The sequence below is a fragment of the Pseudomonas sp. 58(2021) genome, assembly GCF_017491585.1.
GTDB classification, from domain to species: Bacteria; Pseudomonadota; Gammaproteobacteria; order Pseudomonadales; family Pseudomonadaceae; genus Aquipseudomonas; species Aquipseudomonas fluorescens_BT.
Window position 1 is genome coordinate 1 of record NZ_JAFGYZ010000023.1, and the last position, 57,413, is coordinate 57,413.

General features: G+C 61.9%; 52 protein-coding genes and 1 pseudogene (1 of these 53 running past the window's edge). 32 read left to right on the top strand and 21 right to left on the bottom strand.

Going from position 1 to position 57,413, the window contains the following annotated elements; all coding sequences use genetic code 11:
- From J5M72_RS23125 to J5M72_RS23210, 18 genes and pseudogenes are all read left to right on the top strand, one after another.
- A pseudogene (locus J5M72_RS23125) lies at positions 1–224 on the top strand (urocanate hydratase); the annotation flags it as partial.
- A 79-nt stretch (positions 225–303) separates the two neighbouring features.
- Positions 304–1,776 carry a cytosine permease gene (locus J5M72_RS23130; protein ID WP_207867207.1) on the top strand — a complete coding sequence of 491 codons (1,473 nt, stop codon included), beginning with the start codon at positions 304–306 and terminating at the stop codon, positions 1,774–1,776.
- 71 nt (positions 1,777–1,847) lie between these two features.
- Positions 1,848–2,816: an ABC transporter substrate-binding protein gene (locus J5M72_RS23135; protein ID WP_169428475.1), complete on the top strand. Its 969-nt coding sequence runs from the start codon at positions 1,848–1,850 to the stop codon at positions 2,814–2,816.
- A gap of 70 nt (positions 2,817–2,886) precedes the next feature.
- Entirely contained in the window at positions 2,887–3,738 is an 852-nt protein-coding gene (locus J5M72_RS23140; RefSeq protein WP_085711027.1) for a proline/glycine betaine ABC transporter permease, read from the top strand.
- The gene (locus J5M72_RS23145) at positions 3,735–4,565 is read left to right on the top strand and encodes a glycine betaine/L-proline ABC transporter ATP-binding protein (protein ID WP_169428476.1); all 831 of its coding nucleotides are present in this window, start codon (positions 3,735–3,737) and stop codon (positions 4,563–4,565) included. The genes J5M72_RS23140 and J5M72_RS23145 overlap by 4 nt, the downstream gene beginning before the upstream one ends.
- Before the next feature lie 145 nt (positions 4,566–4,710).
- Positions 4,711–6,234, top strand: a complete 1,524-nt coding sequence (gene hutH / locus J5M72_RS23150; protein WP_207867208.1) for a histidine ammonia-lyase — start codon at positions 4,711–4,713, stop codon at positions 6,232–6,234.
- Positions 6,235–6,351: 117 nt separating this feature from the next.
- Positions 6,352–7,884: a histidine ammonia-lyase gene (hutH, locus tag J5M72_RS23155; RefSeq protein WP_207867209.1), complete on the top strand. Its 1,533-nt coding sequence runs from the start codon at positions 6,352–6,354 to the stop codon at positions 7,882–7,884.
- Positions 7,885–7,984: 100 nt separating this feature from the next.
- Positions 7,985–9,190: an imidazolonepropionase gene (gene hutI, locus J5M72_RS23160; RefSeq protein ID WP_169428479.1), complete on the top strand. Its 1,206-nt coding sequence runs from the start codon at positions 7,985–7,987 to the stop codon at positions 9,188–9,190.
- A 10-nt stretch (positions 9,191–9,200) separates the two neighbouring features.
- Positions 9,201–10,004 carry an N-formylglutamate deformylase gene (hutG, locus tag J5M72_RS23165; RefSeq protein ID WP_207867210.1) on the top strand — a complete coding sequence of 268 codons (804 nt, stop codon included), beginning with the start codon at positions 9,201–9,203 and terminating at the stop codon, positions 10,002–10,004.
- A 196-nt stretch (positions 10,005–10,200) separates the two neighbouring features.
- Positions 10,201–11,148 carry a choline ABC transporter substrate-binding protein gene (locus J5M72_RS23170; protein WP_041475116.1) on the top strand — a complete coding sequence of 316 codons (948 nt, stop codon included), beginning with the start codon at positions 10,201–10,203 and terminating at the stop codon, positions 11,146–11,148.
- Positions 11,148–12,065 carry an alpha/beta hydrolase gene (locus J5M72_RS23175; RefSeq protein ID WP_207867211.1) on the top strand — a complete coding sequence of 306 codons (918 nt, stop codon included), beginning with the start codon at positions 11,148–11,150 and terminating at the stop codon, positions 12,063–12,065. The genes J5M72_RS23170 and J5M72_RS23175 overlap by 1 nt, the downstream gene beginning before the upstream one ends.
- 104 nt (positions 12,066–12,169) lie before the next feature.
- Positions 12,170–13,141, top strand: a complete 972-nt coding sequence (pip, locus tag J5M72_RS23180) for a prolyl aminopeptidase (RefSeq protein ID WP_169428482.1) — start codon at positions 12,170–12,172, stop codon at positions 13,139–13,141.
- The gene (gene dtd, locus J5M72_RS23185; RefSeq protein WP_207867212.1) at positions 13,138–13,575 is read left to right on the top strand and encodes a D-aminoacyl-tRNA deacylase; all 438 of its coding nucleotides are present in this window, start codon (positions 13,138–13,140) and stop codon (positions 13,573–13,575) included. The genes pip and dtd overlap by 4 nt, the downstream gene beginning before the upstream one ends.
- Positions 13,576–13,897: 322 nt before the next feature.
- Positions 13,898–15,712, top strand: coding sequence for a glucan biosynthesis protein G (locus J5M72_RS23190; protein WP_207867213.1), 1,815 nt, complete (start codon positions 13,898–13,900; stop codon positions 15,710–15,712).
- On the top strand, positions 15,705–18,275 hold the full coding sequence (mdoH, locus tag J5M72_RS23195) for a glucans biosynthesis glucosyltransferase MdoH (RefSeq protein WP_207867214.1): 2,571 nt from the start codon (positions 15,705–15,707) through the stop codon (positions 18,273–18,275). The genes J5M72_RS23190 and mdoH overlap by 8 nt, the downstream gene beginning before the upstream one ends.
- Positions 18,276–18,483: 208 nt before the next feature.
- Entirely contained in the window at positions 18,484–19,281 is a 798-nt protein-coding gene (locus tag J5M72_RS23200; RefSeq protein WP_207867215.1) for a transporter substrate-binding domain-containing protein, read from the top strand.
- Positions 19,282–19,417: 136 nt separating this feature from the next.
- Positions 19,418–20,377, top strand: a complete 960-nt coding sequence (locus J5M72_RS23205; protein ID WP_207867216.1) for an amino acid ABC transporter permease — start codon at positions 19,418–19,420, stop codon at positions 20,375–20,377.
- Positions 20,370–21,104 (top strand): amino acid ABC transporter ATP-binding protein, encoded by a 735-nt coding sequence (locus J5M72_RS23210; protein ID WP_169428488.1) that lies wholly within the window; start codon positions 20,370–20,372, stop codon positions 21,102–21,104. Before J5M72_RS23205 ends, J5M72_RS23210 begins: the two co-directional genes overlap by 8 nt.
- A gap of 53 nt (positions 21,105–21,157) precedes the next feature.
- On the opposite strand, the gene J5M72_RS23215 is transcribed toward J5M72_RS23210, so the two are convergent.
- The 10 genes from J5M72_RS23215 to ubiE form a co-directional block, all read right to left on the bottom strand.
- Positions 21,158–23,074, bottom strand: coding sequence for a methyl-accepting chemotaxis protein (locus J5M72_RS23215; RefSeq protein ID WP_169428489.1), 1,917 nt, complete (start codon positions 23,072–23,074; stop codon positions 21,158–21,160).
- 105 nt (positions 23,075–23,179) lie between these two features.
- A complete protein-coding gene (locus J5M72_RS23220; RefSeq protein ID WP_169428490.1) occupies positions 23,180–23,887 on the bottom strand; it encodes a 16S rRNA (uracil(1498)-N(3))-methyltransferase in 708 nt (235 codons plus the stop codon).
- Complete coding sequence (tatC, locus tag J5M72_RS23225) at positions 23,884–24,672, bottom strand: twin-arginine translocase subunit TatC (RefSeq protein ID WP_065261773.1); 789 nt, start codon at positions 24,670–24,672, stop codon at positions 23,884–23,886. The genes J5M72_RS23220 and tatC overlap by 4 nt, the downstream gene beginning before the upstream one ends.
- Positions 24,669–25,133 carry a Sec-independent protein translocase protein TatB gene (tatB, locus tag J5M72_RS23230; protein WP_207867217.1) on the bottom strand — a complete coding sequence of 155 codons (465 nt, stop codon included), beginning with the start codon at positions 25,131–25,133 and terminating at the stop codon, positions 24,669–24,671. Before tatB ends, tatC begins: the two co-directional genes overlap by 4 nt.
- A gap of 10 nt (positions 25,134–25,143) precedes the next feature.
- Entirely contained in the window at positions 25,144–25,422 is a 279-nt protein-coding gene (locus J5M72_RS23235) for a twin-arginine translocase TatA/TatE family subunit (protein WP_007952423.1), read from the bottom strand.
- Positions 25,423–25,447: 25 nt separating this feature from the next.
- Entirely contained in the window at positions 25,448–25,780 is a 333-nt protein-coding gene (locus tag J5M72_RS23240) for a phosphoribosyl-ATP diphosphatase (RefSeq protein ID WP_003220849.1), read from the bottom strand.
- A complete protein-coding gene (hisI, locus tag J5M72_RS23245; RefSeq protein WP_207867218.1) occupies positions 25,773–26,174 on the bottom strand; it encodes a phosphoribosyl-AMP cyclohydrolase in 402 nt (133 codons plus the stop codon). Before hisI ends, J5M72_RS23240 begins: the two co-directional genes overlap by 8 nt.
- Before the next feature lie 80 nt (positions 26,175–26,254).
- On the bottom strand, positions 26,255–27,859 hold the full coding sequence (gene ubiB, locus J5M72_RS23250; RefSeq protein ID WP_207867219.1) for a ubiquinone biosynthesis regulatory protein kinase UbiB: 1,605 nt from the start codon (positions 27,857–27,859) through the stop codon (positions 26,255–26,257).
- Positions 27,856–28,479, bottom strand: a complete 624-nt coding sequence (locus J5M72_RS23255) for an SCP2 domain-containing protein (protein WP_207867220.1) — start codon at positions 28,477–28,479, stop codon at positions 27,856–27,858. Before J5M72_RS23255 ends, ubiB begins: the two co-directional genes overlap by 4 nt.
- A complete protein-coding gene (ubiE, locus tag J5M72_RS23260) occupies positions 28,479–29,249 on the bottom strand; it encodes a bifunctional demethylmenaquinone methyltransferase/2-methoxy-6-polyprenyl-1,4-benzoquinol methylase UbiE (protein WP_007952418.1) in 771 nt (256 codons plus the stop codon). Before ubiE ends, J5M72_RS23255 begins: the two co-directional genes overlap by 1 nt.
- A gap of 165 nt (positions 29,250–29,414) precedes the next feature.
- On the opposite strand from ubiE, the gene J5M72_RS23265 reads away from it, so the two are divergent.
- The 3 genes from J5M72_RS23265 (at position 29,415) to J5M72_RS23275 (ending at position 31,169) form a co-directional block, all read left to right on the top strand.
- A complete protein-coding gene (locus J5M72_RS23265; RefSeq protein ID WP_007952417.1) occupies positions 29,415–29,690 on the top strand; it encodes a polyhydroxyalkanoic acid system family protein in 276 nt (91 codons plus the stop codon).
- A gap of 179 nt (positions 29,691–29,869) precedes the next feature.
- A complete protein-coding gene (locus tag J5M72_RS23270) occupies positions 29,870–30,292 on the top strand; it encodes a phasin family protein (RefSeq protein WP_039772451.1) in 423 nt (140 codons plus the stop codon).
- Positions 30,293–30,302: 10 nt separating this feature from the next.
- Entirely contained in the window at positions 30,303–31,169 is an 867-nt protein-coding gene (locus tag J5M72_RS23275) for a phasin family protein (RefSeq protein WP_207867221.1), read from the top strand.
- A gap of 70 nt (positions 31,170–31,239) precedes the next feature.
- On the opposite strand, the gene J5M72_RS23280 is transcribed toward J5M72_RS23275, so the two are convergent.
- The 10 genes from J5M72_RS23280 to J5M72_RS23325 form a co-directional block, all read right to left on the bottom strand.
- The gene (locus tag J5M72_RS23280; RefSeq protein WP_207867222.1) at positions 31,240–31,860 is read right to left on the bottom strand and encodes a TetR/AcrR family transcriptional regulator; all 621 of its coding nucleotides are present in this window, start codon (positions 31,858–31,860) and stop codon (positions 31,240–31,242) included.
- Between the two features lie 28 nt (positions 31,861–31,888).
- Positions 31,889–33,571, bottom strand: coding sequence for a class II poly(R)-hydroxyalkanoic acid synthase (phaC, locus tag J5M72_RS23285; RefSeq protein ID WP_169428495.1), 1,683 nt, complete (start codon positions 33,569–33,571; stop codon positions 31,889–31,891).
- Between the two features lie 150 nt (positions 33,572–33,721).
- Positions 33,722–34,576: a poly(3-hydroxyalkanoate) depolymerase gene (phaZ, locus tag J5M72_RS23290; protein ID WP_169428496.1), complete on the bottom strand. Its 855-nt coding sequence runs from the start codon at positions 34,574–34,576 to the stop codon at positions 33,722–33,724.
- A gap of 154 nt (positions 34,577–34,730) precedes the next feature.
- A complete protein-coding gene (gene phaC / locus J5M72_RS23295) occupies positions 34,731–36,410 on the bottom strand; it encodes a class II poly(R)-hydroxyalkanoic acid synthase (protein WP_169428497.1) in 1,680 nt (559 codons plus the stop codon).
- Positions 36,411–36,667: 257 nt separating this feature from the next.
- Positions 36,668–37,045 (bottom strand): DUF971 domain-containing protein, encoded by a 378-nt coding sequence (locus tag J5M72_RS23300; protein ID WP_085711048.1) that lies wholly within the window; start codon positions 37,043–37,045, stop codon positions 36,668–36,670.
- A gap of 76 nt (positions 37,046–37,121) precedes the next feature.
- Positions 37,122–38,459: an ATP-dependent protease ATPase subunit HslU gene (hslU, locus tag J5M72_RS23305; protein ID WP_207867223.1), complete on the bottom strand. Its 1,338-nt coding sequence runs from the start codon at positions 38,457–38,459 to the stop codon at positions 37,122–37,124.
- 49 nt (positions 38,460–38,508) lie between these two features.
- The gene (gene hslV, locus J5M72_RS23310; RefSeq protein WP_003220875.1) at positions 38,509–39,045 is read right to left on the bottom strand and encodes an ATP-dependent protease subunit HslV; all 537 of its coding nucleotides are present in this window, start codon (positions 39,043–39,045) and stop codon (positions 38,509–38,511) included.
- Between the two features lie 257 nt (positions 39,046–39,302).
- Positions 39,303–40,019, bottom strand: a complete 717-nt coding sequence (locus J5M72_RS23315; protein ID WP_085732564.1) for an SPOR domain-containing protein — start codon at positions 40,017–40,019, stop codon at positions 39,303–39,305.
- Position 40,020: 1 nt separating this feature from the next.
- Positions 40,021–41,757 (bottom strand): arginine--tRNA ligase, encoded by a 1,737-nt coding sequence (argS, locus tag J5M72_RS23320; RefSeq protein WP_169428499.1) that lies wholly within the window; start codon positions 41,755–41,757, stop codon positions 40,021–40,023.
- Between the two features lie 142 nt (positions 41,758–41,899).
- The gene (locus J5M72_RS23325) at positions 41,900–44,119 is read right to left on the bottom strand and encodes a primosomal protein N' (protein ID WP_207867224.1); all 2,220 of its coding nucleotides are present in this window, start codon (positions 44,117–44,119) and stop codon (positions 41,900–41,902) included.
- Positions 44,120–44,407: 288 nt separating this feature from the next.
- Here J5M72_RS23325 and rpmE point away from each other — a divergent pair, with 288 nt between their 5' ends.
- From rpmE to J5M72_RS23340, 3 genes are all read left to right on the top strand, one after another.
- Positions 44,408–44,626 carry a 50S ribosomal protein L31 gene (rpmE, locus tag J5M72_RS23330; protein ID WP_007952398.1) on the top strand — a complete coding sequence of 73 codons (219 nt, stop codon included), beginning with the start codon at positions 44,408–44,410 and terminating at the stop codon, positions 44,624–44,626.
- Positions 44,627–44,667: 41 nt separating this feature from the next.
- Positions 44,668–45,450, top strand: coding sequence for a thermonuclease family protein (locus J5M72_RS23335; RefSeq protein ID WP_207867225.1), 783 nt, complete (start codon positions 44,668–44,670; stop codon positions 45,448–45,450).
- A 184-nt stretch (positions 45,451–45,634) separates the two neighbouring features.
- Positions 45,635–46,903 carry a malic enzyme-like NAD(P)-binding protein gene (locus tag J5M72_RS23340; RefSeq protein WP_169428502.1) on the top strand — a complete coding sequence of 423 codons (1,269 nt, stop codon included), beginning with the start codon at positions 45,635–45,637 and terminating at the stop codon, positions 46,901–46,903.
- Between the two features lie 238 nt (positions 46,904–47,141).
- On the opposite strand, the gene J5M72_RS23345 is transcribed toward J5M72_RS23340, so the two are convergent.
- Positions 47,142–49,589, bottom strand: a complete 2,448-nt coding sequence (locus J5M72_RS23345) for a penicillin-binding protein 1A (RefSeq protein ID WP_169428503.1) — start codon at positions 49,587–49,589, stop codon at positions 47,142–47,144.
- A 216-nt stretch (positions 49,590–49,805) separates the two neighbouring features.
- Here J5M72_RS23345 and J5M72_RS23350 point away from each other — a divergent pair, with 216 nt between their 5' ends.
- The 8 genes from J5M72_RS23350 to J5M72_RS23385 form a co-directional block, all read left to right on the top strand.
- On the top strand, positions 49,806–50,870 hold the full coding sequence (locus J5M72_RS23350; protein ID WP_169428504.1) for a pilus assembly protein PilM: 1,065 nt from the start codon (positions 49,806–49,808) through the stop codon (positions 50,868–50,870).
- Entirely contained in the window at positions 50,870–51,436 is a 567-nt protein-coding gene (locus J5M72_RS23355; protein ID WP_169428505.1) for a PilN domain-containing protein, read from the top strand. The genes J5M72_RS23350 and J5M72_RS23355 overlap by 1 nt, the downstream gene beginning before the upstream one ends.
- Complete coding sequence (pilO, locus tag J5M72_RS23360; RefSeq protein ID WP_169428506.1) at positions 51,433–52,056, top strand: type 4a pilus biogenesis protein PilO; 624 nt, start codon at positions 51,433–51,435, stop codon at positions 52,054–52,056. Before J5M72_RS23355 ends, pilO begins: the two co-directional genes overlap by 4 nt.
- Positions 52,053–52,577, top strand: a complete 525-nt coding sequence (locus J5M72_RS23365) for a pilus assembly protein PilP (protein ID WP_207867226.1) — start codon at positions 52,053–52,055, stop codon at positions 52,575–52,577. Before pilO ends, J5M72_RS23365 begins: the two co-directional genes overlap by 4 nt.
- Positions 52,578–52,590: 13 nt before the next feature.
- Positions 52,591–54,669: a type IV pilus secretin PilQ gene (gene pilQ, locus J5M72_RS23370; protein WP_169428508.1), complete on the top strand. Its 2,079-nt coding sequence runs from the start codon at positions 52,591–52,593 to the stop codon at positions 54,667–54,669.
- A 4-nt stretch (positions 54,670–54,673) separates the two neighbouring features.
- Complete coding sequence (gene aroK / locus J5M72_RS23375; protein ID WP_011332081.1) at positions 54,674–55,192, top strand: shikimate kinase AroK; 519 nt, start codon at positions 54,674–54,676, stop codon at positions 55,190–55,192.
- A 142-nt stretch (positions 55,193–55,334) separates the two neighbouring features.
- Positions 55,335–56,435: a 3-dehydroquinate synthase gene (gene aroB, locus J5M72_RS23380; RefSeq protein WP_207867227.1), complete on the top strand. Its 1,101-nt coding sequence runs from the start codon at positions 55,335–55,337 to the stop codon at positions 56,433–56,435.
- A 10-nt stretch (positions 56,436–56,445) separates the two neighbouring features.
- A protein-coding gene (locus J5M72_RS23385) for an AAA family ATPase (RefSeq protein ID WP_207867228.1) crosses the window boundary here: on the top strand, positions 56,446–57,413 show its 5' portion. It continues 628 nt past the right edge of the window; the window shows 968 of its 1,596 coding nt (coding positions 1–968); its start codon is at positions 56,446–56,448; its stop codon lies beyond the right edge, outside the window.

Sequence of the window (57,413 nt, forward strand, 5' to 3'; positions counted from 1 at the left end):
GGGTGTCGCTGCACCACGGTGGCGGCGTCGGCATGGGCTTCTCGCAACACTCGGGCATGGTGATCGTCTGCGACGGTACGGATGAAGCGGCCGAGCGTATCGCTCGCGTGCTGCACAACGACCCGGGCACCGGTGTGATGCGTCACGCCGACGCCGGTTACCAGATCGCCATCGACTGCGCCAAGGAGCAGGGGCTGAACCTGCCGATGATCACCGGCAAATAAAAAACGGCGGGAGCGAGCGCGCTCGCTCCCGCTAGCCAATACAGCAACAAAACCCAGAACAATCCACAGAGGTTGAATCATGGCGGGCAACACCGATCGTGCAGGCAGTAAACCGTTGATCGAAAAGCGTTCGATCGACTACATCCCGGAAGCGGAAAGACACGGTCGTCTATTCAGTCAGTTCACCCTGTGGATGGGTGCCAACCTGCAAATCACTGCGATTGTCACCGGGGCCCTGGCCGTGGTGCTGGGCGGCGATGTGTTCTGGTCGCTGATCGGTCTGTTGATCGGTCAACTGCTGGGCGGCGGCGTCATGGCGCTGCACGCGGCGCAGGGGCCGAAGCTGGGCCTGCCGCAGATGATCTCCAGCCGTGTGCAGTTCGGGGTTTACGGCGCAGCCATCCCGATCGTGCTGGTGTGCCTGATGTACCTGGGCTTCACCGCCACCGGGACTGTGCTGTCCGGTCAGGCGCTGGGCCAGCTGTTTGGTGTCAGTGACACCGTCGGCATCCTGCTTTTCGCCAGCGTCATCGTGGTGGTCACGGTGCTCGGCTATCGGGTGATCCACTGGATCGGTCGTATCGCCAGTGTCATTGGCGTGATTGCTTTCGTTTATCTGTTCAGCCGTTTGATGAGTCAGGTGGACGTCGGCGCACTCCTGCAAATTCGCCACTTCAGCTGGAGCAGTTTCCTGCTGGCGGTGTCGCTCGCAGCGTCCTGGCAGATCGCTTTCGGCCCTTACGTGGCGGACTACTCGCGTTACCTGCCGAGCAAGGTTTCCTCGGTGAAAACCTTTTTCGCCGCCGGTGCCGGTTCGGTGATCGGCGCGCAGGTAGCGATGATTCTCGGTGTGTTCGCGGCGGCTTCGGCCAACGGCCAGTTTGCCGGCCATGAAGTGGCTTACATCGTCGGTCTGGGCGGCACCGGTGCCACCGCTGCGCTGCTGTATTTCAGCATCGCGTTCGGCAAGGTGACCATCTCGACGCTGAACTCCTACGGCAGCTTCATGTGCATCGCGACCATCATCAGCGGTTTTCGTGGTGACCTGAAAGTAACGCGCATGCAGCGTCTGGTGTTCGTGCTGGTCATCGTTGGAGCGGCGACTCTGATGGCGCTGCTCGGCCAGCACTCGTTCCTCGGGGCGTTCAAGTCTTTCATCCTGTTCCTGCTGGCGTTCTTCACGCCGTGGAGCGCGATCAACCTGGTGGACTACTACTGCATCACTCGCGAGCGCTATGACGTACCGGCGCTGGCGGATCCGAACGGTCGCTACGGTCGCTGGAACATTCTCGGGATCAGCGTCTACGTGTTCGGTGTGCTGGTGCAGCTGCCGTTCATCTCCACCAAGTTCTATACCGGTCCGCTGGTTGCCGCGCTGGGGGATGTGGATATCTCGTGGATCATCGGTCTGGTGCTGCCCGCTGCGCTTTACTACCTGTGCGCAATGAAATGGCACGGCAGCGTGCCCGATCACCTGATTCTGCCGGTCGAGCAGAACAGCGTTGTACAACCTGAAGCAAACGGGACCGGCCGCGCTGCGGCACAGGCCTGATCTGGACGTGGACAGGGCTGGATGCCTCTTGAACTGCCGTAAGCCAATTCATGATTAGGAGCGTCACAACAATGAAATCGAACAAGACCCTGCTGACCACATTGCTGTCCATGGGCCTGCTGGCCAGTGCCGGTGCCACCCAGGCCGCCGGTTGGTGCGAGTCCGGCAAACCAGTGAAATTCGCCGGTTTGAACTGGGAAAGCGCGATGTTGCTCACCGACGTGCTGCAGGTCGTGCTGGAGAAAGGTTACGACTGCAAGACCGACAGCCTGCCAGGCAACTCCATCACCATGGAAAACGCGCTGAGCAGCAACGATATTCAAGTGTTCGCCGAAGAGTGGGTCGGCCGCAGCGAGGTCTGGAACAAGGCCGAGAAGGCCGGCAAGGTCGTCGGTGTCGGCGCGCCGGTCGTCGGTGCGGTTGAAGGCTGGTATGTGCCGCGCTACGTGATCGAAGGCGATGCCAAGCGCAAGATTGAAGCCAAGGCGCCGGACCTGAAAAACATCGCTGACCTGGGCAAATACTCGGCGATCTTCAAGGATGCCGAAGAACCGTCCAAGGGCCGCTTCTACAACTGTCCGGCCGGCTGGACCTGCGAGCTGGACAACAGCGAAATGCTGAAAAGCTACGGCCTGGAAAACAGCTACACCAACTTCCGTCCGGGCACCGGCCCGGCGCTGGATGCGGCGGTGCTGTCGAGCTACAAGCGTGGCGAGCCGATCCTGTTCTACTACTGGTCGCCAACCCCGCTGATGGGCCAGATCGACGCCGTCAAACTGGAAGAGAAACCGGGCGTCGACAAGCGCGTGACCATCAAGGTCGGCCTGTCCAAGGCCTTCCACGAGCAAGCCCCGGAGCTGGTGGCCGTGCTGGAAAAGGTCAACCTGCCGATCGACCTGCTGAACCAGAACCTGGGTCGCATGACCAAGGAGCGGATCGAGTCGCCGAAACTGGCGAAAATCTTCCTCAAGGAACATCCTGAAGTCTGGCACAAATGGGTGAGCGACGACGCAGCCAAGAAAATCGACGCGGCCTTGTAGGTCGAGCTTCACCGGCTGCCGGCAACGGCAGTCGGACGCTTGATCGCAACCCCTTGATTGAGAGTCTCTTATGTTTCCCGAACGCTTTACGTTTTCCATCGCCGACTGGGTCAACGGTTGGGTCGATGCACTGGTCACCAACTACGGTGACGTGTTCCGCCACATCTCCGACACCCTGCTGTGGGCCATCGTCAACCTTGAAGGCCTGTTACGCGCTGCACCGTGGTGGCTGATGCTGGCCATCGTTGCAGGCGTTGCCTGGCACGCCACCCGCAAAGTCGTGACCACCGCCGTGATCGTCGGTCTGCTGTTCCTGGTCGGCGCCGTCGGCCTGTGGGACAAGTTGATGCAGACACTGGCGCTGATGATGGTCGCCACGGTCATTTCGGTGCTGATCGGGGTGCCGCTGGGGATTCTCTCGGCGCGCAGCAATCGCCTGCGTTCGTTCCTGATGCCGCTGCTCGACATCATGCAGACGATGCCCAGCTTCGTGTACCTGATTCCGGTGCTGATGCTGTTCGGCCTGGGCAAGGTGCCGGCGATTTTCGCCACCGTGATCTACGCCGCGCCGCCGCTGATCCGCCTGACCGATCTGGGCATCCGCCAGGTCGACGGCGAAGTGATGGAAGCGATCAACGCCTTCGGCGCCAACCGCTGGCAGCAATTGTTCGGCGTGCAACTGCCGCTGGCCCTGCCGAGCATCATGGCCGGGATCAACCAGACCACCATGATGGCCCTGTCGATGGTGGTGATCGCCTCGATGATCGGCGCCCGTGGCCTGGGTGAAGATGTGCTGGTGGGCATTCAGACCCTCAACGTCGGACGCGGCCTGGAAGCCGGTCTGGCGATCGTGATTCTCGCAGTGGTCATCGACCGCATTACCCAGGCGTATGGTCGGCCACGGCATGAGGTGAGCAAATGAACAACGCAACCGTGAGCAAGATCGAAGTCAAAAACGTCTTCAAGATTTTCGGTAACCGTTCCAAGGATGCGCTGGCCATGGTCGGCCAGGGCAAGACCAAGGAGCAGGTGCTGAACGAAACCGGTTGTGTGGTCGGGGTCAACGACTTGTCCCTGAGCATCGGCACCGGCGAGATCTTCGTGATCATGGGCCTGTCCGGCTCCGGCAAATCGACGCTGGTACGCCACTTCAACCGCCTGATCGACCCGACCAGCGGCGCGATCCTGGTGGACGGCGTGGACATCCTGCAATACGACATGGACGCCCTGCGCGAATTTCGCCGGCACAAGATCAGCATGGTGTTCCAGAGCTTCGGCCTGCTGCCGCACAAGACCGTGCTCGACAACGTCGCCTACGGCCTGAAAGTGCGCGGCGAGAGCAAGCAGCTGTGCGCCGAACGCGCGCTGCACTGGATCAACACCGTGGGCCTCAAGGGCTACGAAAACAAATACCCGCACCAGCTCTCCGGTGGCATGCGCCAGCGTGTCGGCCTGGCCCGCGCCCTGGCGGCGGACACCGACATCATCCTGATGGACGAAGCGTTCAGCGCCCTCGACCCGCTGATCCGCGCCGAGATGCAGGACCAGTTGCTGGAGCTGCAAAAGACCCTGCACAAGACCATCGTCTTCATCACCCACGACCTCGACGAGGCCGTGCGCATCGGCAACCGCATCGCGATCCTCAAGGACGGTCGCCTGATCCAGGTCGGCACGCCGAAAGAGATCCTGCACTCGCCGGCGGACGAGTATGTCGACCGCTTTGTGCAGCGGCGGGCGGCGGTGGTCTGATCTGAGTTTTGCAGTGCACAGACTGGCCTCATCGCGGGCAAGCCCGCTCCCACAGGGATTGTGTGAGCAGCGGAGATTCTGTGGGAGCTGGCTTGCCAGCGATGAGGCCGGTGAGGCTGCATCAAAATTATGGTTGAGGTAAGTGATGTCCCAGGCTGAAAAAATCGTTATCGCCGACGCCCCGATGCGTTGGCAGGATGTGGTCGCAGTCGCCCGTCACGGCGCGCAGCTCGAGCTGTCGGCCCAGACCTGGGCGCGCATTGAAAACGCCCAGGGCATCGTCCAGCGCATCGTCGCCAGCGGCGAACGCGCCTATGGCGTCAACACCGGGTTGGGCGGTCTGTCCAACGTTTCGCTGCAGGGCGAACAGCTCAGCCAGTTGTCGCGCAACACCTTGCTCAGCCATGCCTGCGGCGTCGGCCCGGTACTGGCTGACGAGCAGACCCGCGCCATCATGTGCGCCGCGATCCGCAACTACAGCCACGGCAAGTCCGGCATTCATCGCCGGGTGGTCGAAGCGCTGCTGGCGCTGCTCAATCGCGGGATCACCCCGCAGGTGCCGTCCCAGGGTTCGGTGGGTTATCTGACCCACATGGCCCACGTCGGCATCGCGCTGCTGGGCGTGGGCAATGTCAGCTATCGCGGGCAAGTGGTGTCCGCACAGCAGGCGCTGACTGAAGAGGGCCTGCAACCGGTGCAGCTCGGGGCGAAGGACGGTTTGTGTCTGGTCAATGGCACGCCGTGCATGACCGGCCTCGGTTGCCTGGCGATTGCCGACGCCACGCGTCTGCTGCAATGGGCCGACGTGATCGGTGCCATGAGCTTCGAAGCCCAGCGCGGCCAGATCGCCGCGTTCGATGCCGAGATCATCGCGCTCAAGCCGCACCCGGGCATGCAACAGGTCGGCGTCAATCTACGGGCGCTGCTCGATGGCAGTGAAGTGATCGCGAAGAGCAAAGGCATTCGCACTCAGGATGCGCTGAGCATCCGCTCGATCCCGCAGGTGCATGGCGCCGCACGCGATCAACTGGAGCACGCGATCAAGCAGATCGAAACCGAACTCAACGGCTGCACCGACAACCCGTTGCTGCTGGGCACGCCGGACGACTTCCGGGTGATGTCCCAGGCCAACCCGCACGGGCAATCGGTGGCGCTGGCGGCGGATCTGCTGGCGATCGCGATGGCCGAAATCGGATCGATTGCCGAGCGACGTCTGGATCGTCTGATCAACCCGCACGTCAGTGGGCTGCCAGCGTTTCTGGTGGCCAACCCGGGGGTGAACTCCGGGATGATGATCGTGCAATACGTCGCCGCATCGCTGTGTGCGGAAAACCGTCAGTTGGCGCAACCGGCGGTGCTCGACAACTACGTCACTTCGGGCCTGCAGGAAGACCATTTGAGCATGGGCACCAACGCCGCGCTGAAGCTGCACCGTGCGCTGGAAAACTGCACGCAGATCCTCGCCATCGAGTACCTGCTGGCGGCACAGGCTTTTGAATTTCTCAAGGAACAGCGCTTCGGCGCGGGCACCGATGTGGCGTGGCGACTGCTGCGCGAGAAGGTCCCGGCCTACGATCAGGACCGCTGGCTGGCGCCGGATATCGCCGCTGCTGCAAGTGTTCTGAAAGACTCGAACCTGTTGCACAACGCCTTACCGAATTTGCACTGACAACTACCCATACCAGCGTGCCAAGGCGCGGATCGTCCAAAAGGCGAGAGGCGACGGATAACGGAATGCTCCGGAGCGACTGGTAGTTAATAACAATGCCTCAAAAGGAGCATTTAAATGACTGCGCTGAACCTGATCCCCGGCCAACTGAGCCTGTCCCAACTGCGTGACGTCTATCAGCACCCGGTCAAGCTGACCCTCGACAACAGCGCCAGCGCCCAGATCGAAGCCAGCGTCGCCTGCGTCGAGCAGATCCTCGCCGAGAACCGCACCGCCTACGGCATCAACACCGGTTTCGGCCTGCTGGCCTCGACCCGCATCGCCAGCGAAGACCTGGAAAACCTGCAGCGTTCGCTGGTGTTGTCCCACGCCGCCGGCGTCGGCCAGCCGATCAGCGATGAGCTGGTGCGCCTGATCATGGTGCTCAAGGTCAACAGCCTCAGCCGTGGTTTCTCCGGCATTCGCCGCGTGGTGATCGATGCGCTGATTGCGCTGATCAACGCCGAGGTTTACCCGCACATTCCGTTGAAAGGTTCGGTGGGTGCTTCCGGCGACCTCGCGCCATTGGCGCACATGTCGCTGGTGCTGCTGGGTGAGGGCAAGGCGCGCTACAAGGGCGAGTGGATGGAAGCCACCGAAGCGCTGAAAGTCGCCGGTCTGGCCCCGCTGACGCTGGCGGCGAAAGAAGGTCTGGCGCTGCTCAACGGTACGCAGGTTTCCACTGCATTCGCGTTGCGCGGTCTGTTCGAAGGTGAAGACCTGTTCGCCGGCGCGCTGGCGCTGGGCGGTCTTACAGTTGAAGCGGTATTGGGTTCGCGTTCGCCGTTCGACGCACGCATCCATGCTGCCCGTGGCCAGAAAGGCCAGATCGACACCGCCGCCGCTTATCGCGATCTGCTGGGCGAGCGCAGCGAAGTCTCCGACTCGCACCAGAACTGCGAAAAGGTCCAGGACCCGTACTCGCTGCGTTGCCAGCCACAAGTCATGGGCGCGTGCCTGACCCAGTTCCGTCAGGCCGCCGAGGTGCTGGTCATCGAGGCCAACGCCGTGTCCGACAACCCGTTGGTGTTCGCGGCCGAAGGCGACGTGATTTCCGGTGGCAACTTCCACGCCGAGCCAGTCGCTATGGCCGCTGACAACATGGCGCTGGCCATCGCCGAAATCGGTTCCCTCAGCGAGCGCCGTATCTCGCTGATGATGGACAAGCACATGTCGCAACTGCCGCCGTTCCTGGTGGCCAATGGCGGGGTGAACTCCGGTTTCATGATCGCCCAGGTGACCGCTGCGGCGCTGGCCAGCGAGAACAAGGCGCTGGCCCATCCGCATTCGGTGGACAGCCTGCCGACCTCCGCCAACCAGGAAGATCACGTGTCGATGGCCCCGGCTGCCGGCAAGCGTCTGTGGGAAATGGCCGAGAACACTCGCGGCATTCTCGCGGTGGAATGGCTGGCGGCGGTGCAGGGGCTGGACCTGCGCAACGGCTTGAAGACCTCGAGCAAACTGGAAAAAGCCCGGGGAATTTTGCGTCGCGAAGTGCCGTTCTACGAGAAGGATCGCTTCTTTGCGCCGGACATCAATGCGGCGACCGAACTGCTGGCTTCGCGGGTTCTGACGGAGCTGGTTCCGGCTAAGTTGCTGCCGAGCCTGTGATGCACTCATCGCCAGCAGGCTGGCTCCCACAAGAGCACCGCGCAACCTGTGGGAGCCAGCCTGCTGGCGATTCGATTACGAATACTGTGGAGACTAAGGGATGAAAACCCTCTGGCAACACTGCCACGTCGCAACCATGGCGCAAGGCGTCTACTCGATCATCGAGGATGCGGCCATCGTGACGTCCGGCGCACTTATCGAGTGGATCGGCCCGCGCAGCCAATTGCCGTCCGGCGAATATCCGGCGGTCAATGATCTGCAAGGCGCGTGGGTCACCCCCGGCCTGATCGACTGCCACACCCACACCGTGTTCGGTGGCAACCGCAGCGGTGAGTTCGAGAAACGCCTGCAAGGCGTCAGCTACGCCGAGATCGCAGCCGCCGGCGGCGGCATCGCCAGCACCGTGCGCGCCACGCGTGAAGCGTCGGAAGACGAACTGTTCGCCAGCGCCGCCAAACGCCTGAAAAGCCTGATGCGTGATGGCGTGACCACGGTCGAAATGAAATCCGGCTACGGCCTCGATCTGGCCAGCGAGCGCAAGATCCTGCGGGTCATCCGTCGTCTCGCCGCCGAGCTGCCGATCAGCGTGCGCAGCACCTGCCTGGCTGCCCATGCCTTGCCGCCGGAATACAAGGATCGCGCCGACGACTACATCGATCACATCTGCGCCGAGATGCTCCCCGCCCTGGCCGCCGAAGGTCTGGTGGACGCGGTGGATGCGTTTTGCGAATACCTGGCGTTCTCCCCGGAGCAAGTCGAGCGGGTGTTCATCGCCGCGCAAAAACTCGGTCTGCCGGTGAAGCTGCATGCCGAGCAATTGTCGTCGCTGCACGGCTCCAGCCTCGCCGCGCGTTATCACGCATTGTCCGCCGATCACCTGGAGTTCATGGACGAAGCCGACGCCATCGCCATGGCCGAATCCGACACCGTCGCGGTGTTGTTGCCGGGCGCGTTCTACTTCCTGCGCGAAACCCAGTTGCCGCCGATGGAAGCCCTGCGCAAACACAAGGTGAAAATCGCCATCGCCAGCGACCTCAACCCCGGCACTTCGCCGGCGCTGTCGTTGCGCCTGATGCTGAATATGGCCTGCACCTGTTTCCGCATGACCCCGGAAGAAGCCCTGGCTGGTGCCACGATTCATGCGGCGCAAGCCCTGGGCATGGCCGAGACCCACGGTTCGCTGGAAGCCGGCAAGGTCGCGGATTTTGTCGCCTGGCAGATCGACCGGCCGGCGGATCTGGCGTACTGGCTGGGTGGTGAACTGGACAAACGCGTCGTGCGTCACGGCGTTGAATCAAGTCTGTAGGAGAGTGGTTGTGGATAAGGTTCTGAACTTCAAACAAGGTCGCGTGCCGCTGCTGATCAGCATGCCTCACGCCGGTGCGCGCCTGACTCCGGCGGTCGAGGCCGGATTGATCCCGGACGCGAAAAGCCTGCCGGACACCGACTGGCATATTCCGCAGCTCTACGACTTTGCCGCCGAACTGGGCGCCAGCACCCTGGCGGCCGAGTACTCGCGGTTCGTCATCGACCTGAACCGGCCGTCAGACGACAAACCGCTGTACGCCGGCGCCACCACCGGCCTGTACCCGGCGACGCTGTTCGATGGCATTCCGTTGTTCAAGGAAGGCCAGGAGCCGTCGAAACAAGAGCGTGCGACCTATCTGGAGCAGATCTGGACGCCGTACCACCGCACCTTGCAGGAAGAGCTGGCGCGGCTGAAGGCCGAGTTCGGTTACGCGCTGCTGTTCGATGCGCACTCGATCCGTTCGGTGATCCCGCACTTGTTCGACGGCAAGCTGCCGGACTTCAATCTCGGCACCTTCAACGGCGCCAGTTGCGATCCACAACTGGCCACGCAACTGGAGGCGATCTGTGCCCGCCATGGCGATTACAGCCATGTGCTGAACGGACGCTTCAAGGGCGGCCACATCACCCGTCACTACGGCAACCCGGCCGAGAACATCCACGCCGTGCAGCTGGAACTGGGCCAGTGCACCTACATGGAAGAGTTCGAACCGTTCCGCTACCGCGCCGATCTGGCGGAGCCGACGCGGGTGGTGCTCAAGGAGTTGCTGCAAGGGCTGCTCGCCTGGGGCAAATCCCACTACAGCGCATAAGGTTCCCCCTGTGGGAGCGAGCAGGCTCGCTCCCACAGTTTTTGGTGATCACAAGTAAGGGGCCGACAGTCGCCACCGTGCAAATCCCGGTCGCCACAGTTCGCTTTTCCGTCTCGCCTACTGCGTAATGTTTTGGCCACGGTGCAAGAAGACACCGATCCGAACAATAAACCGCTGCCGCACGAGACGATCCCACATGAAAAAACTGTTCACTCGTTGTGCGTTAATCCTGACCGGCAGTGCGCTGCTCAGCGCCGGCGCCATGGCTTCCGACGATGCATCCTGCAAAACCGTGCGCATGGGCGTGGTCAACTGGACCGACGTGATCGCCACCAGCGGCATGGCCGACGTGCTGCTCAACGGCCTGGGCTACGAGAGCAAGCAGACCAGCGCCGTGCAGCAAATCATCTTTGCCGGCATCCGCGACAAGCGTCTGGATATTTTCCTCGGCTATTGGAAACCGGCGATGGACAAGAACATCGCGCCGTTCCTCGCCGCCAATCAGGTCAAGGTGATGGACAAGCCAAGCCTGGCCGATGCCCAGGCCACGCTGGCAGTGCCGGACTATGTTGCGGCGGCGGGGCTGAAAACCTTCGGCGACATCGCGAAATTCAAGGATCAGCTCGGCGGCAAGATCTACGGTATCGAGCCCGGCAGCGGCGCCAACACCACGATCAAGACCATGATCGAGACCAACCATTTCGGCCTGAAGGACTTCAAGATCATCGAATCCGGTGAGGCCGGCATGCTCGCCGCCGTGCAGCGGGCGGTGAACCGCAAGGAATTCGTGGTGTTCGTCGGCTGGACCCCGCATCCGATGAACATCAACATGAAAATCACCTACCTGACCGGCAGCGAAGACGTTTACGGCCCCAACGAAGGCGCCGCCACCGTTTCCACCGTCACCGCGCCGGACTACGCCGAGCGCTGCCCGAACGTCCATCGACTGCTGGAAAACCTGACCTTCACCGCCGCCCAGGAAAGCCAGTTGATGGTGCCGATCATGGAGCGCAAGACACCTCAGGAAGTGGCGAAAACCTGGCTGCGTGAGCATCCCGAAGACTTGCAACGCTGGCTGGCGGGTGTCAGCAGTTTTGACGGCAAGGACGGCGTGGCCACAGTCCAGGCCAGCCTGAAAAACTGATGAGCACTTATCCACTTTCACCGGCGATGGCGGCGTTTGTCGCCAGAACCGAAAGCTTCGCCAGTGATGACGGCAGCCTCGCGGGTTTGCGCAAATCCTATGACGACATGTGCCGGGCCTTCGCGCCCGAGCGACCGGCGGGTCTGGAGGTGGTGGATTTCCAGTTGAGCGGGGTGGCGGTGCGTTCGTATCGCCCGCCCGTCCGGCCATCGGTCAGTGGCTGGCCGTGCGTGTTGTATCTGCACGGCGGCGGTTGGGTGGTCGGCGGGCTGGATTCCCATGACTTCATCTGCTGTGAACTGTCCATCTCGCTCGGGGCAATGGTGGTGGCGGTGGATTACCGGCTGGCGCCGGAGCATCCGTTCCCGGCCGGTTTCGAGGATTGCCTGACCGTGTGGCGCGCGTTGCGCAGCGGGCCGTTCTGGTTCGACGCCGAGCGGATGCTGGTAGCCGGCGACAGCGCAGGCGGCAATCTGGCGGCGGCGTTGTGCCTGGCCTTGCGCGATGCCGGCCAGCCGCTGCCGGGCGCGCAGGTCTTGATCTATCCGGGGCTGGGAGGCGACACAGAGTTACCGTCGCGCAGCGAATGCGCCGATGCGCCGCTGCTCGCCAGCAGCGATGTCGATTGTTATCACGCCTTGTACCTGCGCGGCACCGCGAAGCCGAACGCCTATGCGATGCCGTTGCTGGCCGATGACTTCAGTGGTTTGCCCCCGGCCTGGATCGCCGTGGCGCAGTTCGATCCGCTGCGTGACGACGGCGTGTGCTACGCCGAACGGCTTAACGCGGCGGGCGTCAACGCGGCGCTGTACTACGGCGAAGGGCTGGTTCACGGTTGCCTGCGGGCGCGGCATCAGGTCGCCGAGGTCGATCGTCTCTTTGAGAACCTGCTGGGGTTCATGACTGACAAAATGTGACAGCGCGCGGGCATGCTCATTGACGTAAATCGGGTTTATGATGCCGGACGGCAGAATAATAGAAGTCCCCCCAGGGATGACCTCGACCCCTTACGGAGCGCGCAATGCAGACTTTGTTTCCGCAGATCAAACCTCACGCACGGCACGATCTGGCCGTCGATGACACCCATACGCTGTACGTCGACGAAAGCGGTTCACCGGAAGGTTTGCCGGTGGTCTTCATCCATGGTGGCCCGGGCGCGGGGTGTGATGCCCAGAGTCGCCGCTACTTCGATCCGAATCTGTATCGCATCGTCACCTTCGACCAGCGTGGCTGCGGACGTTCCACCCCCCACGCCAGCCTGGAAAACAACACCACCTGGGATCTGGTCGAAGACCTCGAGCGTATCCGCAAACACCTGGGCATCGACAAATGGGTGCTGTTCGGCGGTTCCTGGGGGTCGACCCTGGCGCTGGCTTATGCGCAAACCCACCCGGAGCGCGTGCATGGTCTGATCCTGCGTGGGATCTTTCTCTGCCGCCCGCAGGAAATCGAATGGTTCTACCAGGCCGGGGCCAGCCGTCTGTTCCCCGATTACTGGCAGGACTACCTCGCGCCGATCCCGCTGGATGAGCGCGACGACCTGCTCAGCGCGTTCCACAAACGCCTGACCGGCAACGATCAGATCGCCCAGATGCACGCGGCCAAGGCCTGGTCGACCTGGGAAGGGCGCACTGCGACCCTGCGCCCGAACCCGCTGGTGGTCGACCGGTTCTCCGAGCCGCAGCGCGCCCTGTCGATCGCGCGGATCGAATGCCACTACTTCACCAATAACGCTTTCCTGGAACCGAACCAGTTGATCCGCGACATGGGCAAGATCGCCCATCTGCCCGGCGTGATCATCCACGGCCGCTACGACGTGATCTGCCCGCTCGACAATGCCTGGGAACTGCATCAGGCCTGGCCGAACAGCGAGCTGCAGGTGATCCGCGATGCCGGTCACGCGGCCTCGGAACCGGGTATCACCGATGCGCTGGTACGCGCCGCCAGCAACATGGCCCGGCGCCTGCTCGACCTGCCGCCCGAAGAAGCATGAAGGGGCTTTTGCAGCGCGTGAAAGGCGCGCGGGTCGAAGTGGCGGGGGAGGTGGTCGGCAGCGTCGATCAGGGATTGCTGGTGCTGGTGGCGGTCGAACCCGACGACACGCAGGCCAGCGCCGACAAACTTCTGCATAAACTGCTTAACTATCGAGTATTCGGTGACGCCGAAGGCAAGATGAATCTGTCTTTGGCGGATGTGGGCGGCGGGCTGCTGCTGGTCTCTCAGTTCACCCTGGCTGCCGACACCAGAAGCGGGTTGCGTCCGAGTTTCTCGACCGCCGCCCCTCCGGCGCTGGGCGAGGAATTGTTCGACTATCTATTCAGCAAAGCGAAACAGATGCATGGCACTGTGGCATCAGGTAGATTCGGCGCGGATATGCAGGTTCACCTGGTCAATGACGGCCCGGTAACCTTCCTGTTACAGACATGAAAGTGCTTGAAACACGTTTTTAAGGGCTTTTCGACTGAAAACAGGGAATTTTCGCGATAAATACTTTGTTACCCCTGATGCGTTGTCACGCGGGCTACTAGATAATCGCGCGCTACGGGGATCAGCGTTCGTTGGTCCATTTTGACTTAGGTAGAGACTTGTCCGGATCCGATTGGGGAATCATTTCGACCCAGCGGAGTCGGAACAATGCTCGCCAACTTGGCAAGGGTGTCCTGCAAGGTCGGTTATTTTTGTACCGAATACCTCACAGGCACTTCATCTGGCCGTTGGTTTATTGATCTGTTTTCGGCGAGGGTTGCTCGTGATTGTTAGTCCCTGTAATGCAGCAAAATTGTCTGCCAAACGCTTGCGCAGCGCTCTGGTAGCGGGCTCGGCAGTTCTCTGCCTGCTCAGCGCCGGCCAGCTTTGGGCATTCAATCTTGACGATGTGTCGGCCAAGGCCAAAGAGCTGGCCGGGCAGAAGTTCGAAGCCCCGCGCAGCAACCTGCCGAACGAATTCCGTGAGATGAAGTTCGCGGACTATCAGAAGATTCGTTTCCGCACCGAAAAAGCCGAATGGGCCGACCAGAAGACCCCGTTCAAGCTGTCCTTCTATCATCAGGGCATGCACTTCGATACGCCGGTGAAAATCAACGAAATCACCGCGAACACCGTCGAAGAGATCAAATACGATCCGAGCCGTTTCGATTTCGGCGACCTGCAGTTCGATCCCAAGGCCACCGAACAGCTGGGCTACGCCGGTTTCCGTGTGCTGTACCCGATCAACAAGGCGGACAAGCAAGACGAAATTATGACCATGCTGGGCGCGAGCTACTTCCGCGTTGTCGGCAAGGGTCACACCTACGGTCTGTCGGCCCGTGGCCTGGCGATCGATACCGCTTTGCCTTCCGGCGAAGAATTCCCGCGTTTTCGCGAGTTCTGGATTCAACAGCCGAAGCCGGGTGACAAGCATCTGGTGATCTTCGCCCTGCTGGATTCGCCGCGTGCGACCGGCGCCTACCGCCTGATCCTGCGTCCGGGCAGCGACACGATCGTCGACGTCAAGGGCCAGATGTACCTGCGTGACAAGGTCGGCAAGCTCGGCATCGCGCCGCTGACCAGCATGTTCCTGTTCGGCGCCAACCAGCCGTCGAAAGTGCTCAACTACCGTCGTGAGCTGCACGACTCCAGTGGTCTGTCGATCCATGCCGGCAACGGCGAATGGATCTGGCGCCCTCTGAACAACCCTAAACATCTGGCCGTGAGCCAGTTCAGCGTCGAAAACCCGCGTGGTTTCGGTCTGCTGCAACGTGGCCGTGACTTCAGCCACTACGAAGATCTCGATGACCGCTACGACAAGCGTCCAAGCGCCTGGATCGAGCCGAAGGGTGACTGGGGCAAAGGTACCGTCGATCTGGTCGAGATCCCGACCGCCGACGAAACCAACGACAACATCGTTGCGTTCTGGAACCCGGAAAAACTGCCGGAGCCAGGCAGGCCACTGGACCTCGCCTATCGCATGCACTGGACCATGGACGAAGCGGCGATTCACGCGCCGGACAGCGCCTGGGTCAAGCAGACCCTGCGTTCGACCGGTGACGTCAAGCAATCGAACCTGATCCGTCAGCCGGATGGCAGCGTTGCCTATCTGGTCGACTTCGAAGGCCCGTCTCTGGCGGCCCTGGCCCCGGATGCGGACGTTCGCAGCCAGGTCAGCGTCGGCGACAACGCCGAACTGGTCGAAAACAGCGTGCGCTACAACCCTGAAACCAAGGGCTGGCGCCTGACCCTGCGGATGAAGATCAAGGACGCGAGCAAGTCCACCGAGATGCGTGCCGCACTGGTGCAGAACATCGTCCCGGCCGATCTGGCCAAGACCTCGCTGCCGGCTTCCAATTCCTCGGTTGCGAAGGCCGACAAGATCGCCGCCAAGCAGCAAGAGAAAGCCGACAAGGAAGCCAAGGCCGCCGAAGCCAAACAGGCCGACGCCAAGCCAGCGACAGACGCCAAGGACAAGGCCAACAAAGACGCCAAGCAGCCAGCGGCTGCGGACGCGGCCCCAGCCACACCGGAACCGGCCTCGACTGAAGAAGTCCTGACCGAGACCTGGAGCTATCAGTTGCCTGCCGATGAGTAATTCTCAAGTACAGCCAGAGACTCTGTCCGAGTATCTGGCGCATCTGCCGATGACCGACGAACAGCGCGCGGAACTCGCGGGCTGCCAGTCCTTCAGCGAATTGCATCAACGCCTGTCGTCCTCGACGTTCGACGCGCCGACCGAAGCCGCCCAGGCTTCGGTCGGCAAGCGCCTGACCCTGAGCACCGCCGAAGAGCTGGAAGACGCGGAAATGCTGGTGCTCGATGCCAGTGGCCGGGTCAGCCTCAAGGCTACGCCGCCGATCCGTCGGACCAAGGTCGTGCCGGAGCCGTGGCGCACCAATATCCTGGTGCGTGGCTGGCGTCGTATGACCGGCCGGACCAACCCGCCGCAGCCGCCGAAGGACCAGAACGTGCTGCCAGCCGCACGCTGGCGCACCGTCGGTTCGATCCGTCGCTACATCCTGCTGATCCTGATGCTCGGCCAGACCATCGTCGCCGGCTGGTACATGAAAGGCATCATGCCGTACCAGGGCTGGTCGTTCGTCGATCTGGAAGAAGTCCTGCATCAACCGCTGCTGCAGACCGCCACGCAAGTGCTGCCGTATGCGCTGCAGACCAGCATCCTGATCATGTTCGGGATTCTGTTCTGCTGGGTGTCGGCCGGTTTCTGGACCGCGCTGATGGGCTTCCTCGAATTGCTCACCGGTCACGATAAATACCGGATCTCCGGTAAAAGCGCTGGCAACGAACCGATTCCGAAAGATGCGCGTACCGCGCTGGTGATGCCGATCTGCAACGAAGACGTGCCGCGAGTGTTCGCCGGTCTACGCGCGACGTTCGAGTCGGTGGCGGCCACGGGTGACCTGGATCGTTTCGACTTCTTCGTCCTCAGTGACAGTAACGACACCGACATCTGCGTTGCCGAGCAGCAGGCCTGGCTGGACGTCTGCCGTGAAGCCAAGGGCTTCGGCAAGATCTTCTATCGCCGCCGCCGTCGCCGCGTCAAACGCAAGAGCGGCAACCTCGACGACTTCTGCCGTCGCTGGGGCGGTGACTACAAGTACATGGTCGTGCTCGACGCCGACTCGGTGATGAGCGGCGAGTGTCTGACCAGTCTGGTGCGCCTGATGGAGGCCACTCCGGACGCCGGTATCATCCAGACCGCGCCGCGTGCGTCGGGCATGGACACGCTGTATGCACGCATGCAGCAGTTCGCCACTCGCGTTTACGGTCCGCTGTTCACCGCCGGCCTGCACTTCTGGCAGCTGGGTGAATCCCACTACTGGGGTCACAACGCGATCATCCGCATGAAGCCGTTCATCGACCACTGCGCCCTGGCGCCGTTGCCGGGCAAGGGGGCGTTCTCCGGTGCGATCCTCTCTCATGACTTCGTTGAAGCCGCGCTGATGCGCCGTGCCGGCTGGGGCGTGTGGATTGCCTACGATCTGCCGGGCAGCTACGAAGAACTGCCACCGAACCTGCTCGACGAACTCAAGCGTGACCGTCGCTGGTGCCACGGCAACCTGATGAACTTCCGTCTGTTCCTGGTCAAAGGCATGCACCCGGTGCACCGCGCGGTGTTCCTGACCGGCGTGATGTCTTACCTGTCGGCGCCGCTGTGGTTCTTCTTCCTCGTGCTGTCCACCGCGCTGCTGGCGGTGAACACGCTGATGGAGCCGCAGTACTTCCTCGAACCGCGTCAGCTCTATCCGCTGTGGCCGCAATGGCACCCGGACAAGGCGATCGCGCTGTTCTCGACGACCATCGTGCTGCTGTTCCTGCCGAAGCTGTTGAGCATCATCCTGATCTGGGCCAAGGGTGCGAAAGAGTTCGGCGGCAAGTTCAAGGTGACCCTGTCGATGCTGCTGGAGATGCTGTTCTCCATGCTGCTGGCGCCGGTGCGGATGATTTTCCACACCCGTTTCGTGCTGGCCGCGTTCCTCGGCTGGGCTGCGACCTGGAACTCGCCGCAGCGTGACGACGACTCCACGCCATGGAGCGAGGCGGTCAAGCGCCACGGTCCGCAGACGCTACTGGGCTTCTTCTGGGCGCTGCTGGTGATCTGGCTGAACCCGAGCTTCCTGTGGTGGCTGGTGCCGATCGTCGGTTCGCTGATGCTGTCGATTCCGGTGTCGGTGATTTCCAGCCGTGTTGGGCTGGGCCTCAAATCCCGTGACGAGAGCCTGTTCCTCATCCCCGAGGAATACAATCCGCCACAGGCGCTGCTGGCCACTGATCAGTACACCCACGAAAACCGCTGGCACGCGCTGAACGACGGCTTCGTCCGTGCCGTGGTCGATCCGCAGCAGAACGCCCTGGCGTGCTCGCTGGCGACTTCGCGTCACGGTGAGGCCGAGCCGATCGAATGGCTGCGTCAGGAGCGTGTGCGTCACGCGATCAAGGTTGGCCCGGCCGGGCTGAACAACCATGATCGCCTGCAACTGCTGAGCGATCCGGTCGCCCTGGCCCGTTTGCACGAGCAGGTGTGGGCCGAAGGTCACAGCGAGTGGCTGGACGCCTGGCGGGCTTCGGTGAAAGCCGACCCCCATGCGCCGCTGCTGCCGCTCAAGCCTGTGAGCTTGCAGGCGCAACCGGCCTGATGAAGAAACCCCGCGAAAGCGGGGTTTTTTTTGATCTCGATAAAGGAGCCCTTCACCCCGCCCCTTGATTGTTAAACAAATCGTCCATTAAACCTTGTGCAAAAAATCGAGTGCGTTAGCATCCGTCCCCGAATTGGCGCACCCGGACAATTTTGTCCATCTCTGTCGGTTTTCGCGCCGCAAACGCAATGGTTTTGGGGACTTGAAGATGAAGAAGTATCTGTCGATGCTGCTGGTCGGCGTCACGGCACTGGTTGCAGTCAATGCGGCGCAGGCCGGCGCAATCGATGACGCGGTCAAGCGCGGCACCTTGAAAGTCGGCATGGACCCGACCTACATGCCGTTCGAGATGACCAACAAGCGCGGCGAAATCATCGGCTTCGAAGTCGACATCCTCAAAGCCATGACCAAGGCCATGGGCGTCAAGCTGGAGCTGGTTTCGACCGGTTACGACGGCATCATCCCGGCGCTGATGACCGACAAGTTCGACATGATCGGCAGCGGCATGACCCTGACCCAGGAACGCAACCTGCGCCTGAACTTCAGCGAACCGTTTATCGTGGTCGGCCAGACCCTGCTGATCCGCAAGGACCTGGAAGGCACCATCAAGTCCTATAAAGATCTGAACACCGCCGACTACCGCATCACCTCCAAGCTCGGCACCACCGGCGAGATGGTCGCCAAGAAGTTGATCGCCAAGGCCAAGTACCACGGCTACGACAACGAGCAGGAAGCCGTGCTCGACGTGGTGAACGGCAAGGCTGACGCCTTCATCTACGACGCCCCGTACAACGTCGTTGCCGTGAACAAGGTCGGCGCCGGCAAGCTGGTGTTCCTCGACAAGCCGTTCACCTACGAGCCGCTGGCCTTCGGCCTGAAGAAGGGTGACTACGACAGCCTCAACTTCATCAACAACTTCCTGCACCAGATCCACGAAGACGGCACCTACGATCGCATCCATGACAAGTGGTTCAAGAGCACCGAGTGGCTCAAGGACATGGAATAAGCGCTGGTCAGACTGACCGCGTTGCGCCCATCGCCAGCAGGCTGGCTCCCACATTGGAATGCGCTTCCCTGTGGGAGCGAGCCTGCTCGCGATAGCGGCCTCCCAGGCGACACAGAATTCGGAACCTGCAAATCCAATGAAACAGAAAAAAGCCCAATGGCCCTGGCACGTGCTGACTGTGCTGGTGCTGGTCGGCCTGGCTGGCGCGCTGTATTACGCCACGTCGCTGATGTCCTACGAATGGCGCTGGAACCGCGTGCCGCAGTACTTCGCCTACCAGGCCGAGGAAACCCAGCGCGCGACCGACATTTCCACCGTCAGCGAACTGGTGCGCAAGGGCGGCAGCGCGCAGGTCACCCTGCGCAACGATGCCGGTGACGAGCAGCATCTGACCGTCGACGAAAACAGCCTGCAATTCGCTCAGGGCGACGATGTGGCCGAAGGCGACGTCGTGGGCGTGACCCGGCATTGGGCGGCGGGTCCGCTGCTGTGGGGGCTGTGGACGACGCTTTGGCTGTCGGCGGTGTCCGGCGTGCTGGGACTGCTGATCGGTCTGGCGACCGGATTGTGCCGGTTGTCGAGCAACCCGACCCTGTGCGACCTGTCGACGATCTATGTCGAGCTGGTGCGCGGCACGCCGCTGCTGGTGCAGATCTTCATTTTCTATTTCTTCATCGGCACGGTGATGAACCTGTCCCGGGAGTTCGCCGGGATCGCCGCGCTGTCGCTGTTCACCGGCGCCTACGTGGCAGAAATCATCCGTTCCGGCGTGCAGTCGATTGCCCGTGGGCAGAACGAAGCGGCGCGTTCGCTGGGGCTGAGCGCTGGCCAGTCGATGCGCCACGTGGTGCTGCCGCAAGCGTTCAAGCGCGTGCTGCCGCCGCTGGCCGGGCAGTTCATCAGCCTGGTGAAGGACACCTCGCTGGTGTCGGTGATTGCGATTACCGAGCTGCTGAAAAGCGGCCGTGAAGTCATCACCACGTCGTTTTCGCCATTCGAAATCCTGTTCTGCGTTGCCGGCCTGTACCTGTTGATCAACCTGCCGCTGTCGAAAATCGCCAGCCGGCTCGAGCGGAGGCTCGCGCAAAGTGATTGAAGTCCGCGATCTGGTAAAAGTCTTCGACACCCGCGGCCAGGTAGTGCGCGCGGTGGATCACGTCAGTACGAACGTGGCCAAGGGCGAAGTGCTGGTGGTGCTCGGCCCGTCCGGTTCCGGCAAGTCGACCTTCCTGCGTTGTCTCAATGGTCTGGAAGAATTCGATTCCGGTTCGGTGAGCATCGACGGCCTGCAGCTGGCCGACCCGAAAACCGACGTCAACGCCTACCGCCGCGAAGTCGGCATGGTGTTCCAGCACTTCAACCTGTTCCCGCACATGACCGTGCTGGAAAATCTCTGCCTGGCGCAGAAAGTCGTGCGCAAGCGCGGCCAGAAAGAAAGCGAAGCCAAGGCCCTGGCGCTGCTGGAGAAAGTCGGTATTGCGCAGAAGGCCCGCGAGTACCCTTCGCGTCTGTCCGGCGGGCAGCAGCAGCGCGTGGCGATCGCCCGGGCGCTGGCGATGGATCCGAAGGTCATGCTGTTCGATGAACCGACCTCGGCCCTCGATCCGGAAATGGTCGGTGAAGTGCTGGACGTGATGAAGAACCTGGCTGTGGAAGGCATGACCATGGTCTGCGTGACCCACGAAATGGGCTTTGCCCGGGAAGTGGCGGATCGGGTGCTGTTCTTCGATCACGGCAAACTGCTGGAAGATGCCTCACCGGCCGAATTCTTCGATGCGCCGAAGGATCCGCGAGCCCAGGCGTTCCTGCGCCAAGTCCTCTAAACGCAGGACAAAAAAAATCGCAGCCAATGGCTGCGATTTTTTGTTTGCGCGGTTTAAACCTTGAACCGGCCCACCAGCGTTTGCAGGTGAGTGCCCAGGCGCGCCAGCTCGACGCTGGAGGCCGCCGTCTCTTCACTCGCTGCCGACGTCTGGTCCGACACATCCCGCACGTTCAGCACGCTGCGATTGATCTCTTCGGCCACGGCGCTCTGCTGCTCGGCCGCTGCGGCGATCTGCTGGTTCATCGCCTGAATCGCCGAAACGGTGCGGGTGATGCTTTCCAGCGAGCCACCGGCGCGACGGGTCAGCTCGACGCTGCTGTCGGTCAGGGTGCGGCTGTTGTCCATGATCGTCGACACTTGCTGGGTGCCGTTCTGCAGGCCGACGATCAGCTCTTCGATCTCTTCGGTGGACTTCTGGGTGCGCTGGGCAAGGCTGCGCACTTCATCGGCGACCACCGCAAAACCACGGCCCGCTTCACCGGCACGGGCCGCTTCGATGGCGGCGTTGAGGGCCAGCAGGTTGGTTTGCTGGGCCACGGACTTGATCACGTCGAGCACGCTGCCGATCTTGTCGCTTTCGCGCTTGAGCTCGCCCATGGCCTCGGTGGAATGGCCGACTTCAGCGGCCAGACGTTCGATCTGGGCGATGGCCTCGCCAACCACCTTGTCGCCTTCACGGGCTTGCTGGTCAGCCGCGACGGCCGCTTCCGAAGCTTCCTCGGCGTTGCGCGCGACTTCCTGCACGGTGGCGGCCATTTCGTTCATGGCGGTCGCGACCTGGTCGGTCTCGATTTTCTGATTGTTCACGCCGGCGCTGGTTTGCTCGGTCACGGCTGACAGTTCTTCGGCGGCGCTGGCGATCTGGGTGACGCCGTCGCTGATGCCGACGATCAGTTCGCGCAGCCCCTGGGTCATGCTCTGCATCGACCGCTGCAACTGGCCGAGTTCGTCACGACGCAGCGATACCAGGTTGTGAGTCAGGTCGCCGGCAGCCACGCGCTCGGCGACTTTCAGGGTCTGCTCCAGCGGGATGATGATCTGTCGGGTGATTGCCCAGGCGGCGAGCAGGCCGAACGCCACGGCCAGCAGGGTGGCGATCAGCAACAGGTTCTTGGCGCTGGCGGCATCGGTATCGCGGACGATAGTCTGGGACTCGGTGAGCTGGCGGCTGACGTCGAACAGAATGTCACCCTGAGCCGCCATGCGGGCCAGGGCCTTGGCGCTGGCAACTTGCGAGTCGCGGAACTGGCTGACGGCGGCCCGATAGGCTTTCAGCGAATCGGTGGCCTGTTGCAGGTTGGCGATGTGTTGCTCAGGCAGTTTGGCCGGCAGGGTCTCGAGGTTTTTCAGGGCGTTGTCGATGGCGTCGAGGGCCGGTTGCTCGGCTTCGGTCTTGCCGCTGTAGGTGTAGCCGCGCACCTGGAAGCGGGCCTGCTGGATCAACTTGCTCAGATCGATCACCGCGTTGAACTGGGCAACGCTGTCACCCTGCAGCATGGATTTCTCGACTTCGGCAACCTTGGCCACGGCGTTGTCGGCAGTGGCGCCGAGTTTGCTGCGGGCATCTTCGCGGTTGGCGCCGGCCTGCACCATGTCGGCGAAGGCGCGCTTGTACTCGGCGATGGCCGCCAGTTGTTGGTCGACTTTCGCCGCGTCGGCGGGTTGTTCGATCAGGTTGCGAGCGGTCTGCAGGCCGCTGTCGAGCTTGCCGAGCAGGTCATTGACCGCGCCCGGACCTTGTTCGCCACGACGCATTTCGTAGTCCAGGCGCGCCAGACGCAGGTCCTTGGTCAGCTCGTTGAGGCTGGAGATGAAGCCGAGTTTGTCACCGCGGCTGATGATGCCGCTCATGCCGGTCCAGCCGGTAAAGGTGATCAACAGCGTCAGTAGCAGCACCAGGCCGAAACCGATGCCCAGCTTGCGTTTGACACTGACATTTCCAAGACTCTCGGCTAACCAACGGTACATGCGACGACTCCCCTCGGACCACTAATTGGACTTATGGAGACTGTATCGGCTGGATGATCGCAATCTGTAACGCGATTTGTCCGGCGCTCAATGGCGCCGGCAGGTTCAAAACAGGCGGGCGAGCAGGGCGGTGACGGCGGTTTCGACCCGAAGGATGCGATCGCCCAGTTGCACCGGTTGCAGGCCGGATTTGGCCAGCAGATCGATTTCGTAGGGAATCCAGCCACCTTCCGGGCCGATGGCCAGGGTCACCGGTTCGCTCAGGGCGCGAGGGCAGGGCGGGAAATTGCCGGGATGACCGACCAGACCGAGAGTGCCGTCGGTGATGGCCGGCAGCCGATCTTCGACGAACGGCTTGAAGCGCTTCTCGATGATGATTTCCGGCAGCACGGTATCGCGGGCCTGTTCGAGGCCGAGGATCAAATTCTCGCGGATCGCTTCCGGCTCGAGAAAGGGTGTCTGCCAGAAGCTCTTCTCGACGCGATAGCTGTTGACCAGAATCACCTTCGACACACCCATGGTCGCTACGGTCTGGAACACCCGGCGCAGCATCTTCGGGCGGGGCAGGGCGAGCACCAGGGTCAGCGGCAGTTTGGCCGGCGGCGGTTGATCGAGGGTGACTCGCAGCTCGGCTTCGCCCGCGTCCAGACGCAGCAGCTCGGCCGAACCCATCAAGCCGTTGATGCGCCCGACCCGCAGGCTGTCGCCGACTTCCGAGCGGTGGACTTCCTGCATGTGGGTCAGGCGCCGGTCGCGCAGCACGACGCGGTCGGCCGCAATGAAATCGGCTTCTTCGAGCAGCAGCAGGTTCATGGCTGGGTCGCTGGCGGCTGGTCGTTGTGGTCGTCGACGGTTTCGTCCGGGCGCTCGCGCTTGCTGACCAGGCTGCCGAACAGGATGCCGACTTCAAACAGCATCCACATCGGCACGGCCAGCAGGGTCTGGGAGAAGATGTCCGGCGGGGTCAGGATCATGCCGACCACGAAGCAACCGATGATCACGTATGGCCGGATCTTCTTCAGGTATTTGACGTCGACCACGCCGATCCACACCAGCAGCACCACGGCCACCGGGATTTCGAACGCCACGCCGAAGGCGAAGAACAGCGTCATGACGAAATCGAGGTAACTGGTAATGTCGGTCATCATTTCCACGCCGGCCGGGGTGGCGGAGGCGAAGAATTTGAAGATCAGCGGGAACACGAAGAAGTAGGCGAACGCCATGCCGGTGTAGAACAGCAGGATGCTGGAGATCAGCAACGGGACTGCAACGCGCTTTTCATGCTTGTACAGGCCTGGCGCGATGAAGCCCCAGATCTGGTGCAGGATCACCGGGATCGCGAGGAACAGCGACACCATCATCGTCAGCTTCAGCGGCGTCAGGAAGGGCGACGACACGTCGGTGGCAATCATCGTCGCGCCGGCCGGCAGGTACTGACGCAGCGGTGTCGAGACGAAGGTGTAGATCTGCTGGGTGAAGGCAAACAGCCCGGCGAAGATGATGAAGATCGCCGCCACGCAACGCAGCAGGCGGGTGCGCAACTCGGTGAGGTGCGAAACCAGCGGCATGTGCTGGTCGTTTTCGGGGAGATCGCTCATGGGGCTCGCGGCGGCAAAGTGGTGTCGTGAGGGGCCGGCGTGGTTGGCGCGGCGGCTGGAGCAACGGGTTCGATTGGTTTCATGACCGGAGCAGCTTCAGCGCTTGCGGCAGAGACGTGTTCGACGCTCGCCGGTGCATGAATCGTTTGTTCGGCGACAGGCGGTGTTGGCGTCTGGTCTGCCGCCGGCTGCACGGGCGTCGGCTCCTGCTGAACCGGTGGCGTGAAAATCTTCCGCGCCTCCTGTTCCAGCGACAGGATGTGCTCGTTGTGCAGTTGCCGACGGATTTCGTCGGCACCGATTTCACGTTCAACTTCCTGTTTGATCGCGTTGAAGCTGCGCTTCAGCCGTCCGACCCACAGGCCGGCCGTGCGTGCAGCGCCCGGCAGACGCTCGGGGCCCAGCACCAGCAGGGCAACGAGGCCGACGAGCAGCAGTTCAGAGAAGCTGATACCAAACATTAGTCAGTGCTCACACGTCTTTGCGGATCGGCTCTTCGACTTTCTGCGCCTGCACGTCGATGGTGTGCGGCGGGTTGGCCTGAGCGGTGGCTTGCGGCTGAACCGGTGGTACCGGCTGCGCAGGCGTGACGGTCGGATCGGCCGGTTTCTCGTCGTCGTTCATGGCCTTGCGAAAGCCCTTGATCGACTCGCCGACGTCGGTGCCGAGGTTTTTCAGTTTCTTGGTGCCGAACACCAGCACCACGACAACCAGAATGACGATCCAGTGTTTCCAGTCAAAAATGCCCATGTTGCTGTTCCTCTCTTGAAGTTGTTCAGGCGGACGGGCGCGAGGCTTTCTCGACGTGTCCGGACAGGCCGAAGCGACGATCCAGCTCGTCGAGTACAGCCTGCGGATGCTGCCCCAGCTGGGCGAGCATGACCATGCTGTGGAACCACAAGTCGGCGGTCTCGTAGATCACGTCGCTGCAGTCACCGCTGATGGCGGCGTCCTTGGCGGCAATGATCGTTTCGACCGACTCTTCGCCGACCTTTTCCAGAATCTTGTTCAGGCCCTTGTGATACAGACTGGCTACATATGAGCTGTCGGCTGCTGCGCCTTTGCGCTCTTCGAGCACCTGGGCCAGACGAGTCAGGGTGTCACTCATGTTTGTGTCCTGCGGAATAAATAGCGTGCGGGTCTTTCAGGACCGGGTCGACCGTTTTCCAGTCGCCGTTTTCGAAGACGCGGTAGAAGCAACTTTGACGGCCGGTATGGCAAGCGATGTCGCCGATCTGTTCGACCATCAGGATGATGACGTCGGCGTCGCAGTCCAGACGTATTTCATGCAGCGTCTGTACGTGGCCGGACTCTTCGCCCTTGCGCCACAGCTTGCCACGGGAACGTGACCAATAGATGGCACGGTTTTCCGCCGCGGTCAGCTCCAGGGCTTCGCGGTTCATCCAGGCCATCATCAGCACGCGTCCGGTCTTGTGATCCTGGGCAATCGCCGGCACCAGGCCATCGGCGTCCCACTTGATCTCGTCCAGCCAGTTTTTCATCTTCGACTCCGACAGCGAACCCACACTTCAATAGTCGGGTTCAGGCGTTGAAACAGTGTGCCAGTCGATCACGCAACTGGCTATCGGCGAACGACCAGATACAAGCCGACTGCTACCATGATCCCGGCGGGCCAATGCCCCAGCTCATGCAGCGGGCCACCGGCGGCGAGGATCGTGCCGCCCGCCAGATGCGCGCTGCCAAGCAGGCGCAGGAACCAGTCGTCCTTGCGTTTCTGCCACGGGGGCGGCGGGTCGTTGGCGTGCGGTTGGGACATGCGTTCGAGCAAATCGCGGGCCATGTTGGCCAGGTGCGGCAGTTGTTCGAACTGGCTCTGCACGTTGCCGATCAAGGCTTTCGGGCTGACGCGTTCGCGCATCCAGCGCTCGAGGAACGGCTGCGCGGTGTTCCACAGATCCAGGTCCGGGTACAGCTGACGGCCCAGGCCTTCGATGTTCAGCAGGGTCTTTTGCAGCAGGACGAGTTGCGGCTGCACTTCCATGTTGAAGCGACGCGCAGTCTGGAACAAGCGCATCAGCACCTGGCCAAATGAAATATCTTTTAACGGTTTTTCGAAGATCGGTTCGCACACGGTACGGATCGCCGCTTCGAATTCGTTGAGCTTGGTTTCCGCCGGCACCCAGCCCGAGTCGATGTGCAATTGCGCCACGCGGCGGTAGTCGCGCTTGAAGAAAGCGAACAGGTTGCGCGCCAGATAGTCCTGGTCTTCCGGGGTCAGGCTGCCGACGATGCCGCAGTCGATCGCGATGTACTGAGGGCTCCACGGATTGACGGTGCTGACGAAGATATTGCCCGGATGCATGTCGGCGTGGAAGAAACTGTCGCGGAACACCTGGGTGAAGAAGATCTCCACGCCGCGTTCGGCGAGCATCTTCATGTCGGTGCGCTGGTCGGCGAGGGTCGCCAGATCCGTCACCTGAATCCCGTAGATGCGCTCCATCACCAGCACTTTCGGCCGGCACCAGTCCCAATAGACTTGCGGTACGTAGAGCAGTGGCGAGCCTTCGAAGTTGCGCTTCAACTGGCTGGCGTTGGCCGCTTCGCGCAACAGGTCGAGTTCGTCGTAGATGGTCTTTTCGTAGTCGCTGACCACGTCCACCGGGTGCAGCAGTCGGGCGTCGGCGGAGACCTTTTCGGCAGCGCGGGCGAGAATGAACAGCCACGCCAGATCCTGCGCGATGATCGGTTTCAGGCCCGGGCGGATCACCTTGACCACCACTTCTTCGCCGGTCTTCAGTTGCGCGGCATGCACTTGCGCCACCGAGGCCGAGGCCAGCGGTTCGACGTCGAAGCGGCTGAACACTTCGCTGATCTTCTTGCCCAGCTGTTCTTCGATCAATTTGACCGACAGCTGCGAATCGAACGGCGGCACGCGGTCCTGCAACAGCATCAGCTCATCGGCGATGTCTTCCGGCAGCAAGTCGCGGCGGGTCGAGAGGATCTGCCCGAACTTGATGAAGATCGGCCCCAGGTCCTGCAAGGCCAGGCGCAGGCGTGCGCCACGGCTCAGGTCCAGCGGCTTGCGCGGGAGCCAGCGCCACGGCAGGACGTAGCGCAGCGCCAGCAGGAACCACGGCAAAGGCAGATCGAACAGCAGGTCATCGAGGCGGTAGCGGATCACGACGCGCTGGATGCGCAACAGACGGCGGACGGCGAGCAGCTTCATGCGTTATCGCTTGGGTCGAGGGATCGGGAAAGGCGCTCGAAGCGCGCCTCGAGACGTTCCAGATCGAGTTTGATCCGGTCCAGTTCGCTGAAACGGGCTTCGGCTTCGCGCTGCCCGACGAGGGTGCGAGATTCTTCGGCCAGGTATTCGGCGAGGTTCTGGTTGAGGCTGGCAAATCCTTGTTGATACCAGCGGGCGCGGCTGCGCAGGTGACCGCCGACCAGTTGCGTGGCGACCGGGCCGATCCAGCGCGAGAGTTCGTACTCCCAGTCCAGCTCAAGATCCTGCAGCACACCTGCCAGTTCCAGCAGCACGCCGCTGTCACCGTCGAGTTCGACTTCCGGCGCGTGCAGCACCGCCGTCTTGTCCTTGCTCAAGGCCAGTTTCACCAGGCTCGAGGCCGGGGCGCGCAGGGTGCAGTCGACGCCGGTTTCCCAGTGGGACGCCAGCATCAGGCCTTCATCGCTCGGCAGGATGAACAGTTGCAGCGCCGGGCTGCGGCAGTCGACGGCAATCACTTTGCCGGTCAAATGCGCCAGTCGCGGCAGCGCCGTGCTGTCGAGACGCAGCACGCGGTTAAGGCCGAGTTCGACGCTGGCCAGCAGCCCGGTCAGCAGCATCAGGGCTTGATGCCGCGGTGCAGGGCAACGATGCCTGCGGTCATGTTGTGATAGGTCACGCGATCGAAACCGGCGTCGACCATCATCGACTTCAGGGTTTCCTGATTCGGGTGCATGCGGATCGATTCGGCCAGGTAGCGATAGCTTTCCGAGTCATTGGTGATCAGCTTGCCCATCAGCGGCATGAAGGCGAACGAGTAGGCGTCGTAGGCCTTGGACATCAGGGCGTTGGTCGGCTTGGAGAATTCCAGCACCAGCAGACGCCCGCCCGGCTTGAGTACGCGCAGCATCGAGCGCAGGGCGTCTTCCTTGTGCGTTACGTTGCGCAGGCCGAAGGCGATGGTCACGCAGTCGAAGTGATTGTCCGGGAACGGCAGCTTTTCGGCGTCCGCCTGAACGAACTCGACGTTGCCCGAAACACCGACATCCAGCAGGCGGTCACGACCGACCTTGAGCATGGATTCGTTGATGTCCGCCAGCACCACCTGACCGGTCGGGCCGACCAGGTGTGAGAATTTCTTGGTCAGGTCACCCGTACCGCCGGCGATGTCCAGCACGCGGTTGCCGGCGCGCACGCCCGACAGTTCGATCGCGAAACGCTTCCACAGACGGTGCATGCCGCCCGACAGAAGGTCGTTCATCAGGTCGTACTTGGCGGCCACGGAGTGGAACACCTCAGCGACTTTTTCCGCTTTCTGGCTTTCCGGAACGTTTTTGAAGCCGAAGTGAGTGGTGGGTTCGGCATCGCTGCCTTTGCGCTGATCAGTCATATCGCTGTCACCAAAAGAGAATGCGCGACATTCTAATCCCCAAGCCATGCTTTGTCTTGGAATGGCTAAAGGTAAGATGGGCAACCTTCGGGACGATTTGCCGCAGTGGCGGTCAAGATTCGTTGCAGGCATTCATAGCCCCATTCAAAAAGCAGGAGTCATTCAATGGCCCATATCAGTGTTGAGCGTGCCCACAGCCTGGGCAAGGAAGCGGCCCGCGAGAAAGCCGACAAACTGGCGCAGAAACTCTCCGATCAATATGGCCTGGAGCCGCAGTGGTCGGGCGATGTCCTGAACCTCAAGCGTTCGGGCGTGAAGGGTGCGGTGCATGTGGCCGAGGATTCGATCCGGGTCGACGTGGAACTGGGCCTGATGATGTCGGCCATGAGCGGCATGATCAAAGCCGAGATCGAAAAGGCGCTGGATAAAGCGCTGGTCTGATTTCTGCCTGAAATGAAATCCCCCTGTGGGAGCAAGCCCGCTCCCACATTTGTTTTGTGGAGTGCCCAGCTGTTTATGTCAGTTGTTAGGGTGCCGTTTCTAATTTTTCTCCCTACTTTGTGCCTGAGCCCGACACTCGTCAGGGCAGTTCCTCAAACCTTCTGCGCGTGAGGTGCACCATGGCCAAAGTCATTTTGAAGAAAAAAATCGACGCTTCGACTTCCGCTCTGAGCGACGTCAAATCCTATGCCCGCAAGATCTGGCTGGCAGGCCTGGGTGCCTACACCAAGGTCGGTCAGGAGGGCAGCGAGTACTTTCAAGAGTTGATCAAGGCTGGTCAAACTGTTGAAAAGAAAGGCAAAAAAGCCGTCACCGAAAAACTCGAAGCGGCCAACGCCGAGATCGATGAAGCCAAGAGCGAAGTCAGCTCTTTCAAAGGCCGGGTCGAAGTTCAGCTCGACAAGGTCGAGAAGGCGTTCGACACGCGTGTCGCCAGTGCCTTGAATCGTATCGGCATTCCGTCTAAACATGACGTTGAGACACTCTCTGCTAAGCTCGATGAGCTGACGGCATTGCTCGAACGCGTCGCGCGTAAATCTTAAGGAGAACGGGATGGCTGGTAAAAAGAACACCGATAAAGAAGGCAGCTCGTGGATCGGAAAAGTCGAAGACTATTCCCGCAAGATCTGGCTGGCTGGTTTAGGCGTGTACTCGAAGATCGACACTGACGGCAGCAAGCTCTTCGATACATTGGTCAAAGACGGCGAGAAAGCCGAGAAGCTCACCAAGGCTGCAGTCGGCAAGAAAGTCGATGCTGCCAAGGATTCTGCAAGCTCGGCAAAATCGCGCATCAGCGGCGTGAAAGATCGCGCACTGGGCACCTGGGATCAGCTGGAAGGGGCTTTCGACAAGCGCCTGAACAGTGCGATTTCGCGCCTGGGCGTACCGAGCCGCAACGAGGTGAAGGATCTGCACAAGAAGGTCGATACCCTGACCAAGCAGATCGAAAAACTCACCGGCCTGAAAGCTCAGCCTGTCGCGGCGAAAACCGCAGCAGCCAAGCCTGCGGCCAAAACCGCTGCCAAGCCACTGGCTAAAGCCGCCGCCAAACCGGCAGCAAAACCAGCAGCCAAAACCGCAGCCGCCAAGCCTGCAGCGAAGGCCGCGGCCAAACCGGTTGCCGCCAAGGCCGCCGCCAAGCCGGCAACAAAATCAGCTGCCAAACCTGCGGCCAAGCCAGCAGCGAAAACCGCTGCCGCCAAACCCGCTGCCAAGCCTGCCGCCAAACCGGCTGCGGCGAAAAAACCAGCAGTGAAAAAACCGGCCGCGCCGAAAGCCGCTGCGCCGAAAGCTGCTGCTCCAAAACCGGTGACCACACCGCAAGCTCTGGCCAGCACGTCGAACTCCGCCTCGGCTCCAACCCCGGCGCCAGCTTCGACTGTTGCATCGACGCCGTCGACGCCGACCAGTCAGTCCTGATTTTTCAGGGCTCAAGAAAACGCCCGGCCTGTGAAGGTCGGGCGTTTTTGTTTGGGTAAAAACCGTCGGGTTACTCGTGATCTTCGAGATACTGCAAAGCCATTCTCTCCGTCGCCACCTTCACCGGCGGCAACAAATGCGGCGCCACCAGCATCATGATCTGGTACACCACCAGCCGCACTTCCCCTTCGCGATCGAGAATCCGCTGATAGTCCAGCGAGAACAGCAAGGTCATGGTGATCTGTTCCACCAGCTGCCCCAGCGCCTGGGTATCGCTGACCAACTGCCCCGAGGCCTTCAACCGCGCCAGCAGTGATGCCAGCGTACGCTTGAGCACGTTGAGGAACTGGCGAATGCCCTTGGCCAGTTTCGGCAGGCGTCCGGCCAGGTTCGACAGGTCCTGGAACAGGAACCGGTACTGCGCCAGCCGCTCGACGATCAAATGCAGGAACAGCCAGTAATCCTCCGGTGCCAGTTCTACATCGGCGGGTGGGTCGAGCAGTGGCGCCAGTTCGTTCTGGAAGCGCTCGAACAGCCCGAGGATCAGCGGTTCCTTGCCGTGAAAGTGATAGTAGAGGTTGCCGGGGCTGATCCCCATTTCATTGGCAACCTCCATGGTGGAGACGTTCGGCTCGCCCTTTTCATTGAACAACTGCAGGGCACATTCGAGGATCCGGTCGCTTGTTTTCATCCAGTTTTCTTAAAGGGATTGAGGCCGGTCAGCGCACGCGCACGTAGGTGCCGGGTGCTGCCTCCATCGGTGGATAATTGGCGTTGCCCAGAGACATCTGGGTTTCGCGCAGGGTGCCGGAACGCTGCTGGACCCATTCCAGCCATTGCGGCCACCAACTGCCGTCGACCTTTTTCGCGTCGTAGTACCAGGCGCGCGGGTCGCTGCTCAGCTTGCCGTTCTCGACGTAAGTGGCTTTGGGGTTGCTCGGCGGGTTGAGAATGCTCTGTACGTGGCCGCTGTTGGACAGTACGAAGCGTCGCTCGCCGCCCAGCAGCAGGGTCGAGCGATACACCGCGTCCCATGGCGTGATGTGGTCGTTCATGCCGGCCACGCTGAAACTGTCGACCGTGACTTTCTGCAGGTCGATCGGTGTGCCGCAGACTTCCAGGCCTCCCGAATGAATCAGCGGGTTGTGCTTGAAGAAGTCCAGCAGGTCGCCATGAAACGCGGCTGGCAGGCGGGTGCTGTCGTTGTTCCAGTAGAGGATGTCGAACGCCGGCGGCTCCTTGCCCAGCAGGTAGTTGTTGACGAAGTAGCTCCAGATCAGATCGTTGGGCCGCATCCAGGCGAACACCCTGGCCATGTCGCGACCGTCCAGCACGCCTTTCTGATAGGAACGGCGCTTGGCCGCTTCGAGGGTCTGTTCGTCGGCGAACAGCGTCGCCGGGGAGTCGATCTGACTGTCGAGCAGGCTCACCAGATAGGTCGCGCTGGAGACCCGCCGCAACTGCCGCTTGGCCTGCAAGTGCCCCTGCAGTGCAGCGATGGTCAGCCCGCCGGCGCAGGCACCCATCAGGTTGACCTCCCGAGCGCCGGTAATCGCCCGGCAGACGTTCATCGCTTCCTCCACGGCCTCGACGTAGGTCGAAAGGCCCCATTCGCGATGGCGCACGTCCGGGTTGCGCCAACTGATCATGAAGGTCTGCAAGCTGTTCTTCAGGGCGTACTGGACGAAGCTGTTGTTCGGGCTCAGATCGAAAATGTAGTACTTGTTGATTTGCGGCGGCACCACCAGCAGCGGTTTCGAATACTGCTTTTCGCTCATTGGCTTGTACTGGATCAGCTCGAGCAGTTCGTTGCGAAACACCACCGAGCCGGTGGTGGTGGCAACGGTCTTGCCGATCTCGAAGGCCTGTTTGGTCACCTGGCGCGGCAGGCCATCGTTGTGCAGCAGGTCATCGAGCAGATGGCTCAGGCCGCGCACCAGGCTGTGGCCGCCGGAGTTGAACAGCTCCTTGATCGCCAGCGGATTGAGCAGCGTGTTGGAGGGCGCCACGGCGTCGTTGATCAGGGAAAAAGCGAAGTGCGCACGGGCGCGATCGTCGTCGCTCATGCTGCTTTCGTCGATCCAGCTCCTGACCTGTTTCTGCCAGCTCAGATAGGCCTGCAGGCCCCGGCGGTAGAACGGATTGAGGCTCCAGGCCGGGTCGGCGAAACGGCTGTCATTGGGGTTGGTCGGGTGCAGGGTTTCACCCAGCAGCACGCGTCCGAGCGCACCGCCGAGTTTCAATGCGTGTTTCGCACTGTGGATCGGGTTGCGCAGGCCATGGGCGGCGACGCTGCGCAACGTCGAAATCAGATCGCGGCCACGCAGGCCGGTCATTGCACTCTGTGCATTGATGAACACGGCAGGACTGGGCACTCCACCCGTCGCTGGTTTGTCGCGCATGACTCAACACTCCTTCGTCTTCAGGTCAAAAACAAACACACCGAACCAGAACACCATAGACGCTGTTGTGGGTTGTTGCCTGCGCGGCGTCCTGCCACGCACTTGCAAAGCGCTCTGCAAGGAGCTGTCCAGAAAACCGGATCGGGCCGGTTATCCGCCCAGCGGTGTCGGGTGGGGGTGCATCACTGCACGAAGACGTTCCTCCTGCAGGAATTTCATGATGATCGGCGCCACGGCTTCGGCCCGGGTGATCAGGAACAGATGCCCGTCATCGATGATGTGCAATTGCGCGTTGGGAATTCGCCAGGCGAGCAGGCGCATGTTGATCAGCGGGATCAGCGGATCGTCATCACCGGCCAGCACCAGGGTCGGCTGATGGATCTTGTGCAGCCAGTGAATGCTGGTCCAGCCCAGGCCCGCGAACAGTTGCCAGTAGTATCCGAGCTTGCCCGCCGAACGTACCTTGGCCGCGTGACTGGCGGCGAGCGTCGGGTCGCGTCGGAACGAGCCACCGTAAATCATCGGTGCGATGCGGATCACATGGGACGGCTGGATGTAGCGGCGTGGGCTGGCCATCATCCACAGCACCTTCGGCTTGCCCGGCACCATCACCGCGCCCGCCGCCGTGGCGGCCAGTACCAGCTTCTTGCAGCGCTCGGGATAGTCATGGGCGAACTGCTGCGCCAGCGCGCCACCCCAGGACACGCCGATCACATTGACCTGTCCGTAGTCGAGGTAATCGAGCATCCGTGCCGTCAGCTTCGCCAGCCCCGGAAAGCGATACGGCCGGCTCGGCGTCGAAGAACCCCCCACACCGGGCACATCGAAGGCGATCACTTCCAGGTCCGGATCCAGCGCCGCGACAAAAGGAAACACCAGCTCCAGGTTGGCGCCGATGCCGTTGAAAATCAGCAAGGGCGTCAAGTGAGGCTTGCCGGGGCGGACCGCCGTGCGGATGGTCTGGCCATCCAGCTCGACAGTTCGAAAGATGAACGGGTGCGGCATGCTTCAAGGCCCTATGGGTCGATCTCAGTATCACCTCGTACCCCTTGTGGGAGCGGGCTTGCTCGCGAAGGCGTCGTGTCAGTCGCCATTGATGTTGGCTGATCAACCGCTTTCGCGAGCAAGCCCGCTCCCACAGGGGAGTGAGGTGTGTCGGTTACCGCTCGTGTACGTAAGTGCCCGGCGAGGCTTCACCTGCCGGATACGCCTTGTTGCCCAGTTTGGTCGGCGCCTTTTTCAACTCGCCTGACCGCGCGGCCTGCCACGCCTGCCAATACAGCCACCAGGAGTCGGCGTGCTTGGTCGAGTTTTCCTGCCAGTCATCGGCATTGGCGGTCATTTCATCGCTGGTCATGTAGCGTGATTTCGGGTTGCCCGGCGGGTTCAGGATGCTCTGGATATGCCCGCTGCTGGATAGCACGAATTCCACCTTGCCGCCAAACAGCTGTGCTGACTTGTAGCAGGACTTCCACGGGGTGATGTGGTCGTTGGTGCCGGCCAGCGAGAAGATGTCGGCGGTCACCTGCTTGAGGTCGATCGGCGTGCCGCACACTTCCAGTGCATTGGGGCGAATCAGTGGGTTGTTTTTGAACATCTCGATCAGGTCGCCGTGGAACGCGGCCGGCAGTCGAGTCGTATCGTTGTTCCAGAACAGGATGTCGAACACTGGCGGCTCGTTGCCGAGCAGGTAGTTGTTGACCCAGTAGTTCCAGATCAGGTCGTTGGGGCGCATCCAGGCGAAGACCTTGGCCATGTCTTTGCCTTCCAGCACGCCGGCCTGATACGAATGACGCTTGGCCATCTCCAGGGTCTGCTCGTCGACGAACAGCGCGACGTCGCTGTCCAGCGTTGTATCGAGCACGCTGACCAGCAGGGTCAGGGCATTGACCTTGTTTTCACCGGTGGCGGCGTAGTGGCCGAGCAGGGCGGTGCAGGTGATGCCGCCGGAGCAGGCGCCGAGCATGTTGACGTCCTTGCTGCCGGTGATCGCGGTGACCACGTCGACCGCTTCCTTCAGGGCTTCGATGTAGGTCGAGAGGCCCCACTCGCGCTGTTCCTTGGTCGGGTTGCGCCAGCTGACGATGAAGGTCTGCACATTGTTGCGCAGGCAGAAACGCGCCAGGCTCTTGTCCGGGCTCAGGTCGAATACATAGAACTTGTTGATCTGCGGCGGCACCACCAGCAGCGGGCGCTCGTGCACTTGCTCGGTGATCGGCTTGTACTGGATCAGCTCCAGCACGTCGTTGCGAAACACCACCGCGCCTTCGGTCACGCCCAGGCTCTTGCCGACCTCGAACGCGCCCATGTTGACCTGGCTCGGCATGCCGCCGTTGTGCACCAGATCCTTGGCCAGATGCGAGAGGCCGTCGAGCAGGCTCTTGCCGCCGGTCTCGAAGAAGCGTTTGACTGCCGCGGGGTTGGCCGCCGTGTTGGTCGGCGCCATGGCTTCGGTCATCAGGTTGATCACGAAGTGGCCGCGCGCAATGTCCTTGGGCGAGAGGCTGCTGTCGTCGATCCAGGCATGGAGTTCCTTGCGCCATGCCAGGTAGGTTTGCAAGTAACGTTTGTACAGCGGGTTCTGACTCCACGCCGGATCGACGAAGCGACGGTCATCGCTGGCCGGTTGCAGTTCTGATTTGCCGAACAGCACGTTCTTCAGTTCGAGACCGAAATGAGTGACGTGCTTGACGCTATGGATCGGTTGTTTGATGGCCTGGGTCAGCACCATTCGAGCAGAGGCCAGCAGATCCTTTCCGCGAAGCCCAACGACAGGATTCAGCCCCAGGGTGTTTTCCGAGGCCTGGTACTTCAAATCATCGTTATTCTTGTTACTCATCTACGACGCTCCATTGTCCTGAGACGAGTACCCGGTTTCTGCTGTGCAGTTCCACAGCCAATGCCAGGTACTACTGCTCGGGTGACCGTTGATTCTGCATAGCTGCTTTACAGTCGTAGAGCACTGCAGGGAACTTGCCAGTTCCATTGGTTACCCGAGATTGATTTTTTTCGCAAGCAGCCGATCCCGGGCCGCTTTAGCGGAGCATTCAAACAGATGAATCTAGAAAATGCCCTCTAAACAGTACGAGGCGCGGACTAGAGCATCAGCTTGACGACAGACTCGTCCGGGTCGCGGGTTTTGCCGGCGGCTTTGAGCTCGGCCAGATAATCCGCCCAGAGTGCGTCATAACGTCGCCCCAGTTCGTAGAGGTAATCCCAGGTGAACAGGCCGCTGTCGTGACCGTCGTCGAAGGTCAGTTTCAGTGCGTACTGACCGGCCGGTTCTACCTTGGTCAGGCCGACGTGCAGCTTGCCGAATTGCAGGATCGGTTTGCCGTGGCCCTGGACCTCGGCGGAGGGGGAATGCACACGCAGGAATTCGGCGGGCAGGGTGTATTCCTCGCCGGACGCGTATTTGAGCGACAGGGTTTTCGAGGCTTTGTGCAGTTTGATGTCGGTAGGGAGTTGGGTCATCGCCGGCGTTCCGTCAGGTGAAAAAAATTGTGGGAGCCGATGGCTCCCACAGTTTCACGACCACTGTAAGTATGGCTTACAGGATATAACGGGACAGGTCTTCGTTCTGCGCCAATTCGCCCAGGTGGCTGTTGACGTAATCGGCGTCGATCAGGATCGCCTTGTCGTCGTGGGCGCTGGCCAGATCGCCGGCACTGAACGACACCTCTTCCAGCAGGCGCTCGAGCAACGTGTGCAGGCGACGGGCACCGATGTTCTCGGTCTTCTCGTTGACCTGCCAGGCGATCTCCGCCAGACGCTTGATGCCTTCAGGCTGGAACTGGATGTTCAGGCCTTCGGTCTTCAGCAGCGCGCAGTATTGCTCGGTGAGCGAGGCGTGCGGTTCGCTGAGGATGCGCTCGAAGTCTTCCGGGCTCAGGGCCTTGAGTTCGACGCGGATCGGCAGACGGCCTTGCAGCTCCGGCACCAGATCGCTCGGCTTGCTCAGATGGAACGCGCCGGAGGCGATGAACAGGATGTGGTCGGTCTTGACCATGCCCAGCTTGGTGTTGACGGTGCAGCCCTCGATCAGCGGCAGCAGGTCGCGTTGCACGCCTTCACGGGACACATCGGCACCGCCGACATTGCCGCGTTTGGCGACCTTGTCGATTTCGTCGATGAACACGATGCCGTGCTGCTCGACCGCTTCCAGGGCCTTGGCCTTCAACTCTTCTTCGTTGACCAGGCGACCGGCTTCTTCATCGCGCACCAGCTTCAGCGCTTCCTTGACCTTGAGCTTGCGGGACTTCTTCTTGCCCTTGCCCATGTTGGCGAACAGGGACTGAAGCTGGTTGGTCATCTCTTCCATGCCCGGCGGCGTGGCGATCTCGATGCCGGCCATTTCGGCGACTTCGATCTCGATTTCCTTGTCGTCCAGCTGACCTTCGCGCAGGCGCTTGCGGAACAGCTGGCGGGTGTTGGAATCCTGGGTCGGCGCTTCTTCGTTGCTGAAACCCATGCGTGCCGGTGGCAGCAGGGCGTCGAGGATGCGGTCCTCGGCGGCGTCTTCGGCACGGTGGCGAACGCGGGTCATTTCCTGCTCGCGCAGCATCTTGATCGCGGCATCGGCCAGATCACGGATGATCGATTCGACGTCGCGGCCGACGTAGCCGACTTCGGTGAACTTGGTCGCTTCGACCTTGATGAACGGCGCATTGGCCAGCTTGGCCAGGCGACGGGCGATCTCGGTTTTACCGACACCGGTCGGACCGATCATCAGGATGTTCTTCGGGGTCACTTCAACGCGCAGCTCTTCAGGCAGCTGCATGCGACGCCAGCGGTTGCGCAGGGCAATCGCGACGGCGCGCTTGGCATCGTCCTGGCCGATGATATGGCGGTTGAGTTCGTGGACGATTTCGCGGGGAGTCATGGACATAGTAATTGACGGTCCTCAAGCAGAAACAAGCCGTGGCACAGGGGCCGTATCAGGCTTCTTCAGCGAGATCCTGCTCCTCAATGGTCTGGGTGTGGTTGGTGAATACGCAGATGTCGGCAGCGATGCCCAGTGCGGTTTCGACGATTTCACGGGCCGACAGGTCGGTCTTTTTCAACAGCGCGCTGGCTGCAGCCTGGGCGTAACCGCCACCGGAACCCATGGCGATCAGGCCATTCTCGGGTTCGACCACGTCACCGTTGCCGGTGATGATCAGTGAAGCGTCCTTGTTGGCGACCGCGAGCATCGCTTCGAGGCGGCTCAGGGAGCGGTCGGTGCGCCATTCTTTGGCGAGTTCGACGGCGGCGCGGATCAGATGGCCCTGATGTTTCTCGAGCTGGCCTTCGAAACGTTCGAACAGGGTGAAGGCGTCGGCGGTGGCACCGGCGAAACCGGCGATGACCTGACCGTGGTACAGGCGACGAACTTTCTTCGCGTTGCCTTTCATCACGGTGTTGCCGAGAGAAACCTGGCCGTCGCCGCCCATGACGACTTTGCCGTGGCGGCGGACTGAAACGATGGTGGTCAAGGGAAGAGTCTCCACACTGCGGGGCGAAAATGCCTTATGCCCATTCATATGGGGGTGGTGGAGAGGATTTCAACTGCGGGGAGGGAGAGGGGACGAGCGGTGGTTTGCGCGGGGTCGTTCTCACGCAAAGCAACGTGATCGCTCCCACGCTCCGCGTGGGAATGCCTCAATGGAGCTCCGCGTCCCTGCGGCAAGGGACGCGGAGCGTCCCGGGCTGCATTCCCACGCAGAGCGTGGGAACGATCGGTGGGGAGTTGTTAGCGGCTCTGGCGTTGTTGTAACAACAGGTTGCTGAAACCTGCGCCCGCCAGTTGTTTCTGGGCGGTGGTCAGTTGTTCGCGGTTGCTGAACGGGCCGACCAGTACGCGATACCAGGTTTCATCCTTCACCGTCCCGGATTCAACCGCTACCGCCTGGCCGAGCAGAATGATCTGCGCGCGCACCTTGTCGGCATCGGCCTCTTTGCGGAACGAGCCGGCCTGGAGGAAGAACTTGGTCACCGGCGCAGCCTTGGTCACCGGTGGCGCTGGCGGCGGGGTGATCCCGGCCAGTGCAGCCTGCGCCCGCGCCGTGTCGATCTTCGCCGCTTCCGCCGGGGTCACCGGCGTGGTCGGGATCGCCGGCACCTGTGGCGTCGGCAGGGTTTTCTCCGGCACCGCATCAGGCGGCACGATCACTTCCGATTCCGGCAGCAGGGTGTAGAAGTCGTACTTCGGCTTCACCGGTTGCGTCGGGCTCGGCGGGGTCTTGTTGGCCTCGGCGATCTTGGTGGCCTTCTGTTGTTGCTGTTGCTCGACCTTCTCGCGCTTGACCGTGTCGCTGCCCTTGCCCGGCTCCAGTTTCATCAGGAACACGATGAACGCGCCGACCGTCAGGCCGATGGCCATCCACAGCCAACCCGGAATCGGTTGCTTCGCAGGAGCTTGGTAACGGCTGGCGCCACGCTTGGGTGCAGGTTTTTTCTTGGCAGCCAACTTACATACGCTCCAGGGTTTCCAGGCCGAGCAGTTCCAGGCCTTGCTTGAGGGTACGGCCGGTCAGCGCGGCAAGGCGCAGACGGCTTTGCATTTGTGCCGGGGTCTCGGCGGCGAGGATCGGGCAGTTCTCGTAGAAGCTGGAGAACAGGCCGGCCACGTCGTACAGGTAGGTGCACAGGGTGTGTGGCGTGCCCTTTTCCGCAACGTTGTTCAGCACTTCACCGAACTGCGCCAGTTTGGCCGCCAGTTCCTGTTCGTGCGCCGCTTCGAGGACGATCTGGCCGTCGACTTCGCTGAAATCCTTGCCCAGTTTGCGGAACACACCAGCCACACGAGTGTAGGCGTACAGCAGGTACGGCGCGGTGTTGCCTTCGAAGTTGAGCATCAGGTCGAAGTTGAAGCTGTAGTCGCTGGTGCGGTGCTTCGACAGGTCGGCGTATTTCACCGCGCCGATGCCCACGACTTTGGCGATGTTGCGCAGTTCGTCTTCCGCCAGTTCCGGATTCTTGTCTTTCACCAGGGTGTAAGCGCGTTCCTGAGCTTCAGTCAGCAGATCGATCAGCTTCACGGTGCCGCCGTCACGGGTCTTGAACGGACGGCCGTCGGCGCCGTTCATGGTGCCGAAGCCCATGTGTTCCATTTCCATCGGATGGGTCACGAAGCCGGCCTTGCGCGCCACGGCGAACACTTGCTGGAAGTGCAGGGCCTGACGCTGGTCGACGAAGTACAGCGCACGGTCGGCCTTGAGCTTGCCGCTGCGGTAGCGCACGGCCGCCAGGTCGGTGGTGGCGTACAGGTAGCCGCCGTCAGCCTTGACGATGATCACCGGCAGCGGCTCGCCTTCGGCGTTCTTGAATTCGTCGAGGAACACGCACTGGGCGCCGTTGCTTTCGACCAGCATGCCGGCGGCTTTCAGGTCGTTGACCACGTTGATCAGGTCGTCGTTGTAGGCGCTTTCGCCCATCACGTCGGCCATGGTCAGTTTGACGTTGAGCAGTTCGTAGATCTTCTGGCAGTGCGACAGCGAGATGTCCTTGAACTTGGTCCACAGTGCCAGACACTCGGCATCGCCGGCCTGCAGCTTGACCACCAGGCCACGGGCGCGGTCGGCGAATTCCGCTGACTCGTCGAAGCGTTGCTTGGCGGCGCGGTAGAAGTTTTCCAGGTCCGACAGCTCGTCGCTGGTGATCGGGTTTTCCTGCAGATACGCCATCAGCATGCCGAACTGGGTGCCCCAGTCGCCGACATGGTTCTGACGGATGACGGTATCGCCGAGGAATTCGAGTACCCGCGCCACGCCGTCGCCAATGATGGTCGAGCGCAAGTGGCCGACGTGCATCTCTTTGGCCAGGTTCGGTGCCGACAGGTCGACCACGGTGCGTTGCGCCGGACCGGCCTTGCGCACGCCAACGTGATCGTCGGCCAGGGCGGCGTCGAGGCGCGAGGCCAGTGCTTGAGTGTTCTGGAAGAAGTTGATGAAACCGGGACCGGCGATTTCGGCCTTGGTGACGTTTTCGTCAGCCGGCAGGGCGGCGATGATTTTTTCCGCCAGATCACGCGGTTTCATGCCGGCAGGCTTGGCCAGCATCATCGCGATGTTGCTGGCGAAGTCGCCGTGGGTCTTGTCCCGGGCGTTTTCCACCTGGATCGCCGGCGTCAGGCCTTCAGGCAACACACCTTCGTTGACGAGTTGGGTGAGGGCTTGTTGGATCAGCTGGCGAATGGTGTCTTTCATGGTCTTCTCTTTCGACCGCAAGCGCGGCGGCGCATCGATGCGCGGGTGGAAAAACTGGGCATTATCCGTTGCGAAGACGGGCTTGCCAACCTTAGCAGGCAGGATGTGGATGTGTGGTGACAATTCGGCCGGTTTTGCCCGGTCAGTACAGATCCACCGGGTCGACATCCAGCGACCAGCGCACCGCCCGGCCGCTCGGCATTTGTTCCAGCGCCAGCAGCCAGCTCGCCAGCAATCGGTGCAGCGGCGCCCGGGCCGTGGCCTGCAACAGCAGCTGCGCGCGGAAGCGTCCGGCCCGGCGTTCCATCGGCGCCGGCACGGGGCCCAGCAATTCGATTCCGCTCAGGTTCTGTTCGGCCAGCAAACGCTCGGCCTCGCTGCAGGCTTCATCGAGAAAGCCTTCGGCCTGTCCCGGCTTGTGCGCTTCGGCGCGCAGCAGGGCGAGGTGGGCGAACGGCGGCAGGCCGGCGGCGCGGCGTTCGCTAAGGGCCTGCTCGGCGAAGGCGAAGTAACCCTGCTCGGTCAACTGCACCAATAAAGGATGGTCGGCCAGATGCGTCTGGATGATCACCTTGCCCGGTTCTTCCGCCCGCCCGGCACGGCCGGCGACCTGCACGATCAATTGCGCCATGCGCTCGCTGGCGCGGAAGTCGCCGGAAAACAGTCCGCCGTCGGCGTCGAGGATCGACACCAGGGTGACCCGGGGGAAGTGGTGACCCTTGGCCAACATCTGGGTGCCGACCAGAATGCATGGCTGGCCTTTCTGGATCGTGGCGAACAACTGGTTCATCGCGTCCTTGCGCGAGGTGCTGTCACGGTCGACGCGTAGCACCGGATAGTCCGGGAACAGAATCGCCAGCCGTTCCTCGGCCCGCTCGGTGCCGGCGCCCACCGGCCGCAGATCGACCTTGTTGCACTTCGGGCACTGGCGCGGCACGCGCTCGACGTAACCGCAGTGGTGGCAGCGCAGTTCGCCGTAACGCTGGTGCACGGTCATCCGCGCATCGCAACGCTGGCACTCGGACATCCAGCCGCAATCGTGACACAGCAGGGTCGGGGCAAACCCCCGGCGGTTGAGGAATACCAGCACCTGCTGGCCGGCGGCGAGGGTCTGGCCGATGGCTTGCTGCATCGGCCCGGAAATGCCGCTGTCCAGCGGACGGCTTTTCACATCCAGGCGCAGGAATCGTGGTTGCTTGGCACCGCCGGCCCGTTCGTTCAGCCGGAGGAGTCCATAGCGACCGGTGTAGGCGTTGTGCAGGCTTTCCAGCGATGGCGTCGCTGAGCCGAGCACGATCGGGATGTTTTCCTGCCGCGCCCGCACCAGCGCCAGATCCCGCGCGTGGTAACGCAGGCCCTCCTGCTGTTTATAGGAGCCGTCGTGTTCTTCGTCGATGATGATCAGCCCCGGATTTTTCATCGGGGTGAACAGCGCTGAACGAGTGCCGATAATAATATCGGCCTCGCCGTCACGGGCGGCGAGCCAGGCATCCAGACGATCACGATCGTTGACCGCCGAGTGCAGCAGGGCGATGCGCGCATTGAAACGTTGTTCGAAACGGGCGAGGGTCTGCGGGCCGAGGTTGATCTCCGGGATCAGCACCAGCGCCTGCTTGCCGGCCTCGAGGGTTTCGCGGATCAGCTGCAAATAGACTTCGGTCTTGCCGCTGCCAGTGACCCCGGCGAGCAGGAACGCGTGATAACTGTCGAAACCGGCGCGAATCGCCTCGTACGCGGCGCGCTGTTCGCTGTTGAGCGGCAGCTCGGGCTGGGCCAGCCAGTGTTCATGGCGCGCGCCGGGAGCGTGGCGGCGCACTTCGACCTGCACCAGATTCTTGGCCAGCAGCAGGTCGAGGCTGTCCTTGCTCAGCATCAGTTTGCTCAGCAACTGATGGGCGACGCCGTGAGGGTGCTGGGCCAAAGTTGCCAAGGCCTCACGCTGGCGCGGGGCGCGGGCGATGCGCGGGTCATCGAGGCTGGCGCCGGGGGCGGCGGACCAGAAGCGTTCCTGCCGAACCTCGGCCAGTTCGCCCTGACGCAACAGCACCGGCAACGCCCAGCTCAGAGTGTCGCCGAGGCTGTGCTGATAATACTGGGCCGTCCACAGACACAGCTTGAACAGCGCCGGCGGCAGCGGTGCGGTGGCATCGAGCAGGGCCAGCGCCGGTTTGAGTTTTTCCACCGGCACTTCGCTGGTGTCAGTGACTTCCACCAGAATCCCGATCATCTCCCGCCGGCCAAACGGCACCCGCAGACGCATGCCCGGTTGCAACTGCGAACGCAGCACGCCGGCCGGGGCCCGGTAGTCGAACAGGCGGCGCAGGGGCGAAGGCAGGGCGAGGCGCAGAATGGCGTCGGGCACGCGGGGGGATCTCGATCAACAGGCGATTAAAAGGACTGCGTACATAACCTGTGGGAGCGAGCCTGCTCGCGAAAGCAGTGTGTCAGGCGACGAAGATGCTGGCAGATAGACCGTCTTCGCGAGCAGGCTCGCTCCCACAGCGGTAGTGCAATGGGCCGGGAGCCTAGCAGACGGTCGGTCTCAGTGACAGCTTGCGTGATCGGGATTGTCTGGTAGAATCCGCGGCCTAATTACGTGCGGTATTCAACAATCGTGTTGGATGGCGGCACGCCAGCTGAGGAAAACACCATGAAAGCCGATATCCACCCGAATTACCCAGAAGTTGCAGTAACTTGCAGCTGCGGCAACAAGTTCGAAACCCGTTCGACCTTCGGCAAAGCCCTGGCGATCGACGTTTGCAACGAGTGCCACCCGTTCTACACCGGTAAGCAGAAGACTCTGGACACCGGTGGTCGCGTTCAGAAGTTCGCCGACCGTTTCGGTGCTTTCGGCGCGAAAAAGGCCTAAGGCCCTTCATTCTGGAAAACCTCAGCGGCTTTTCCGGTCTGATGAAAAAGGCGTCCCTTGCGGGCGCCTTTTTTGTGTCCGCGATTTGGCTCTCCGCCGCCCAGGCCTTCTGCCCGGCGCCGTCCGGGCTGGACAGCGCCACGGTGCAGCGGGTGGTCGACGGCGACACTCTGCGCCTGAGCGACGGGCGCAATGTGCGGATGATCGGTCTCAATACGCCCGAACTCGGCAAGCAGGGCCGCAGCGACGAGCCGTTTGCGGTTGCCGCGCGCAAGCGTCTCGAAGCCCTGGTCGCCGAGAGCGACGGGCGGGTTGGCCTGCGACTCGGCGCCCAGCCCAAAGACCATTACGGCCGCACCCTGGCCCATGTTTTCAGCGCCAGGGGTGAGAACCTCGAAGCGCAGATGCTCGCCGATGGCCTCGGTTTCCAGGTCGCGGTGGCGCCGAATGTCGATCTGGTCGATTGCCAGCAAGCCGCCGAACGCCGCGCGCGAGAGGGCGGGCTTGGCCTGTGGAAGCGCTCACCTGTACTGAAAGCGGAGCAGATCGAGCGTTCGGGGTTCGCGCTGGTCAGCGGGCGTGTGAGCAAGGTTCAGCGCAATCGCGGCGGAATCTGGATCGAGTTGCAGGACAAGCTTGTACTGCGCGTTGCACCCAATCTGCTGGACCGTTTCGATGGTGCCTCTCTGCAAGCGTTGAAGGGCAAGCGGATCGAGGCCCGTGGCTGGGTGGTCGACCGTTCTCGGCGCGGTGGATTGAAATCTGGCCAGGCGCGCTGGCTGTTGCCGCTGACCGATCCTTCGATGCTCCAGCCGTCCCGCTGAAGAAAAAATTGTAGACATTTTTTCAGTCGATTGTGAACAGTCTAGCCCTTGTGCGCCGTGGCTCTTGGCCCAAAGTCGTAGGGCAGGGCGCTTGACAGGGGTGACCGGGCAGTCTTGTGGGGACTTTGCGAGGCGCGTATCCTCGCTGACCAGTCTGTCCAACAGTAAAAAGCGGAATGCCAAAATGTCTGATCTGAAAACTGCCGCTCTCGAATATCATGCCCATCCTCGTCCAGGGAAGCTGAGTGTCGAGCTCACCAAGGCCACTGCTACCGCCCGCGACCTGTCGCTGGCCTACAGCCCCGGCGTAGCTGAACCAGTGCGCGAGATCGCCCGCGATCCTGAACTGGCCTACAAGTACACCGGCAAGGGCAACCTGGTTGCAGTCATTTCCGATGGCACCGCGATTCTGGGCCTGGGTAACCTCGGCCCACTGGCTTCCAAGCCAGTGATGGAAGGTAAAGGTGTACTGTTCAAGCGCTTCGCCGGTATCGACGTATTCGACATCGAAGTCGATTCCGAAAGCCCGCAAGCCTTCATCGACACCGTAAAACGCATTTCCATCACGTTCGGCGGCATCAACCTGGAAGACATCAAGGCTCCGGAGTGCTTCGAGATCGAACGCGCCCTGATCGAGCAGTGCGACATTCCGGTGTTCCACGATGACCAGCACGGCACCGCGATCGTGACCGCTGCGGGCATGATCAACGCCCTGGAAATCGCTGGCAAAACCCTGGCCGACGCCAAGATCGTCTGCCTGGGCGCTGGCGCAGCCGCCATCTCCTGCATGAAACTGCTGGTGAGCATGGGCGCCAAGGTCGAGAACATCTTCATGGTTGACCGTACCGGCGTGATCCACGCTGGCCGTGACGACCTGAACCAGTACAAGGCCGTGTTCGCTCATCCTACCGAGAAGCGCACTCTGGACGACGCCATCGAAGGCGCTGACGTATTCGTCGGCCTGTCGGGCCCGAACCTGCTGAGCGCCGAGCAACTCAAGCGCATGGCGGCCAACCCGATCGTCTTCGCCTGCTCCAACCCGGATCCGGAAATCTCCCCGGAACTGGCTCACGCCACCCGCAACGACGTGATCATGGCCACCGGCCGTTCGGACTACCCGAACCAGGTCAACAACGTGCTGGGCTTCCCGTTCATCTTCCGCGGTGCCCTGGACGTTCGCGCCAAGCGCATCAACGAAGAAATGAAGATCGCTGCCGCCAACGCCCTGCGCGAACTGGCCAAGCTGCCGGTCCCTCAGGAAGTGTGCGACGCCTACGGCGGCATCTCCCTGGAATTCGGTCGTGAGTACATCATTCCGAAGCCAATGGACAAGCGCCTGATCACCGTGATCTCCGACGCCGTGGCCAAGGCTGCGATCGAGACCGGCGTAGCAACCCTGCCGTATCCGAAGAACTACCCGCTGAAAAGCGTGGATGATGTGTTCAACGGCTAAGTCGTTGTAGTGCTTCAACCGAAAGCCCCGGCTCGCGAGAGTCGGGGCTTTTTTGTGCCTATGAATTCTGTGTTGTCGGCGAGGGCCTCTTCGCGAGCAGACCCGCTCCCACAGGTGAAATGCATTCCAATGTGGGAGCGGGCTTGCTCGCGAAGGGGTCAGTCCATGCAATACAAATCTGGCAGGCATAAAAAAGCCCCGCACTTCTCACGAAGGCGGGGCTTTTTGCGGATCAGGATCAGAACAGGTCGATCGGCGCCTGTTCATCCGCCGGCAGCGGGCTGCCCGGTGCCGTGCCGTTGCCGATCTCGTTGACCGACGGTGGAGTGTCCTCAGCCTTGAACAGCTCGAAGTAGGCGCCTGGCGTGCTCGGCGACGCTGCGCGGCCGCTGACCGGGTCCACCCGCAGACTGAGGATGCCTTCCGGTTCCGGCTGGACATGCGGCGGCTTGTCCTTGAGCGCTGCGCTCATGTAGTTCATCCAGATCGGCAGCGCCACGGTGCCGCCGAACTCCCGGCGACCGAGGCTTTCCGGCTGGTCGAAACCGGTCCAGACCGTGGTCACGTAATCGGCGTTGTAACCGGAGAACCATGCATCCTTGGATTCGTTGGTCGTACCGGTCTTGCCGGCGATGTCGCTGCGGCCCATGGCCAGTGCGCGACGACCGGTGCCGAGCTTGATCACGTCCTGCAACATGCTGTTGAGGATGTAAGTGGTGCGGCCATCGACGATGCGCTCGGCGACTGCCGGCGCTTGTGGCACCGCTGCAGCGCCCGGCGCTTCGCCCGGCACCGGTGCGGCGTTGACGGTGAACGACTGGCTGGCCGGCGCCGCGATGCCGTCAGTGGCCGAGGCGCCTTGTGGCACGGTCGGCGGATTGGCGACGAACAGCGTGTCGCCATTGCGGCTTTCGATTTTGTCGATGATGTACGGGGTGATCTTGTAACCGCCGTTGGCAAAGGTGCTCCAGCCGGTGGCGATTTCCATCGGTGTCAGGGTCGCGGTGCCCAGTGCCAGGGACAGGTTTGGCGGCAGGTCCTGCTTGTTGAAGCCGAAGCGGGTGATGTAGTCGATGGTCTTGCCCACGCCCATGGCTTGCAGCAGGCGGATCGAAACCAGGTTGCGCGACTTGTACAGCGCTTCACGCAGGCGGATCGGGCCGAGGAAGGTGTTGGTGTCGTTCTTCGGGCGCCAGACCTTGTCCAGGTACTCGTCGACGAACACGATCGGCGCGTCGTTGACCAGCGTGGCAGCGGTGTAGCCGTTATCCAGCGCGGCACTGTAAACGAATGGCTTGAAGCTCGAACCCGGCTGACGCTTGGCCTGCATGGCACGGTTGTAGTTGCTCTGCTCGAAGGCGAAACCGCCGACCAGCGAGCGGATCGCGCCGTTCTGCGGGTCCAGCGATACCAGCGCGCCCTGGGCCTGCGGAATCTGGCTGAACTTCAGCGAATTGTTCGGCTGGCGCTGCACGCGCACCAGATCGCCGACCTGCGCCACATCCGATGGCTGACGCGGAGCTGCGCCCATGCTGTTGGTATTGAGGAACGGGCGGGCCCACTTCATGGTGTCCCAGGCAACGTGTTCTTCACCGGTGCGGGTCAGCACCTGCAGGCCGTTCTTGTCGACCTGGGTGACGATGGCCGGCTCCAGGCTGCTGATGGTGCGTTGCTTGGTCAGCTCGGTGGCCCAGGCTTCGCGGGTCTTGCCCGGCAGGCGCGATTCAGGGCCACGGTAGCCATGACGCTGATCGTAGGTCATCAGGCCTTCGTGCAGCGCGGTGTTGGCCATTTCCTGCAGATTGCTCGGCACCGTGGTGGTGACGCGGAAACCTTCGGTATAGGCGTCGCTGCCGTAGCGGCCGACCATTTCCGCACGGGCCATCTCGGCGATGTACGGCGCGTTCACTTCCGGGGTCGGCACGTGGTAGCTGGCGTTCAGCGGCTCGTTGATCGCGGCGGTGTAGTCGGCCTCGGTGATCTTGCCGAGCTTGTACATGCGCCCGAGGATCCAGTCGCGACGCTCTTTGCTGCGCGCCGGGTTGGCCAGCGGGTTGAAGCGCGACGGGGCTTTCGGCAGGCCGGCGATCATCGCCATCTGCGCCAGGCTGACTTCGCGGATCGACTTGCCGTAATACACCTGCGCCGCCGCCTCGATGCCGTAGGCGCGGTTGCCCAGATAGATCTTGTTCACGTACAGCTCAAGGATCTCGTCCTTGGTCAGCTGGCGTTCGATCTGCAGGGCCAGGAGGATTTCCGTGGTCTTGCGCGAGAAGCTGCGTTCGCTGGTCAGGAAGAAGTTCTTCGCCACCTGCATGGTGATGGTGCTGCCGCCGGACTGGATGTGCCCGCTCTTGACCAGTTGGGTCGCGGCACGCATCAGGCTGCTCGGATCGACGCCATAGTGGTTGGCGAAGTTGTCGTCTTCAGCACTTAGTAACGCATTGATGAAATTGGGGGGAATGTCGGCGAAACGGATCGGTGTGCGGCGCATTTCGCCAAATTCTGCGATCAACTTGTTGTCGCTGCTGTACACCCGGAGCGGAATCTGCAACTGAATGCTTCTCAGCGCCTCCACAGATGGCAAACCCGGACTAAGGTAAAGAAACGCGCCACTGAGAACTAAAAGCAGTCCGCAGAAAACGGCGACGATGGACCAACCGAAGAATTTCAGCAGACGAATCAAGGCTTTTGGACATCCAGGGCAAAGAATGAATTGGGCGACAGGGTTCCGGGAACACACAGAACGGCCCGCGCCGGCAGTAAAAAGCGGAAAAAATCGCTGGGCATTATAAGCACTTTTCCGCTGGGGGCGTCATTTGCGCTTCTGTCAAGACGGGGCGAGGGAACGCAATGCGCATTACAGAGTCCGTAACTCACGGAAAGTCATAGGGAATTGGTAGTGCTAGGACTCTTCAATAAAAAGACCAATACATTGCTGGGGATCGATATCAGCTCCACTTCGGTGAAGCTGCTGGAGCTGAGCCGTCAGGGCGAGCGCTACCGGGTCGAGGCGTACGCGGTGGAGCCGTTGCCGGCCAATGCCGTGGTCGAAAAGAACATCGCCGAACTCGAAGGCGTCGGGCACGCCCTGTCCCGGGTGCTGGTCAAGGCCCGCACCGGGCTGAAAACCGTCGCAGTGGCGGTAGCCGGTTCTGCCGTGATCACCAAGGTCATCGAGATGGACGCCGGCTTGTCCGAGGACGAGCTGGAAAACCAGCTCAAGATCGAAGCCGACCAGTACATTCCCTATCCGCTGGACGAAGTCGCCATCGATTTTGAAGTCCAGGGCATTTCGCCGCGCAACCCCGAGCGCGTCAACGTGCTGCTGGCCGCCTGTCGCAAGGAAAACGTCGAAGTCCGTGAGGCGGCCCTGGCCCTTGCCGGCTTGACTGCGCGGGTGGTAGACGTCGAGGCCTATGCGCTGGAACGCTCCTTCGGCCTGCTGGCCACGCAACTGGCGGCCTCCCAGGAGCGCCTGACGGTCGCGGTGGTCGACATCGGCGCGACCATGACCACCCTCAGCGTCCTGCATAACGGGCGGATCATCTATACCCGGGAGCAACTGTTCGGCGGTCGCCAGCTGACCGAGGAAATCCAGCGCCGCTATGGCCTGACCCTCGAGCAGGCCGGGCTGGCCAAGAAGCAGGGCGGGCTGCCGGACGATTACGTCAGCGAAGTCCTGCAACCGTTTCGCGAGGCGCTGGTACAGCAGGTTTCACGTTCACTGCAATTCTTCTTCGCCTCCGGCCAGTACAACGCGGTCGATCACATTCTGCTGGCCGGCGGCACGGCCTCGGTGCCGGGGCTGGACCGGCTGATCGAAGAGCGACTGGGCACACCGACCCAGGTCGCCAATCCGTTTTCCGACATGTCCTTGAGCAACAAGGTCAACGCCGGAGCCCTGGCGAGTGACGCGCCGGCCCTGATGATTGCCTGCGGGCTCGCGCTCAGGAGTTTCGACTGATGGCGCGGATCAACCTTCTCCCCTGGCGCGAGGAGCGCCGCGAAGAACGGCGCAAACGCTTCCTGCTGGCCCTGACCGGCGTGGTGGTCGGTTCCGTCGGCGCGCTGTTCATTGCCGCGCAGGTTTTCAGCACCGCCATCGAGCATCAACGGGCGCGTAACGATTACATCGGCAAGCAGATCGCTGTGGTTGATGAGCGCATCAAGCAGATCAGTGAGCTCAAGGCACGTCGCCAGCAACTGGTAGAGCGCATGCGCATCATCCAGGACCTGCAGGGCAACCGGCAGGTCAGCGGGCGGATCTTCGATCAACTGGCGCGGACCCTTCCCGACGGCGTCTATTTCACCAGCGTGAAGATGGTCGGCAAGACACTGTCGATCAGTGGTGCAGCGGAGTCGAACAATCGGGTGTCCGACCTGATGCGCAATCTCGAAGCGTCCGACTGGTTCGATGCCCCGACCCTGAACGAAGTCAAGGCAACCACGGCGGGGCAGCTGGATCAGGCCAACATGTTCCAGTTGACTGTACATCAGACCCGGCCGAAGAACCTGGAGGACGAGCCATGAAACCGTCCGAATGGCTGGCCAGCCTGCGCAGTATCGACTTCAACGAGCTGGATACCGGCAACATCGGCTCGTGGCCACCGGCAGTAAAAGGCCTGGCCGGAGTGCTGCTGATGATTCTGGTACTGGCGCTGGGCTACAACTTTTTCGTCAGCGACATGGAAAGCGAGCTCGAAACCAAACGTGCGGAAGAAGCCACGCTCAAGGAGCAGTTCTCCAGCAAGGCGCACATGGCGGCCAATCTGGAGCTGTACACCCAGCAGATGAAGGAGATGGAAAACTCGTTCGGCGTGTTGCTGCGGCAATTGCCCAGCGATACCGAAGTGCCCGGGTTGCTGGAGGACATCACACGCACCGGACTGGGAAGTGGCCTTGAGTTCGAAGAGATCAAGCTGTTGCCGGAGGTGACGCAGCAGTTCTACATCGAATTGCCGATCCAGATCACCGTCACGGGCGCCTATCACGACCTCGCCACCTTCGTCAGTGGCGTGGCCGGATTGCCGCGAATCGTGACCCTGCACGACTTCGAGCTGGCGCCGGCCAACCCGGAAGGCGGGACGAAGCTGCGCATGAGCATCCTCGCCAAGACGTACCGCTACAACGACAAGGGGCTGCAAAAATGAGCCCGATCCGTTTTCTTCTGTTGTCGGCATTGATGCTGGGGCTGAGCGGTTGCGGCGGCAACGACTTCGGCGATCTCGACGCCTACATGAATGAAGTGCGTCTGCGACCACCGGGCAGGATCGAGCCGACGCCAACCTTTCGTTCCTACCCGACGTTCACCTACAGCGCCGCGAACCTGCGCAGCCCGTTCTCGCGTCAGGTGCGGGTGGATCTGGCCGGGCAGCAGCACGGCTCGCGCAACGTCAAACCGGATCCGAACCGGATCAAGCAATACCTCGAAGGTTTCAACATCGAGCAGTTCGAGATGGTCGGCACGATTTCCAATGCCTCCGGTTCCTTTGCGCTGCTGCGCGGGGCGGGCGGAGTGCACCGGCTGAAGGTCGGCGATTACCTGGGGCGCAACGACGGGCGCATCGTCGCGATCAGCGCCTCCCAGGTCGATGTGGTCGAAATCGTTCCCGACGGCGAAGGCGCCTGGCTGGAGCGGCCGCGCACCATTCCTTTGAAAGAGCACTCATAGTGGAAGTCGAACAATGAACAGGATTTTCTCCACCCTCGGTTTTTCGCTATGGATAGCGCTGCTTTCACCGATGGTTCAAGCGGCCAACCTGAAGACGCTGGATGTTGCCGCGCTGCCGGGTGATCGCGTCGAGCTGAAGCTGTCGTTCGACGGCCCGCCGCCGCAGCCCAAGGGTTACACCACCGACTCGCCGGCGCGCATCGCCCTCGACCTGCCGGGAGTAGCCAGCCAGCTCGCGACCAAGACCCGCGACCTCGGTAGCGGCAATGCGCGCTCTGCCACGGTGGTCGAGGCCAATGACCGCACCCGGTTGATCATCAATCTGACGCAACTGGCGCCGTATGACGCCCGGGTGGAGGGCAACACGCTGTTCGTGGTGGTCGGGCAAGGCACCAAGGCCACCGCGCCGCGACCTGCCGCCAAGACACCGCGCTCCACGCCGGTGGCAGCGCCGGCGCGGACTTACGCACCCGTCGCCAGGGCCATTCGTGGTGTGGACTTCCAGCGTGGCACGGCGGGTGAGGGCAATGTGGTCATCGACCTGTCCGACCCGACCATCGCGCCGGACATCCAGGAACACGACGGCAAAATCATCCTCAACTTTGCTCGCACCCAATTGCCAGAGCCATTGCGGGTGCGTCTCGACGTCAAGGATTTCGCCACCCCGGTGCAGTTCGTCAATGCCGGCGTCAGTGGAGATCGGGCGACCATCACCGTTGAGCCCGGCGGCACGTTCGACTATTCCACCTACCAGACCGACAACAAGCTGACCGTGAGCATCCGGCCGCTGACGATCGACGACCTGCAAAAACGCAATGCCGACCGCAACAGCTACAGCGGCGAGAAACTGTCCCTCAACTTTCAGGACATCGACGTGCGTTCGGTGCTGCAACTGATCGCCGACTTCACCAATCTCAATCTGGTGGCCAGCGACACAGTGCAGGGCGGAATCACCTTGCGCCTGCAAAACGTGCCGTGGGATCAGGCGCTGGATCTGGTGCTCAAGACCAAAGGCCTGGACAAGCGCAAGGTCGGCAATGTGTTGCTGGTGGCGCCGGCCGATGAAATCGCCGCCCGCGAACGGCAGGAACTGGAGTCGCAGAAGCAGATCGCCGAGCTGGCGCCACTGCGTCGTGAACTGCTGCAAGTGAACTACGCCAAGGCGGCGGACATCGCCAAGCTGTTCCAGTCGGTCACCAGTGCCGAGGCCAAGGTCGACGAACGGGGTTCGATCACCGTCGATGAGCGCACCAACAACATCATCGCCTACCAGACTCAGGATCGCCTCGACGAACTGCGGCGGATCGTGGCGCAGCTGGATATCCCGGTGCGCCAAGTGATGATTGAGGCGCGGATCGTCGAGGCCAACGTCGATTACGACAAGAGCCTGGGTGTGCGCTGGGGCGGGTCGATCCAGAACAAGGGCAACTGGAACACTTCCGGGGTCAGCAACGGTTCGTCGACCACCATCGGCACGCCGGGGAGCACCAGCACCAACTCGCCGTTCGTCGACATGGGCACGGTCAACAACACGTCCGGGATCGGCATTGCGTTCATCACCGACAACGTCTTGCTGGACCTTGAGCTGACGGCGATGGAAAAGACCGGCAACGGCGAAATCGTCTCGCAGCCCAAGGTGGTCACCTCGGACAAAGAGACCGCGAAGATCCTCAAGGGCACCGAGATTCCGTATCAGGAAGCCAGTTCCAGCGGCGCTACGTCGGTGTCGTTCAAGGAGGCCTCGCTGTCGCTGGAGGTCACGCCGCAGATCACCCCGGACAACCGCATCATCATGGAGGTCAAGGTCACCAAGGACGAACCGGACTACCTGAACAAAGTGCAGGATGTACCACCGATCAAGAAAAACGAGGTCAATGCCAAGGTGCTGGTGAACGACGGCGAGACCATCGTGATCGGGGGCGTTTTCTCAAATACTCAAAGCAAGGTCGTAGATAAGGTGCCATTTCTTGGCGATGTGCCGTATCTTGGCCGCCTTTTCCGGCGTGATGTGGTTTCGGAGAAAAAATCCGAGCTGCTGGTATTCCTCACTCCGCGTATCATGAATAACCAGGCGATTGCTGTGAGTCGTTGATTCTGTGCGAAATTTGATTCTTGTAGGACCGATGGGGGCTGGAAAAAGCACCATCGGCCGATTACTGGCCAAAGAGCTGCGCCTGCCGTTCAAGGATTCCGACAAGGAAATTGAGCTGCGTACGGGCGCCAATATCCCGTGGATCTTCGACAAGGAAGGCGAGCCCGGTTTTCGTGATCGTGAGCAGGCGATGATCGCCGAGCTGTGCGCGTTCGACGGCGTGGTGCTGGCGACGGGCGGCGGCGCGGTGATGCGTGACGCCAATCGCAAGGCCCTGCACGAGGGCGGGCGGGTGGTGTATCTGCACGCCTCCGTCGAACAGCAGGTCGGCCGCACCTCCCGCGACCGCAATCGCCCGCTGTTGCGCACGGCCAATCCCGAGAAAACCCTGCGCGACCTGCTGGCGATTCGTGATCCGCTGTATCGGGAAATCGCCGATCTGGTGGTGGAAACCGACGAGCGGCCGCCACGCATGGTGGTGCTCGACATTCTTGACCGCCTGGCGCAACTTCCGCCCCGTTAAAGCGCCGCCCGAAATGCGCTATCCTCGGCGTCCTGTCGAGGGTTGTGGCGGATCGCACGCAAGCGGCGTCACATCACTCAAGACCGGGGACATCCGATAATTCAAGGCAGGACGCCTGCTTCCATCTTCACTGTGGGGACACATGCAGACACTCAAGGTCGATCTAGGCGAGCGCAGCTACCCGATTCATATTGGCGAAGGCCTGTTGGATCAGCCTGAACTGCTGGCTCCGCATATCCATGGGCGGCAGGTGGCGATCATCTCCAACGAGACCGTTGCGCCGCTCTATCTCGAGCGTCTGACCCGCAGTCTGTCGCAGTTCTCGGTGGTTTCCGTTGTGCTGCCGGACGGCGAAGCCTTCAAGAACTGGGAAACCCTGCAACTGATCTTCGACGGCCTGCTGACCGCTCGTCATGACCGTCGCACCACGGTGATCGCCCTCGGTGGCGGTGTGATCGGCGACATGGCCGGTTTTGCAGCCGCCTGCTACCAGCGCGGCGTCGATTTCATCCAGATTCCTACCACGCTGCTGTCCCAGGTCGATTCGTCGGTGGGCGGCAAGACCGGGATCAACCATCCGCTGGGCAAGAACATGGTCGGCGCCTTCTACCAGCCGAACGTGGTGCTGATCGATACGGCCTCCCTGAAAACCCTGCCAGCGCGTGAACTGTCGGCCGGTCTGGCGGAAGTCATCAAGTACGGCCTGATCTGCGACGAGCCGTTCCTGACCTGGCTCGAAGACAACGTCGACGCCCTGCGTGCACTGGATCAGAAAGCCCTGACCTATGCCATCGAGCGTTCCTGCGCCGCCAAGGCGGCGGTAGTCGGTGCCGATGAGAAAGAAACCGGTGTGCGCGCCACGCTCAATCTCGGCCACACCTTTGGCCACGCCATCGAGACCCACATGGGCTATGGTGTCTGGTTGCACGGTGAGGCGGTCGCTGCTGGCACGGTAATGGCGATGGAAATGTCCGCGCGCCTCGGCTGGATCAGCGAGCAGGAGCGTGATCGCGGCATCCGACTGTTCCAGCGGGCCGGTCTGCCGGTGATTCCGCCGGAAGAGATGACCGAGGCCGATTTTCTCGAACACATGGCAATTGACAAAAAAGTGATCGACGGTCGTTTGCGCCTGGTGCTGCTGCGCCGGATGGGCGAAGCGGTGGTGACCGACGATTATCCGAAAGAGGTTTTACAGGCCACGCTGGGAGCGGATTACCGCGCTCTGGCTCAGCTTAAAGGTTAATAAGATTCCGATGACTAGTTTGCATGCCGACGAGGCGTTCCTCGGCCATTTCCAGTTAAGTCACGACCCTTTCGCACCACGGGTCCCGGGCTTCAAATTCTTCCCGGCCCAGCGCAAACCGGTGCTGGGTCAACTGCACCACCTGGCGCGTTACAGCCAGTTGCTGCTGGTGGTCACCGGCCCTCAGGGCAGCGGCAAGACGTTGCTGCGCCAGGCTTTGGTGGCCAGCACCAACAAGCAGTCGGTTCAAAGTGTTGTCGTCTCCGCTCGTGGCGCCGGCGATGCGGCTGGTGTGCTGCGTCAGGTTGCTCAGGGGCTGGATGTCGCCCAGGCCGAGGTCGGGGCGATCCTCGATCAGGTCGTACAGCTGGCGCTGACTGGTCAGGAGGTCTATCTGCTGGTGGATGACGCCGAACAGCTCGACGAATCCGCGCTCGAAGCCCTGATGGCTTTGGGGGCCGGCGCGCCGGAAGGCCGTCCGCACGTGTTCCTGTTCGGTGAGTCGTCGCTGATTGCACAGCTTGAGGCGCTGCACCTTGAGGAAGAGCGTTTCCACGTCATCGAACTGCAGCCGTACACCGAAGAAGAAACCCGCGAATATCTCGACCAGCGGCTCGAAGGCGCCGGCCGGGGCGTCGAACTTTTCACCGCGGATCAGATCTCTGATATTCACGAAAGCTCCGAGGGTTGGCCCGGCAACATCAACCAGGTCGCTCGCGATGCACTGATCGAAGTCATGATTGCCAGCCGCTCTGCGGTGAAGCGTCCAAGTATGGGGTTCAACATGCCGAAGAAACACGTATTGGCGATTTCCGCCGTTGTCGTGGTGGCGGTCGCTGCCGCCTGGCTGATGCCCGGTCGCAACAAGGCGCCGACCACCGGCGCACCGGCCAATGAACAGGCACAACTGCCACTGGGTCAGGGTGGTGCGCCGAACGTGGAGTTCGCCGGTAACACCCAGCCGATGCCCTTGCCGCT

What these genes read in the sequence shown, in the direction of transcription:
- hutH (WP_207867209.1), top strand. Translation starts at nt 6,352, where the DNA reads ATGACTGCGCTGAACCTGATCCCCGGCCAACTGAGCCTGTCCCAACTG.
- aroB (WP_207867227.1), top strand. Translation starts at nt 55,335, where the DNA reads ATGCAGACACTCAAGGTCGATCTAGGCGAGCGCAGCTACCCGATTCAT.
- J5M72_RS23270 (WP_039772451.1), top strand. Translation starts at nt 29,870, where the DNA reads ATGGCCAAAGTCATTTTGAAGAAAAAAATCGACGCTTCGACTTCCGCT.
- J5M72_RS23170 (WP_041475116.1), top strand. Translation starts at nt 10,201, where the DNA reads ATGAAAAAACTGTTCACTCGTTGTGCGTTAATCCTGACCGGCAGTGCG.
- J5M72_RS23140 (WP_085711027.1), top strand. Translation starts at nt 2,887, where the DNA reads ATGTTTCCCGAACGCTTTACGTTTTCCATCGCCGACTGGGTCAACGGT.
- J5M72_RS23220 (WP_169428490.1), bottom strand. Translation starts at nt 23,887, where the DNA reads ATGAACCTGCTGCTGCTCGAAGAAGCCGATTTCATTGCGGCCGACCGC.
- J5M72_RS23340 (WP_169428502.1), top strand. Translation starts at nt 45,635, where the DNA reads ATGTCTGATCTGAAAACTGCCGCTCTCGAATATCATGCCCATCCTCGT.
- hutH (WP_207867208.1), top strand. Translation starts at nt 4,711, where the DNA reads ATGTCCCAGGCTGAAAAAATCGTTATCGCCGACGCCCCGATGCGTTGG.
- tatB (WP_207867217.1), bottom strand. Translation starts at nt 25,133, where the DNA reads ATGTTTGGTATCAGCTTCTCTGAACTGCTGCTCGTCGGCCTCGTTGCC.
- J5M72_RS23300 (WP_085711048.1), bottom strand. Translation starts at nt 37,045, where the DNA reads ATGACCCAACTCCCTACCGACATCAAACTGCACAAAGCCTCGAAAACC.
- J5M72_RS23280 (WP_207867222.1), bottom strand. Translation starts at nt 31,860, where the DNA reads ATGAAAACAAGCGACCGGATCCTCGAATGTGCCCTGCAGTTGTTCAAT.
- hslU (WP_207867223.1), bottom strand. Translation starts at nt 38,459, where the DNA reads ATGTCCATGACTCCCCGCGAAATCGTCCACGAACTCAACCGCCATATC.
- ubiB (WP_207867219.1), bottom strand. Translation starts at nt 27,859, where the DNA reads ATGAAGCTGCTCGCCGTCCGCCGTCTGTTGCGCATCCAGCGCGTCGTG.
- J5M72_RS23130 (WP_207867207.1), top strand. Translation starts at nt 304, where the DNA reads ATGGCGGGCAACACCGATCGTGCAGGCAGTAAACCGTTGATCGAAAAG.
- J5M72_RS23265 (WP_007952417.1), top strand. Translation starts at nt 29,415, where the DNA reads ATGGCCCATATCAGTGTTGAGCGTGCCCACAGCCTGGGCAAGGAAGCG.
- pip (WP_169428482.1), top strand. Translation starts at nt 12,170, where the DNA reads ATGCAGACTTTGTTTCCGCAGATCAAACCTCACGCACGGCACGATCTG.
- J5M72_RS23355 (WP_169428505.1), top strand. Translation starts at nt 50,870, where the DNA reads ATGGCGCGGATCAACCTTCTCCCCTGGCGCGAGGAGCGCCGCGAAGAA.
- J5M72_RS23215 (WP_169428489.1), bottom strand. Translation starts at nt 23,074, where the DNA reads ATGTACCGTTGGTTAGCCGAGAGTCTTGGAAATGTCAGTGTCAAACGC.
- J5M72_RS23255 (WP_207867220.1), bottom strand. Translation starts at nt 28,479, where the DNA reads ATGCTGCTGACCGGGCTGCTGGCCAGCGTCGAACTCGGCCTTAACCGC.
- mdoH (WP_207867214.1), top strand. Translation starts at nt 15,705, where the DNA reads ATGAGTAATTCTCAAGTACAGCCAGAGACTCTGTCCGAGTATCTGGCG.
- J5M72_RS23365 (WP_207867226.1), top strand. Translation starts at nt 52,053, where the DNA reads ATGAGCCCGATCCGTTTTCTTCTGTTGTCGGCATTGATGCTGGGGCTG.
- pilQ (WP_169428508.1), top strand. Translation starts at nt 52,591, where the DNA reads ATGAACAGGATTTTCTCCACCCTCGGTTTTTCGCTATGGATAGCGCTG.
- J5M72_RS23275 (WP_207867221.1), top strand. Translation starts at nt 30,303, where the DNA reads ATGGCTGGTAAAAAGAACACCGATAAAGAAGGCAGCTCGTGGATCGGA.
- rpmE (WP_007952398.1), top strand. Translation starts at nt 44,408, where the DNA reads ATGAAAGCCGATATCCACCCGAATTACCCAGAAGTTGCAGTAACTTGC.
- phaC (WP_169428497.1), bottom strand. Translation starts at nt 36,410, where the DNA reads ATGAGTAACAAGAATAACGATGATTTGAAGTACCAGGCCTCGGAAAAC.
- J5M72_RS23145 (WP_169428476.1), top strand. Translation starts at nt 3,735, where the DNA reads ATGAACAACGCAACCGTGAGCAAGATCGAAGTCAAAAACGTCTTCAAG.
- argS (WP_169428499.1), bottom strand. Translation starts at nt 41,757, where the DNA reads ATGAAAGACACCATTCGCCAGCTGATCCAACAAGCCCTCACCCAACTC.
- J5M72_RS23200 (WP_207867215.1), top strand. Translation starts at nt 18,484, where the DNA reads ATGAAGAAGTATCTGTCGATGCTGCTGGTCGGCGTCACGGCACTGGTT.
- J5M72_RS23175 (WP_207867211.1), top strand. Translation starts at nt 11,148, where the DNA reads ATGAGCACTTATCCACTTTCACCGGCGATGGCGGCGTTTGTCGCCAGA.
- ubiE (WP_007952418.1), bottom strand. Translation starts at nt 29,249, where the DNA reads ATGACTGATCAGCGCAAAGGCAGCGATGCCGAACCCACCACTCACTTC.
- tatC (WP_065261773.1), bottom strand. Translation starts at nt 24,672, where the DNA reads ATGAGCGATCTCCCCGAAAACGACCAGCACATGCCGCTGGTTTCGCAC.
- J5M72_RS23235 (WP_007952423.1), bottom strand. Translation starts at nt 25,422, where the DNA reads ATGGGCATTTTTGACTGGAAACACTGGATCGTCATTCTGGTTGTCGTG.
- phaZ (WP_169428496.1), bottom strand. Translation starts at nt 34,576, where the DNA reads ATGCCGCACCCGTTCATCTTTCGAACTGTCGAGCTGGATGGCCAGACC.
- hisI (WP_207867218.1), bottom strand. Translation starts at nt 26,174, where the DNA reads ATGAAAAACTGGCTGGACGAGATCAAGTGGGACGCCGATGGCCTGGTG.
- J5M72_RS23240 (WP_003220849.1), bottom strand. Translation starts at nt 25,780, where the DNA reads ATGAGTGACACCCTGACTCGTCTGGCCCAGGTGCTCGAAGAGCGCAAA.
- phaC (WP_169428495.1), bottom strand. Translation starts at nt 33,571, where the DNA reads ATGCGCGACAAACCAGCGACGGGTGGAGTGCCCAGTCCTGCCGTGTTC.
- dtd (WP_207867212.1), top strand. Translation starts at nt 13,138, where the DNA reads ATGAAGGGGCTTTTGCAGCGCGTGAAAGGCGCGCGGGTCGAAGTGGCG.
- pilO (WP_169428506.1), top strand. Translation starts at nt 51,433, where the DNA reads ATGAAACCGTCCGAATGGCTGGCCAGCCTGCGCAGTATCGACTTCAAC.
- J5M72_RS23335 (WP_207867225.1), top strand. Translation starts at nt 44,668, where the DNA reads ATGAAAAAGGCGTCCCTTGCGGGCGCCTTTTTTGTGTCCGCGATTTGG.
- J5M72_RS23205 (WP_207867216.1), top strand. Translation starts at nt 19,418, where the DNA reads ATGAAACAGAAAAAAGCCCAATGGCCCTGGCACGTGCTGACTGTGCTG.
- hutI (WP_169428479.1), top strand. Translation starts at nt 7,985, where the DNA reads ATGAAAACCCTCTGGCAACACTGCCACGTCGCAACCATGGCGCAAGGC.
- J5M72_RS23135 (WP_169428475.1), top strand. Translation starts at nt 1,848, where the DNA reads ATGAAATCGAACAAGACCCTGCTGACCACATTGCTGTCCATGGGCCTG.